Origin of the sequence: Myxococcus llanfairpwllgwyngyllgogerychwyrndrobwllllantysiliogogogochensis (genome assembly GCF_006636215.1) — a bacterium.
In the GTDB taxonomy this organism is placed as follows: Bacteria; Myxococcota; Myxococcia; order Myxococcales; family Myxococcaceae; genus Myxococcus; species Myxococcus llanfairpwllgwyngyllgogerychwyrndrobwllllantysiliogogogochensis.
Genome location: NZ_VIFM01000018.1, coordinates 1 through 56495 on the forward strand (window position 1 = coordinate 1; position 56495 = coordinate 56495).

A 56495-nucleotide genomic window follows, 5' to 3' on the forward strand; every position below is an offset into this window, starting at 1 on the left:
CGCCCAGCCCGCCCAGCAGCACCCCCTCGGTCAACAACGAGCCGAAGACGTCGCTCCGCTGCATTCCCACCGCGCGCATCGTCCCTACCTCACCCACGCGCTCCTGCGCGAGGAGCAGCAGCGTGCCGGCGGAGACCAGCACGACGAACAGACACAACATGACGGAGAAGCCGAGCAGCACCACTCGCGTCAGGCCCACCACCTCGCTGACGAAGCCGCCCGCCGCCTCCCAGTCCACCGTCGTCAGCGGCACCGACGCGCTCGTCGCCCGCTGGACGACGTCCATGGCCACCGCCTCCGGGTTCGCCTCTGGCGTCACCACCACGGCCGCCTGGAGCACGCTGCCTCCGCGCAGCTCCGTCGCGGAGAACGTCTCCGGCCACGCGCGGGCGCGAGGGAAGTCGGGCACCTCCGACGAGGGCTTCTCCGGCGTCTCGACCTCCACCACGGTGGCCGGCTTGAGCAGGTCCACCTCCGACTCCGGCAGGAAGTCCAGGCCAAGCGACTGGGCGTCGCGCTTCGCCTCCTCCATCAGCTCCGGCGACAGGCGGCCCGACAGGTAGCGCGCGCTCACCAGGTCCATGAGGCTGAGCGTGTTGACGCGGCTGGAGTCTCCGCCGAGCCCCCGGAAGCGGTACGTGCCCCAAATCTTGAGCGGCACACCATTGACGAGTGAGTCCAGGCCCTTGAGCACCACGGTGTCCCCGGGCTTCACGCGGTACAGCGGCAACAGCGGCGCCAGCTCCGCGTAGAAGAGCTGGTGACGCGTGGCGAAGTTGGCGTCATCGAGTTGCAGGAACTCGCGCCACAGGGCCTCCGCCTCGCCAGGGTGTCCCAGCACGCGGGTGAGCACCGCGCGCGCGGCATCCGAGCGCTCCGCGTCCACGCGGGCCAGCAGGTCCGGCAGCTCCGCCGACGCGCGGTCCACCAGTGTGCGCAGCCGTTCGTCCTCCGCGAGCAACGCGCCCCGGTCCAGCTCCCGCTTCAGCTCATCCAGCCGCGCGGCGACCGGCAGCTTGAAGCGCTGCTCGTACAGGCCGTGCCCCAGGAGCAGGCCCCGGTGTCCCGGGGGTGGCAGCGTGCCCGTCACCAGCTCGAAGCGGGGGAAGGCGCGGACGAACTGATTCAAATCGCTGCCCAGGTACTCGATGTCGATGGACTCGCCCTCGCCCACCTGCCGCGCGACGTGGTTCTCCAGGTACTCGAGCGCGGCGAGCGGCTGGGCGCCAAAGCGCTCCCAGAACGCGGGCGTCGTCGCCTCCTCCAACGCCGCGCGGTCCATGCGCGCCTCGTCGGCGGTGAGGAAGGCCTCCGCCTGCCGGTCCGCGTCACGCGCCACGTCCCGCAGCGTGCGTTGCAGATCCGCCGCCAGCCTCGCCAGCCGCGCGTCGCGCTCCGGCGAGGGGGGCTGACGCGCCACGGCACGCGCGGTGGAGAGCTTGTCGTCCAGGTAGTTGCCCCGGAACGTGGCGCCCATGCCCACTTCCAGCGGCACGACGTCACTCACCCCGGGCGTCTCGCGCACACGGGCCTCGGTGGCGGGATAGTCCGGCAGGGGCACCAGCACGGGTGCGCCCGTGGGCCCCGTCACCACCACGGCGGACTCGGTGGACTGGGAGTTGTAGACGAGGAAGTGGCCCGCGCCACTCTCGATGACGCTGCGCTGGGTCCCCTCGGAGATGCCCGCCACCATCGCCAGGCCCAGGGTGAGCAGCAGCGCGGAGCCGAGCGCCAGCAGGGCCACCACCCAGCTCCGAGGTCGGGCCACGACGCTCTGGAGCGCGAACGACAGCAACGTCACTGGAGACTCCTCGCGATGCGGACCCTGCACACTCGCCCCGGCGGGGCGGGCGGCGTCCTCGACCGGACGTGGAGGCCGGACGATAGAGAACCCCTTCGAGCGATACAAGCCACACGCCCTGGATGGTTGCGCGACGCGAGAAGGACAGACCAAGCTGCACGCCGCCTCCTCCCTCTCCCGAGACAGCGCATGACGGCCTCCCCCAGCCCCTCCCTCGCGCAGTCACTCCACTTCTGGGCGCGCAACGCCGCCAACGAGTCCGCGCTCCTGCGAACCTCCCTGCGCCTGGGCCTCTTCGACGCACTTCCGGTGCAGGGCAGCTCCACTCCGTGTTCCGTCGAAGCGCTCGCCACCGCGACGGGGACCTCCGCCCGAGGACTGAGGGCCCTGCTCGAGCTGCTGGTGTGTCTGGGTTACGTCTCCCAGGATGACTCGCGGCGCTTCGCCCTGACGCAAGGCGCGGCGGCGTTCCTGCGCGACAGCGCCTTCCTCCAGCGGCTCGAGGCCGAGCAGGAGTGGGGGGGCCCGGTGGCCCTGCTCGACGAGGCGGTGAAACACGGCGAGCCCGTGCAGCACGCGGGAAGGCGCTGGGACGTGCTCGGACACTTGCGCGCGCTGTTCCTGGAGGCCTCGGCGCCCGCTTCCAGCACGGAGGCGGAGGACTTCTTCGACCGCTTCGCCCGGAGCGGCGCGCGCACGCAGGTGCTCATCACCTCCGGGCGGCTGGGCCTGCTGGAGCTGCTCGCGTCGGCGCCGCGCACGTTGCCGGAGCTGGGCGCGGCCACCTACCTGAGTACGGGCGGGCTGCGCGTCGTGGTGGAGGTGCTGGAGAAGCTGGGCCTCGCGACGCGGGAGGGCGAGGCCTTCGGGTTGAGCGCGGAGGCGCGGAGGCTGCTGGACGGCAAGGCGCTGGCGTACATGGTGCGCTCGCTGAGCGTGTCCGCGCAGTACACGGAGGCGCTGGAGCGACTGGACGAGACGGTGCGCGAGGAGCGCTTCATCCTGGACCTGAAGGACCCGGAGGTGAGCCGGCGCTTCTACGCGGACAACTCCAACCAGATTACGGCGGTCTTCGCGTCGCACTTCCAGCTCAGTCGCAAGGCGGCCACCACGCTCTCGAAAGCGCACCCGCTGGAGGGCGCGGCGGTGCTGGACATCGGCACCGGCTCCGGCGTGTGGGGCGCGGCCTTCGCACGCGCGACGCCGACGACCCACGTCACCTACTTCGACCAGGCGGTGGTGCTCGAGCAGGTGCGCGCAAACCTGGAGCGGCTCCAGGTGGCGGACCGGGCGCGCTTCTGGCCCGGGGACTTGTTCACCCACGACTTCGGGGAGGCCGCCTTCGACGTCATCATCCTCCCCCAGGTGCTCAACGTCCTGCGGCCGGAGAGCCTGCCCGGCCTGTTCGCGCGCGTGGCCCGGGCCCTCAAGCCCGACGGCGTGCTGCTCATCGCCGAGTACGTGCTCAACGAGCGCCGTGACGGCCCCCTGGACCACCTGTACTTCGGCCTGCGTCGGTTCATGACCAACGAGGGCGACCTGCTGTCCGCCTCCGAGTACGCGCGGCTGCTGGAGGTGGTGGGCCTGTCCTCTTCCGTCTGCATCCCCCTGCCCACGCAGGAGATGATTTTCGCCGCGCGCCCCGGGGTGAACCTTCCCACGCGGCTGGCGGACTGAGCACGCACCGCGTCACGGGCCTTCCACCCAGGGCCTGTCCCCGTGGGAATCCGGGCCGCTCGCTTGCTCGTGGCGCGGCACCCCGACTAGCGTCGCTCCTCCCTCGCGTTCGAGTCAGACCCCTGAAAGGTCCCGATGCGCGCCGTGCCGAAGATGGACAGTCCAGGCTCCGTGGCCTTGCCCGAAATGGGCGAGCGCGGCGCGTCCATCGCCACGAAGCTGCGCGGTCGGTTCGCCCGGCGGGTCGCCTCGCTGGGCTACCACTCGCACTCGTTGCCGGCGGGCGTGGGACACCTCCTCTTGCACGTGGGCCTGGCGGCAGCCGCGGCCCTGGGCACGGCGCGGTTGATGGCGGACCACCCCTTGGCGGGCTGGGTGCTCTACCCGCTGGCGGCCTTCTTCATCGGCACGCGCTTCCGAGCGCTGGGCAACATGCTGCATGAGGCCTGTCACGGCATGTTCGTGCGCGGCAAGCGCCGCAACCGCGTCTTCGGCCACCTGCTGGCCGTCATCGACCTGACAGCGCTGGAGCCGTACACGCGCGAGCACTTCACGCACCACCTGCACCTGGGTGACGCACAGAAGGATTTGGACTTCGCTTCCCGGCGCCGCTTCGGCTTCGCGGAGGCGGACCGGCCGTTCGTGAAGGACCATCTGCTGCGGCCCCTGTCGCTGATGCACCTGCCCGCCTTCCTGCGGCCCGTGTTCTTCCACCGCACGGACCCGTGGGCGGTGACACTCACCCGGTGGGCCTTCCTCGCGGGGCTGGTGGCGCTGGCGCAGTGGGGCATCGGCTGGAAGGCGTTCGCCCTCTTCTACGCGCTGCCGTACCTGGTGCCGTATCAGGTCATCCGCTACTGGTCGGACGCGGTGGACCACGCGGGCGTCATCGGCTCGCCGGACGAGTTCCACCGCTCCCGCAACCACGTCTTCGCGTGGGGCTGGCTCAACCGGGTGCTGTTCCCCCGGCATGACCAGTACCACCTGACGCACCATCTGTTCCCCGCCGTGCCCACCGCGTTTCAGGGCCGCGTGCACCAGATGCTGCTGGAGGACGCGGACTACTCCGCCCGCGACCACTCCTTCACCGCGCTGCTGCGGTAGCGCTACCGGGCCGTCGCCCGCTCAATCACCTCGAGCGCCTCCGCGAAGTGCGCCGGCGCCGCGCCCAACCCCAGCCGGAAGCCGTGCCCCCGCTCCAGGGGATGCGCGCCGTGGGGCTCGCCAACCTCCATGGCGCTCAGCGGCAGCACGAACACGCCCGCGGCCGCCAGGGCCTCCAGCCGGGCAGAAAACGCCGCCGGCTCCATGGCGTCCCGCACGCCGATGCAGGTGACGAGGCCGCCCTGCGGCGCGGTGCCGTACACGCCCCGCGAGCGCTCCAGGAACGCGGCCAGCGTGCGCCGGTTCTGGAGCCAGTCCTCCCGCGCGCGATGCAGCGCGGGGCTGTGCAGGTCCTTGAGGACTTCGTACGAAATCCACTCCGTCACCGGGTTCACCGTGTGCGTCGTGTAGTTCTTCTCGTTCTGCATCAGCGCCAGCATCTTCGTGTCGCCCACGCACCAGCCGATGCGCAGCCCCGGACACCCCAGGCACTTGATGAACGAGCCCGTGACGAACGAGCGCGTGCCCGGCCGCCAGACGGTGGGACCCAGCACCGCGTCCTCCGAGGACAAGAAGCGGTAGTGCTCGTCGCCCACCACCGTGGCGCCATGGGCTTCGGCCCACGCCGTCACCGCGCCCAGCAGGTCCGCGTCCAGCACCAGGCCGCTCGGGTTGTGGGGGGTGTTGATGATGACGGCGTCCGGGCGCTCGCGCTCCAGGCACTCCAGCCACTCGGCCGCGTCGATGGACGGCTGCCCCTGGGCGTTCCAACGCACGGGCAGCTTCACCCACTGCGCGCCCTGCTGCATGGGCAGCTCATAGAGGAGCTGGAACGCGGGCCACGCCAGCGCCACCTTGCGCGGACGGAGCTGACGGAACAGCAACAGCAGCGCCTCGCTGGTGCCGGTGGTGATGAGCACGTTGTCCCGCGTGGCGCCCGGGTGCATGGCGGCCACCAAATCCCGCAGGTCCGCGCGCCCCCAGTTCGGACTGTCGCGCAGGAGCGTGGACAGGAAGACCTCCGACGCCTGGGCGGCACTCACCCCCGAGCCCGTCAAGAGCTCGCCCACCGTGACGGGACGGCCTCCGGACTCTCCCAGGTTGTAGCGCGCGGTGAACCGCGAGCCCTCCAGGTAGTCCTCCATGAAGAATGAACGCAGCGGTTCCATCTCGACTCCGGAAGTGAAGACTCAGGCGGCCGTCACGGCGGCGCTGGGGACCACGGGCCAGGCGACATCACCGCGATGGGCGACGACGACTTGCTGGATGGGCATGTCGAAGCCTCGCGCGGACGACAGTCCCACGGGCGTCAGGAGCGCGCGGAACTCCGGCAGGGACAACACGTCGCCCTCGTTGGACACGTAGCGCCGCAGCGAGAAGTAGAGCGCGTCGAGCGGCCCATCCCGCCGGTCCGTGAGCAGGTAGCCCGAGATGAGCAGCAGCCCTCCGGGCCGCAGCGCCCGCGCGAGCTTCGCGAAGAAGCCCGGCAGGGCCTCGGGCGGCAGCGCGGGGATGATTTGCGGCAGGAGGATGACGTCGTATTCCGCCTCGCCGTAGTCCACCGTGAGGCAGTCGCCCTCCCACAGCCGAGAGCGAGCCTCCAGCTTCAGCTTCGTCAGGTGCGGGCGCACCGCGTCCAGCACGTGAGGCGAGTCCAGGTACGTCACATGCGTCGTGGTCGCCGCCAGCCCGAAGGCCGCGCCCCACACGCCGGAGCCGGTGCCCACGTCCAGCACCCGCGCGCCCGCGAGCGAGCGCATGGAACCCACCAGCTCCGCCGCCTTGCGACTCAGCCGCAGATGCGAGGCGAAGATGCTGGAGATGCGCGACGCGTTCTCCTGGTAGATGCGGCGCGCCGTCTCGGGCTGCCTCAAGTCCAACCGGAAGCGATGCTCACGCACCGCCTCGTCCAGGTGCCCGAAGGCCTCCCAGTAGGCCATGGTCGCCGGCAGCGCGCGCTGGAAGTACGGCAGGCTCGTCGCATCCAGCATCCGCGCCGCGGACTCCGTGAAGCCCCAGCGGCCGTCCTCTTCGCGAGTGACGTCCAGCGTGGCCAGCACGCCCAGCAGCACGCCCAGCCCCTCCGGATGCGCGCCCAGCTCGGCCGCCAGCGTGGCCTTCGGCGCGGATGACTCCACCAGCCGCGCCAGCAGGCCCAGCTCCGCCGCCGTCACCAGTGCCTGGGTGCGCGCGAAGTTGCGCGCGAAGCGGTCATGAAAGTCCTCCGCCTCCGGACCGGGCGCGGGCGGCGAGGGCTCCAGGAACAGCGCGCGGTACCAGCCGAGCAGGTCGCGCCCATCCACCGGGCCACCCGTGCGCACCGCCTCCGGCAGCTTCGCCACCACATGCCACCAAGCGAGGACGTCCCGCAGCCGCGCGGTGAAGGCGTCCTGCGCGAGGAACGCCGCGGTGGCATCCGCGAGCGAGTAGCCCCGCACCTCCTCCAGCCGCACGAAGCCCAGGCCCACCAGGGGCTCGATGACGGCGCGCACTCCGCGCGCGTTCGCTCCCAGCTGTCGAGCCAGGGCCTCCAGCGACACGGGCACCGCGCCGGGTCCCCGGGGAAGCTTGTCGAGCAACCCGAGCGAGAATGCGGCCTGGAGCGCCGCGGACTCGTTGCTCGCGTCACGGGCGAGGAAGTTGAGCTGCTGGACGAAGGCGGGCGACACGGCGGGCTTCGACATGGACTCTCCTTCAGACCCAGCGGAACCAGCGCAGCGCGGCCACCATCGGAAGCACCGTCCAGGCGGCGAGCACCGCCATGGGCATGCCCAGCGTCATCAGCGACGTGCCTTCCAGCATGATGGAGCGCAGCGAGTCATTGAGCGCCGTCAACGGCAGCGCGCGGATGAGCGGCTGCATCCAGCCGGGGAAGTTCTCCGACGCGAAGAAGACGCCGGACAGGAACATCATCGGCATGGAGACGAGGTTGACGAGGCCGCCCACCGACTCCTCGTTGCGCGCGCGGATGGACACCAGCAGCGCCAGCGAGGCGAAGCACATGGCCCCCAGCAGCCCCACGCCCAGGAGCGCGAAATAGCTGCCGAACATGGGCACGCCGAAGAGCCAGCGGGCGAAGGCGCAGAAGAAGGCGACCTCCAGCACCGCGAAGACCGTGCGCCCCAAGAGAAAGGCGAGGAAGAAGTGCGAGCGGGACATGGGCGTGCCCGCCAGGCGCTTGAGCAGCTTGCCGCCGCGCATCGACACCAGCGGCACCGCCAGCGCCCACAGGCTGGAGGACATCAACGACATGCCAAGCAGCCCGGGGATGAGGAAGTCGATGTAGCGATTGCCCGGCTCCGACACCGGCGTCGTCTTCACCGCCTCCAGTCGAGGTGCGTCCGGAGCCCGCGCCAGGGCCTGGGACACCAGCAGCCGCGCGGTGCGTCCCTCGGGCTGGCTGGGGTCCACCAGCGCCTCGGGACTCAAGTCACCGGGCACGAGCACCAGCGACACCCGCCCTCGGGCGAGCATGCGCCGTGCCTCGGCGGCGTCCAGGACCTGGGCCTCCAGCTCCGGCGTCCCCTCCAACCGGGCGAGCAGCGCCGGGGCCCCCGGCCCGTCGGTGACAGCCACGCGCACGGGCGACAGCGACTCGTTGCGGAAGGCCAGCCCCAGCACCAGCGTGGTGACGATGGGGAAGATGAACGTCCAGAAGAACACCTCCGGCTGGCGCCACAGCACCCGCAGCCGCATCAGCACCAGTTGTCCCAGCGAGCCCATCACGCCGCCTTCTCCTCGGTGCCCTCGCGAAGCGAGCGCCCCGTCAATCCGATGAACACGTCATCCAGCGTGGACCTGCGCGTGGACAGGTGCCGCAGCCGGGCGCCCGACAGCTCCACCTCGCGCAGCACCGAGGGCAGCGCCACATGCAGCTCCTTCACCCGCAGGGAGAGCCGGTCCGCGTGGCGCTGCGCCGAGACGACCGCCGGCAGCGGGCGCAGCCGCTCCAGGTCCAACGCGGGGTCCGCCTCCAGCTCGATGACCTGATCGGCCCCCAGCGAGGCGATGATTTCCCCGGGCGTCCCGCGCGTCATGACCCGGCCCTTGTCGATGATGACCAGCCTGTCACAGAGGACCTCGGCCTCGTCCATGTAGTGCGTGGTCAGCACCACCGTGCGGCCTCGCGCCTTGAGCGCCACCACCACGTCCCACAGCGCCCGGCGCGACTGTGGGTCCAACCCCGTCGTCGGCTCGTCCAGGAAGAACAGGTCCGGGTCTCCCGCCAGGCCCAGCGCCAGGGCCAGCCGCTGCCGCTGACCGCCTGAGAGCTTGCCCACCCGCGCCCCGCGCTTCTCGCCGAGCTGCACCATGCCAATGAGCTCCTCGACGGGGAGCGGGCGTGGATAGAAGGAGGCGAACATCTTCACCGTCTCCTCCACCGTGAGGTGTTCCACCAGCCGCGTCTCCTGGAGCGTCAGGCCGATGCGCTGGCGCAACTGCGTGGCGGAGCGCTTCCAGTCCAGGCCGAGCAGGCGCACGTGACCGGAGGTGGGCTCCTGGAGTCCCTCGAGGATTTCGACGGTGGTCGTCTTGCCGGCGCCGTTGGGGCCGAGCAGACCCACGCACTCGCCCCGGCGGATGTCGAGGTCGATGCCATCCACGGCGACGACGTCACCGAAGCGCTTGACCAGTCCCTTCACCTCGATGGCGAGTTCGTCTGGGGATGTCATAGGGGGGTGGCGGCAGTATGGCCCAGGCGGGGGTCGGGGCCCAATGCACTCGGCGCGGAATGCAGCGGGACTCATCCGGGGGTGCTACGGTCCCGCGCCGTGGCCCTGAGCGACGGATTGGAAGCGCGGGTTGACCGGCTGGAGTTGCCGTTCAACGAGTACGGCGTGGACCCGTACGGAATCTCCAAGAAGCACGTGAGGGACGCGCTGCGCCTCTTCACGCTCATCTACCGGTATTACTTCCGGGTGCGCTGCCATGGCATCCACCACATCCCCGCCCGAGGCCGCGGGATGCTGGTGGGCAACCACTCCGGTGGCGTGGCGGTGGACGGCGCCATGGTGCTGACGTCCACCATGTTGGAGATGGACCCGCCCCGCCTGTCGCAGGGCATGGTGGAGCGCTTCCTCCACAAGTTCCCCGTCTCCTCCCTCTGGGCCAGCCGCACCGGCCAGTTCACCGGCCTGCCCGAGCATGCGAAGCGGCTCTTGGAGGATGACCGGCTGTTGATGATCTTCCCGGAGGGCGCGCGCGGGACGGCCAAGCTGTATCCGGACCGGTACTCGCTGGTGGACTTCGGCACGGGCTTCGTGCGGCTGGCGTTGCAGACGCGCTCGCCCATCATCCCCTTCGCGTTCCTGGGGGGCGGCTCGGCCATCCCCACGGTGTTCAACGCATACACGTTGGGCAAGCTGCTGGGGGTGCCGTACATCCCGCTGACGCCATACCTGCTCCCGTTGCCGTTGCCGGTGCAGTTGGAGATTCACTATGGCGAGCCGCTCGTCTTCCACGGCACCGGGGACGAGGACGACCACGTCATCGAGGGGTATGTGGCGAAGGTGAAGGAGCGCATCGCGGGTCTCATCGAGCTTGGCCGGGCGGGGCGACAGCACCGCGGGCTGGCGAGGAAGCTGCTGCCATGAGGGTGCTCATCCCGGGTATCGCCGGAGGTATCGCGCGCAAGCTGGCGCTGCGGCTGAAGCTCGCTGGCCACGACGTGGCGGGGGTGGACATCCGCCCGTGGGAGAACGCGCGGGAGGCGGGCATCGAGGTGTTCCGGGGTGACGTGCGCAAGCGCGTGGCCGAGGACGTCTTCCGCCGCTGGCGCCCGGAGGCGGTGGTGCACATGGCCACCGTCACGGCCTTCACGGTGCCGGGGGCGGAGCGGGGGCGCATCAACCTGGACGGCACCAAGGCGGTGTTCGACCACTGCGCGACGCACGGCGTGAAGCAGCTGCTCTTCGTGGGACGGCACACGTTCTACGGGGCGGCGCCGGACTCGCCGCTGTACCACTCCGAGGACGAGCCACCGCGCGCGCTGGAGGCCATCCCCGAGCTGGCGGACCTGGTGGCCGCCGACCTGTATGCGGCCACGGCGCTGTGGCGGCTGCCGGAGGTGACGACGGGGGTGCTGCGGCTGCCGTACACCCTGGGCGCGCCGGGCACGGGGACGCTGGCGTCGTTCCTCAAGGGCCGGCGGGTGCCGCTGGTGCTGGGGTATGACCCGCTGTTCCATGTGATGCAGGAAGAGGACGTGGTGACGGCGTTGCAGCTCGCGCTGGAGAAGAAGGTGCGGGGCATCTTCAACATCGCCGGGCCCGCGCCGATTCCGCTCTCCGTCATCGTGCGGGAGACGGGGCGCATGGGGATTCCGTTGCCGTCGCGGGTGTTGTCGTTCCTGTTGGGGCGAGCGGGCTTCCCTCGACTGTCGGTGGGGGCGCTGGACCACCTGCGTTATCCCATCGTCGTGGACAACCGACGCTTCCTGGAGGCGACGGGCTTCGAGTTCCAGCACAGCGTGGCGGACACGCTGCGCCTCTACCGTGAGGCGGCGCCGGTGCCCGTGTCGGGGGGGTGGCTCTAGGGGTGCTCCGGAGGGCTCCGGGAGACATGCTAGCGTGGAGGTCCCCTCGTGCCGCGAGTTGGAGCCCATGCCCTTGAAGCCCCTGCCCTTTTCCGCCCCATCGGTTCGCAGGTTGGAGCGCCCCTCGCTGGAGGAGCTCCGGGAGTGGCATTACCGGGAGCCCGTCATCGTGCGGGGGTTGCTGGAGGACTCGGGGCTGTTGGGGGAGCTGCGCTCGCGGTCGACGTTGGACGGCAAGCTGGCGGCGCTGGAGGCGCAGCTTGGGGAGCGCACGCACTACTTCTGCGTGCTGCCGCCGGAGGCGCGGGGGCAGTACCGGCCGAAGCTCGTCGAGGACCCTGCGGATGGGGCGGCGGTGATGCCGGAGCAGGGCACGTTCGCGGACTTCGCGGGGCGCCTGAAGGCGGCGGTGGAGACGGGCGAGTACGTCTACATGCAGAACGGGATGCTGGAGCAGTCGCATGTCCGGGAGAAGCTGCGCTTCGACTTCCTGCGGTTCACCGAGCCGCGCGGGGTGGAGAGCAAGTTCTGGATTGGCTCGGATGGGCAGGTGGTGAACCTGCACTACGACGACTGCATCAACTTCATCTGCATGTTCGAGGGCACCAAGCGGGTGACGATGTTCCCGCCGGAGCAGCTGGCGAACCTGTACCACGCGCCGTTCGACGTGCTGGCGGGAGGCGCGCCCACGACGAGCGTGGAGTTGTTGGACCTGGATTTGGAGCGGCATCCGCGGTTCCGCACGGCGATGGAGCATGCGTGTGTCGCGGTCGTCGAGCCCGGGGAGGCGCTGTTGATTCCGCCCTTCTGGTGGCACCACGTGGAGTCGTTCGGGGCGATGCATGTGATGGTGAACAGCTTCATCACGACGATTCCGTCCTCGGCGACGTTGGAGCTGTGGAAGGACCTGTCGGCGGGAATGAGGGCGCTGGCGAGGGCCACACCGGAGGAGCGGAGCCGGGAGCGGGACATCTTCCGGCGGCGCGTGTTCGGGAACGAGGAGGGTGGGGACACGTCACCGCTGGCGGAGCAGGCGCGCAAGACGTTCCAGGCACTGCCTCGCTCCTGGCGGGAGCACGTGGCCAGGTTGTGGGAGGCGTTCGCCTTCCAGGTGCATGGGACGCCGTTCGAGGCGACGCCGGGAGGGATTGAGGGACTCCTGGGGCGACAGGCGGGACAGCTCACGCTCTACCCGAACGCCAACATGCTGGCGGAGATGCCGGATGTGCTGGAGCTGCCTCAGGGAGACCCGGACCCGCGGTAGCAGGGGAGTCTCCGGCCCGATTCGATTCGCGCATGGACACGCTCAGTCCCAAGGAGCGAAGCGAACGAATGTCCCGCGTGCGCAACCGGGACACGAAACCGGAGCTGCGCGTCCGCCGACTGGTCTCGGGCATGGGCTACCGATATCGCCTCCAGTACAAGAAAGTCCCAGGGCGCCCCGATCTCGCATTCCCCGGGAAGAAGAAGGCCATCTTCGTTCACGGGTGCTTCTGGCACCGGCACCCGGAGACTGGCTGTCCTCTCGCCCGCCTACCAAAATCCCGGCTCGATTTTTGGATGCCCAAGCTGGATGGGAACCGCGCGCGCGATATTCGCAAACTCGAGGAGCTTCGGAATCTGGGGTGGTCGGCCCTCGTTGTCTGGGAGTGCCAGTTGCGCGACGAGGGCGTCCTGCGGGAAATCATCCGCGAGTTTCTGGACACGCCTCGGAAACCCGGTCCGATTCCGTCCCCCTGAGGCGCGGGGTGGCGAGAGCCACGGCGCTCACGGTCCGACCAAAACCCTCTTGCACTTCGAGGCCGGGATCGACATGGATACGCCCCCCATGAACTCCATCGAGCTGTTCACCGGCGCGGGTGGACTGGCCCTGGGCACGCACCAAGCCGGATTCCGCCACCGCGGCCTCGTCGAGTGGGACGAGGACGCCTGCGACACCCTGCGCAACAACGCGAGTGCGAACTCCGTTCCGGGCATCCAGCACTGGAGAATCCACCACACCGACATTCGGCTTCTCTCCTTCGACATGTTCGGGAATGGAGATGTGGACCTCGTGGCGGGCGGGGCGCCTTGCCAGCCCTTCAGCCTGGGGGGGAAGCATCGCGCCCAGGATGACGCGCGGAACATGTTCCCCGAGTTCGTGCGCGCCGTGCGGGAGCTCCAGCCGCGCGCGTTCATTCTGGAGAACGTGAAGGGGCTCCTCCGGGCGAGCTTTCAGAACTACTTCGAGTACATCAAGCTGCACCTGACGTACCCGACCATCACGAAGAAGCGGACCGAGGAGTGGCCCGAGCATCGGACTCGGCTTGAGGACGTCCACACGCGAGGACGGTTTCAAGGTGTCAAATACAACGTCGTCACCCAGCTCTTGAACTCCGCCAATTACGGAGTGCCGCAACAGCGGGAGCGCGTCTTCATCGTGGGCTTCCGCGCGGACACGGGGCTGGAGTGGCATTTCCCGGAGCCGACCCACAGCGAGGACGCACTCATCTGGGACAAGCAGGTCACGGGTGAGTACTGGAAGCGCCATGGTGTCCGGCAGCCGGCTTCGAGCAAGGCCTTCGCGCTCAGCGGCGTGCGGATGCGCGACTTGGAGAACGGGCAGCCCATCCCAACGAAGCCCTGGGTGACGATTCGCGACGCCATCGCGGACATGCCCGAGCCGCGCGTGGACCGAGACGCGAAGGGCTTCGCGAACCACAAGCTCATGCCGGGCGCCAAGGTCTACCCAGGTCACACGGGAAGCCCGCTCGACATGCCGTCCAAGACCCTCAAGGCGGGTGTCCACGGCGTGCCCGGCGGCGAGAACATGATCTCCTTCGATGATGGCTCCGTGCGCTACCTCACCGTCCGAGAAGCGGCACGGGTCCAGACGTTCCCGGACTCCTGGCGGTTTGAAGGCGCGTGGTCCGAGGTCATGCGGCAGCTCGGGAACGCGGTCCCGGTGGGCCTGGCGGCGGTGGTTGCACGCAGTGTCGCGTCCAAGCTCAAGTCCTCGGATGGCAAAGAGCCCTCTCCGACGGACGAACAACGCTCTGCGCCAGCACAATAACAAAGCGAGCTGAACTCGACGTTCGGTACAGGAACAAGCGAAGTTGTCGGTAAGGCGAGTCCGGATGCGATTGGAGACTCGGCGGTTCACTCTTACGGCACCAATATGATGCCTCGGCTCGCTCATGAATCCGGCCAAGGCACTCAATCCGCGGAATCAGAGAATTTCGAAACCGGGAGTGCTAGAATTTCCGCGTGTCCTCATCAAAGCCCACGTTCTTCGCCACGGACTTCAAGCTCAGCATCACCAAGGCACTCGCCGACCAGCTCGCCGAAAAGCTGGACATCAACGATGGCCCATTACGAAAAGCGCCGCTCACCCAAGAGAATATCAACAGCCTTGAGTCGCGCCCCGGCGTGTATCTATTGTTTCACAATGATCGACGAGTCTACGTCGGGAAGGCACAACAATCACTCCCGACCCGGCTTCTGAATCACCGAAGAAAACTAAGCGGTCGAAAGAATATTACCCTCGAAGAGATTAGCTTCGTCTGCCTCTATGTAGATGAGGATCTCGACGCCGCTGCCCCTGAACGACTTCTGATCAAGAAGTATCGACAGACAGGCGAAGCAACGGCCAATGGGGTTCCTTGGAATACGAACGGCTTTGGGAACAAGGACCCAGGCAAGAATCGCGATACGAGCGAAGTCGCCGCGAACCATTTTGACGCGCAATATCCAATCAATCTGGCATTTAGAGTGCAGGGGCTCGAACTAGGGGACACGACGCTTGGCAAGTACCTCTCCCAGCTAAAATCCAACCTTCCCTACAATCTTCGCTTCGAGAAAAAGGCCCCAGCCACACAGGCATACAACGCGCGAGTACACGTTACTCAGGCCATGCCAACCGCCCAAGAGGCTATTGATTTCGCGATTCGGGCGTTGCCTGAACAGTGGCAAGTGACGGCGCTTCCTGGCTACCTCATTCTCTACCCCAATCCCAAACAAATACCATATCCGAGCGCTATTTATCGCTGGGTTCGAACGAGAGAGGGAGTCGACGCCCAAAGCCAGGAGATGAAAACTGCCCCCGTCGCCGAGTTCGACGAGCGCGAGACCGACCTGCTCGACGAAGACATCGACTGACAAGCGCCTACCGCACGCGGCACGGCCCACGAATCAATGCCTGTTCCATGGGAGTAGGCCTCATCGCTGCCCGTAAGGGAGTCGTGTCCGACCCGTCCACGCAGGTTGTGCGCCATTGGATGGAGCCCGGCCCCTCGGCTTGCCAGCGGTGTCTGTGCGGGAGCAGGCTTCCATCCCAGCGTGACGGGTCCAGCTCAGGAGACCCGTGGGGGAATGGACTTGCTGTCACCGGCGGACACCGCGCTCCTGGACTCGCTGGACCGGCATGCCCGGCGGCGCGCGGAGGGTATCCCCACGTTGAGCGTCCTCGTCGGCCCTCAAGACCGCGCCATCCTCCTCTGGGATGAATGGCTTCACCGCAGCGGATTGAACGCCACCTCCTCGGGCAGCGAGGACCTTCGCACCGCCGTCTCCACCTGGGCCTCCGCCCTCGCCACCGAGCGCAATCTCTCTCGTGACGCGGAGAGCTACGTCGTCCTCTCCCAACGCGCCTTCTCCCCTCGCGAGCTGCACTTCGAGGGCAAGACGCCCCACGAGCGCCACGTCCTCTTCGAGCGACTGGAACCTCCCCACTCAGAGCCCGTCACCTGGGCCCTGTGCCGACAGCTTCTCGTAGCCCCTTCGCCTGCCACGCCCGGCGAACTCTCCGCCGAGGTTCGCGAAGCCATCTCCCGCGACCCGCTCCGCATCCTCCACGCCCTCCTCTGCCTCATCCCCGAGGGCCGCGCCCCCGCCCTCCAACTCCGCGTCTCCCCTTCCGACGCGCGCAGCCTGCGCACGGCGACCGCCCTCTGCTCCGCGGCTCCCATGCTCCATGTCGCCTGCGTGCTGCCCCCCGACGCCCTCGGCGAACCGCGTGGCCGCAAGGAGTCTCATGCCCTCGCCATGCTGCGTGAGGGCCTGCTCGAACTCCCAGACCCCGGCAGCGTGTCCGCGCCAGTCGCCGTGACTTCCAACACGGTGCCGCACCCTCCCGCGCCACCACCCCGCACCTCGCGCAAGACTCCGCGCGCGAAGGACGACGAAGCCGAGCCCGTCCTCCTCGAACGCTTCCGTGAAAGCGCGCAGGCCGTCCACGTCGCCCGACAGAAGGACGAAGCCCGCGCCCGCAGCAAGGCCGAGCGCTTCCTCTACAACAAGATCCTCCAGGTCCACCCCGCCACCCGGGGCCTCTTCGCCCTCAATGCCACCCTGGACCTCGGCGACGGCAGTCGCCCCCTCGAAGTGGACTTCCTCTGCCGTGAGCTCCGGCTCGCCGTGGAGATCGACGGCTACCACCACTTCCTCGACACCGAGCGCTTCCGCCGCGACAGACGCAAGGACCTCGCGCTCCAGCGCGCCGGATATTGGGTCGTCCGCTTCCTCGAGGAGGACGTGGTTCCTCGCTACGAAGAGATTCTCAAGACAATCGAAACACTGATGGCCGCCCGGCAGCAAGAAGCCGCCTCGCAGAGGACAACGCATGGACAGCGCTGACAACCGGTTGGCGGGACTCGCACTCACCTGGCTCGCTCCCCGCCCCCACCGCACCGGCACCCGAGCGGAACTCGACAAGGCCCTTCGCCCCTTCGTGGAACACCGACTCAGCCGCGCCGAGTGGAAGACTCTCCTCGACTCCGTGCTGGAGCACCTGCTCCAAGAACAGCTCGTCACCCGGAAGAACAAAGCCGGCCTGGAGCTGACCAGCGCCGGCCTCACCCGCGTCCTCCAGTTCCTGCGCCTCGAACAGCTCCCCAAGGGCCTCACCTGGAAGAAGCTCAAGGCCACGTACCTGCTCGCCAACAGCCTGGAGCTCACTCCGTCCAAGGCCGTGCTGACCCGACTCGCTGACGCCGATGGCGTGCGCGCCGCCGTACTCGGCCGGCAGTACCCCGCCGTGAGCGCGGGAGACCCTTCCCTCCCCCAGCTCCGCGACCGGCTCCTCTGGCGACAGCTCGGCGTCGACACCGAGCGCCCCTTCTCCCTCGCCGCCGTACAGGCACACCTCCTCGGCAAGCTGCTCGGCACGGAGGTGAAGGACCCTCGCAAGGCCGTGGAGCAGCTCACCGCCCGCGTCGCGGGAGCCACACGTGCCGACGCGGAAGCCGTGCGCCTGACGCTCCTGCGCAAGTGGTTCCTCCCCGAGCAGCCCGCTGTTCCCACCGTGGTGTCCACCGCGCCGACGACCTGGGACGCGAAGCCACCGGCCCCACGCACGGAGGACTTCGCCGACCACGTCCTCTCGGTGGCCCGAGCCCTGCCCACCGGCCGCTTCGGCCGCGACAAGGTGTTCATCTCCCACGTGTGGAAGGCCCTCCAGCCCGAGTGGCCCCACCGTGAGGCATTCGAGGCCGCGCTGCTGGAAGCCAACCGCACCCAGCGCCTGTCCCTGACTCGCGCCGACCTCGTCTCCGCCATGAACCCCACGGACGTCGCCGAGTCCGAGGTGCGCTCCTACGGCGCCAGCTTCCACTTCGTCGTCGTCTGATTCGCCCTTCCAGGAGCGCGCATGTCCAGCGACCCTCGACTCAAGGTGTTCCTCTCCGAGGGCGGAGAGGTCTTCAGCGGCGTCCAACAAGGCCAGTATCTCTGGCAGCCCGACCCGTTCGACGTGGAGACACTCAACGCGCCCGCGCGCCGCGCCTTCAAGCGCCTGCTGGACCGCGCGACCACCACGCCCGCTCCCGACACGGGCAAGCTCCTGCTCCTGCTCGGCGAGTCGGGCAGCGGAAAGACGCACCTCGTGCGCGCCTTCCGCAATCACGCGCACGGACAGAAGCGCGGCTTCACCGGCTACATGCCGATGACCGTGGATGCCGCGCACTACGACCGCTACATCCTCTCCAGCCTCATCGACTCACTCGACCATCCCTACGACGTGGCTCAGGGCGACGACAGCGGCCTGATGCACCTGTCCAACACCCTGATGGGACAGTGCACCAGCCTCTTCGCCCCGCTCATCGAACACGAGCAGAAGATCCTCGAAGACGATGAACTGCACGGCACCGTCCGAGCCGTCGCGGACGAACTGCTCGCGGACCCGCGCTTCCGGAACGTGGAGGTGGACCTGCTGCGCGCGCTCATCTACTTCCAGCGCAGGGACCCTCGCATCAACCGCCGCATCTTCAACTGGCTGCGGTGCGAGGAGATCTCGCCCGACGACCGGAAGGTGATTGGCGAGCTCATCCCCCGCACGTCGGACGATGGTCCCGCGCGCATGGTGGAGCACCTGGGCCGACTCATGGGCGCGCTGGGCCATGCCCTGGTGCTCTGCGTGGACCAGGTCGAGGACATCAGCGAGTTCGATCAACGCCCACAGTTCGATCAACGTCCCCAGATGGAGAACTCGTTTCGCCGGGCGATGAGCGCCCTGGCCGCCATCGCGGGCAAGGTGCCTCGGGCCGTGGTCGTCGTCTGCTGCCTCTCTGATTACTGGGAGAAGATGCGGCCCCTGCTCACGCGCTCCATGGTCGACCGCATCGAAAACGACCCGGAGCCAGTGACACTGGAGCGCACCGTCTCCGTGAGCACCGCGCGCGACATCGCGGCGCGAAGGCTCCGCTCCCTCTACGAGCAACGCGCCGTGGCGTTCGACGCCAACACGCCCACCCATCCCATTCCTCCCGAGGGCTTCGAGGAACTTGGCGGAAAGCGGGCCCGTGACGTCCTGAACGAGTGCCGCCGGTACCGCGAGCGCGCCATCGACCTGCAGCGACTCCCGGAAGCATTCCCTCTCCCCTCCACCAATAGAGTCGCGGGAGGAGACGCTGTGCAGCCGCCTCCTCGCCCCGTGAGTCTCGACATGGACCAGGCGTGGACGGACTTCCGCGCCGCCTACAAGGAGAAGCTGCCCGAGGACCCCTCCGATGTGACCGCGCTGCTCGCCTGGGCCATCGAGATGGGAAGCGAGGAGCTGAACGGCTCGCCCCGCTTCCTGGTGAAGACTCGCAATGGCGACGACCTGCTGGACGTCGGTGTCCACCCATCGGGAAACAAGCTCATCCTCGCGCTGTGTGAGCGCAGCTCGCGGGGTGGTGGCCTGGGTCGACAGATGGCGGAGGCGCTCAAGGCCGCGGCCGGCAAGACACCGGTCCTGGTGCGGACCTCCGAGTTCCCCTCCACGACAGGGACCGTGGTGGAAGAGCAACTGGGACGGCTCTTCCGCCAGGGCGGGCGCCGCGTGGTCCTCGGCGACAGCGACCTGAGAGACCTGTCGGCCCTGCGAGACTTCCGCGCCCAGCACGTGGGGCAGACAACCCTCGCGGAGTGGAGTCGCACCGCGCGTCCCGTCACGCGACTGAAGTCGATGGGTGACATTCTCGGACTGGAGCGACTCGGGCTTCCGCCTCCGCCTACGGGGCCCGCGCGGGCCACGCCAGAGGGAGAGCCCGCGAGCCGCGCCACGAAGCACACCGAAGTCCCCCAGTCGCCTGCTCCACCACGCGCCAGGACGGAGAACGGCTTCATTCCCAGGCAGACCGTGTTCTTCGATGACTCGGTGACTTCTCCTTTCGGGAGGCCGCTGCTCGACGCCGCGAGCGAAAACACCGCGCCGCCCCCTCGTTCGGAAGCCACACGTGGCGCCATGGAGGCACGCACCACGAACAAGGCCTCAGCGAGCTCGGCCAGTGCGTCCATCGCACCGCATCCCCCGAGCCAGCCTCCCGTCTCGATGGAGGATGCCACCGAAATCGCCACACGAAACATGAAGGCGGTGGGTGAGCTGTTGACCGGACACGAGTCCCGTCCGCCCACCCCCGCCGCGAAGCCTTCTGTTCCAGGAGGGCTCAAGCCGAAGCCTCGCGCCACTCCCTCTTCTGGCACTCCGGTAGCTCGGGTCACCCCCGCCTCCAGCACGACAGGTCCTCGCGTCTCGCCCACGGCAGTCCCTCCAGTGCCTCGCGAGGTGCTCACAGGCCCCCTGGGAATAGGCGCGTCCGAAGGGCTCCTCACCCAGCCCATCTCCATCGACCCCTCCGAGCTGACGCGGCACAGCGCCTTCCTCGGTGGCTCGGGCAGCGGCAAGACGACGCTCGCGCTCAACATCCTGGAGCAGCTCCTGCTGCGCGGCATCCCCGTCATCCTCGTGGACAGGAAGGGCGACCTCGCCACCTATGCCCGCCCCGAGTCCTGGAACGAGCCACTGGAAGATGTCGTGCTCCAGGAGCGGCGCCGGCTGCTGCGCGAGCGCGTGGACGTGGCGCTGTACACGCCGGGGCGCTCGGATGGCAGGCCCCTGGCCATTCCCATCGTCCCTCACGGCATGGAGACACTGCCCGCCGAGGAACGTGAGCAGGGCGTCCAGCAAGCGGCGGATGCCATCGCTGGGATGCTCGACTATCGAACCAGCCCCAATGACAAAGCCGCGAAGGCCCTGCTCGCCCAGGCCCTCCGCCTGCTGCTGGGTCAGTCGTTCGGCAAGGAAGTCACCCTCGAACTCATCCAGCAGTTCGTCACCTCTCAGGACCCCGCGCTCCTGGAGGCTACGGATGGGATTCCCCAGAAGACCTTCGCGAAGCTCGCCCAGGACCTCAGCGTGCTGCGCATCAACCTGCGCTCGCTGCTGACGTCCGGAGGCGAGCGGCTCGACCTGGATGAACTGCTCGGACGCGGCGTGCACGGCATTCCCGGGCGCACGCGACTGAGCATCATCAGCACGAAGTTCCTGGGGGACAATCCGCGCGTCCTCTTCTGGGTCTCCCAACTCCTGCTGGAGACCCACCGCTGGGCCAGTCAGCACCCCTCGCCCCAGCTTCAGGCCGTGCTCCTCTTCGACGAGGCGGACCTGTACCTGCCCGCGACGAGCAAGCCCGCGACCAAGGAGCCCATGGAGAGCCTGCTCAAGCGAGCGCGCTCGGCGGGCGTGGGCATCATGCTCGCCACGCAGAGCCCCGGAGACCTCGACTACAAGTGCCGGGAGAACGTGCGCACCTGGTGCGTGGGGCGGGTGAAGGAAGACAACGCCATCCGGAAGGTCAAACCCATGTTCACCGAGGCCCGCGTGGATGCCGAAGCCAGGCTCCCCGGGCAGAAGCCGGGGCAGTTCCATGTGCTGCGCGAAGGCAAGGTGCAGCAGCTCAAGGCCGACCGCTCCGTCATGCGCACCGACCAGCTCTCCGAGGACGAGATTCTCCGGTTCGCGCGCCAGACACGCGAGCAGCAGGCCACGCCAGGTCCATCCAGGCCCACGGGGACGGACTGAAGTCCCGCGAAGGACTCTCGACTTCCTGCTAGGAAGCGCCCCGGAATGAGCACCCGGCCGCTTCCACCTCCGCTGGACCGAGCACGCTTCGACGCGCTCGTGGCCCAGGGCTTCAATCAGGTCCCCGTGGTCCGACGGTTGGAGTCCGGCGCCCTGCGCCCCGTGGACCTGCTGCGCGCCCTTCCCTCCGGACATCGGTTCCTGCTGGAGAGCACCCGGGTCAGCGAGGAGGGGCGCTATTCCTTCCTGGGCTCGCGGCCGTTCCTCCGCTTCTCCGCCAAGGGCGACCAGTGCTTCATCAACGACGAGCCCCAGGCGGGCGCGCCACTGGACACCCTCCGCGCGCTGTTCAAGCAGTGGCGGGGTGTGAGCCTTCCCGGCCTGCCCCTCTTCCTCGGCGGCGCGGTGGGCTTCTTCGCCTACGAGGCCAGTCACTACTTCGAGAAGCTCCCGCGACATCCCCACGATGACCTGAAGGTGCCGGACATCGCCTTGTCCTTCGTGGACACCTTCCTCGCGGTGGACCACCTCGAAGGACACCTGCTCGCCATCGCCACGGGCTCCGACTGGGTGGACTGCGCGCGACGACTGGACGCACTCGAAGCCCACGTGCATCGAGCCGTCCCCACCGCGCCCCCTTCACCACCGAGCACCTCCACCGTGGAGCCTCGCTCCAACTTCACGCAGCAGGGCTACCTGGACGCGGTGGAGCGCGTGCGCGAGTACATCCGCGCCGGGGACACGTATCAGGTCAACCTCTCGCAGCGCCTGGAGGTCGACTTCCCCGGCGACCCGCTCGCGCTCTACGAGACGCTGTCCGCCACGAACCCGGTCCACTTCGCCAGCTACCTCGAAGGCGACGGCTTCCACGTCGTGAGCGCGTCACCCGAGCGACTGGTCCGCGTGGAGCAGGGCCGCGCCATCACCCGCCCCATCGCCGGCACCCGGCGCAGAGGCACACCCGAGGAGGACGCTCGCTTCGTCCAGGAGCTGCGCACCAGCGAGAAGGAGCTCGCCGAGCACGCGATGCTCGTGGACCTGGAGCGCAATGACCTGGGCCGCGTCTGCGCCTACGGCTCCGTCGAAGTGACGAAGCTGATGGAGATCGTCGAGTACGCCCACGTCCTCCACATCGAGTCCGAGGTGACGGGCCAGCTCGCCCCGGGCATCGAGCCGCTCGACGTGGTGGGCGCGCTGTTCCCCGGTGGGACGATTACCGGCGTGCCGAAGATTCGCACCATGCAGCTCATCACCGAGCTGGAGCCTCACGCGCGGGGCCTCTACACAGGCTCGCTCGGCTACGTGTCCTTCACCGGCGACCTGGACCTGAACATCGTCATCCGCACGCTGCTCGTGAAGGACGGCCGAGCCTATGCACAGGTGGGGGGTGGCATCGTCCACGACTCGCAGCCGCGCCAGGAATACAAGGAGACGCTCAACAAGGCGCGCTCACAGCTCCTCGCCCTCTCCGCGACTCGAGGCGCGCGATGATTCTCCTCATCGACAACTTCGACTCGTTCACCTTCAACCTCGTCCAGGCGCTCGGAGCCCAGGGCGCGCGATTGAAGGTGGTGCGCAACGACGCCATCACCGTGGCCGACATCGAGTCGCTCCAGCCCGAGCGCATCGTCATCTCTCCGGGCCCGGGCACTCCCGAGGACGCGGGCATCTCCCTGGACGTCATCCGCGCGTTCGGTGGGCGCGTGCCGTTGCTCGGCGTCTGTCTGGGACACCAGTGTCTCGGGCAGGTGTTCGGCGCGAAAGTCGTGCGCGCTCCCGTGCCCGTCCACGGCAAGACGGCGGAGGTCGAGCACGCGGAGCAGGGCGTCTTTCACGGGCTCCCCCGCCCCTTCACCGCCGCGCGCTACCACTCGCTCGTGGTGGAGCGAGAGGGTCTCCCGGACTGCCTGGAGGTGACGGCCTGGCATGAAGGGCTCATCATGGGCATGCGTCACCGCACCCTGCCCGGGCTGGAGGGCGTGCAGTTCCATCCCGAGTCCTTCCTCACGACGCACGGCCCGCGGCTGCTCGCCAACTTCCTGGCGGCTCGACGCTAAGGCACGACGGAGCCCGCACGCATGTCCTCCACGGTGGCGGTGAATGGCGAGGTGAGGCGCTGGGAAGACCTGCCCCTGCACGACTTCGCGCAGGGCTTCTTCTTCGGCGCGGGCTTCTTCACCACCTTCCGCATCGACGACGGTGTCCCGCTCTTTCTCGCCCGGCATCTGAAGCGCCTCGCCGCGAGCGTCGCGTCCTTCCCCGAAACCGTCCGCGCGCCACCGTCCGAGCTGCTCCACCCCGACGCCGTGCGGGAAGTCCTCCGTCGATGCCTGGAGTCAGACTCCGCGCTCGGTCCGCGCTACACCGGCATCGGCAAGCTGACCGCGAGCGATGGCCGGCTCCTGCTCACCTTCCGGGCTCCCTCGCCGGACGCCGAGCGACTCCAGCGCGAAGGTCGCGCCGTGGACACCGTGGAGGCCGGTGCCTACCGCCACGGTGAGCCCATGCCGAACCACAAGGGCCTCTCATACTTCCGCCAGTACTCGCTCATGCAGCGGCTCCCAGTGCTGGCCAATGACCTGGGGCACGCGTGCGAGCTGCCCACCGCGAACCTCTTCGTGCTCCTGGACGGCGCGCTCGTCACGCCTCCACTGGATGCACCATGCCTGCCCGGCATCATCCGCGAGGTGCTCCTGGACGCGGGGCACCTCGACGACCTGCCCGTCGTGGAGCGCGCGCTCCCGCTCGCGCGCCTCTCCGAGGCTCGGGCCTGCGTCTTCACCAACTCCGCGGTGCTGGCCACCGGTGTGTCGAGCCTGCTGGGCCGCGCCCTCCCCGACAGCCTGTCACTGGCGGCGCGAATCCGGGAGCACGTCCTGGCCATGGCGTCGCGCGAGGGTTGAGGCAGACTGAGCGGCCATGAGCCGTTCCCTCGTCGTCGTTCACCGCTGGGCAGGACGTCCGAACACCGACTTCTATCCCTGGCTCGAGGAACGACTGCGTCAGCCCCCGGCGCCCTTCGACTCCATCGTCACGCTCGACATGCCCGAGCCGGCCGCGCCCACCATCGAAGGCTGGGGGTCCGCGCTCACGCAATCCCTGGGGCCGGTGCCTCCACCGTCCACGGTGTTCCTGGGCCACAGCGTGGGCTGTCAGACCATCCTCCGCTACCTCGCCGCGATGCCCGAGGGACACCGCGTGGAAGGCGCCGTCCTCGTCGCGGGCTGGTTCGAGGTGGACAAGACGTGGGGCTCGCTGCGGCCCTGGCTCGACACGCCCATCGACTTCGCTCGCGTCCGCGCGGCGATGGGCCACTGCGTCGTGGTCCTCTCGGACGGAGACCCGTTCACCTCCGACTGGCGCCGCAACCGTCAGCTCTGGGAGGAGCGACTCGGCGCGGAGGTCCTCGTCGTCCCGGGTGGCCGTCACTTCAACAACCCGCGCGAGCCCGCGGTGCTGGAGGCGCTGCTGTCACGCTTCGGCACGCGCCCCACGCCGTAGGCACTCAGGCCACCTCGGGCGACTCCGGACGAAAGCCCAACCCCTCGGAGACTTCCTCGTCCCGCAGCGCTCGCCACGTGCTCTCGGCCACGCCCAGCACCACGGTGCCCACGGCCTCGCGGTGCAGCGCGAGCACCGGATGTCCCACGGCCGCCAGCATCCGCTTCACCTGGTGGTGCCTCCCTTCCGTCAGCGTCAGCTCCACCACGTCGGGCTCGAGCAGCCGAGCCTCCGCCGGACGCGTGAGCCCATCCTCCAGCTCCACGCCCTCTCGCAACCGCTGGAGCGCCGCCGCCCCGGGCCGCCCCGACACGCGCGCGACATAACGCTTGGGCAGGTGCGTCTCGGGCGCCGTACCATGCCGCACGAACCGCTCGTCGTTCGTGAAGAACAACAGGCCCGTGGTGTCCCGGTCCAACCGCCCCACCGCGTACCACTCGAAGCCTCGCAGGGACTCGGGCAGCACCGCGCGCAGCCGCTCGAACACCGTGCCCACGCCCTCCGGGTCCGAGCCATGCACCACCGGCCCCGCGGGCTTGTGAAACATCAACACCCGCGTCGACGCCGCGAGCGAGCACTCCCGCCCATCCACGCGCACCACCCCACCGGGCCGCACCGGCGCGAAGGGCTCCAGCTCCACGCGTCCGTCCACCTCCACCCGTCCAGCGCGAATGGCCGCCTCCGCCTCGACCCGGGGCAGCACCCCGGCGCGCCCCAGCGCCCGCGTCAGCCAGTCCGAGCGCCCGTCCTCCGACGCCTCCGCCCCCCTGCGCCGCGCCGCCTCCAGCCACCGGGGCGTCTTGCTCCTTCGCGCCATCCTCTCGCCTCCTCCCTTCGTCACCCCGACATCCCATGTCCACCTTGGAGAACCAACGAGCACCTTCTCCCGAGGGAGAGGCAGCGGACAGGCGCACGTCACGGCACCGCCATTTGACTCCACCCGGGCGCCTCTGCCATTGCGCCGCCGTGGCCGTCCCTCCCGAAATCGCCGCTTCGCTTCAACATTTCCCGCCGCCCCCGGGGCCTTCCGTCGCCTTCACGCTGCGACTGGCCGAAGCGCTGCACCGCTACGGCACCCCCGCGCACCGGCTGGAGGGGCTGATGCAGCGCGTGTCGGAGCGGCTGGGCCTGGAGGGCCGCTTCTTCTCCACCCCCACGTCCCTCTTCGCGTCCTTCGGGCCTCCTGAAGCACTGCGCACCAGCCTCATCCGCGTGGAGCCTGGGGACATGGACCTGGAGCGGCTCACGCTGCTGGACGTGCTCGCCGACGACGTCATCCAGGCACGCCTCACGCCCGCCGAGGGCGCCCTGCGCGTGGAGGCCATCCTCGCGCGTCCGCAGCGCTTCGGGCCGGTGCTCCAGGTCCTCTGCTGGGCACTGGCCGGCGGGGCTGGCGCTCGACTCTTCGGCGGTGGGCTGAAGGAGATGGCGGTGGCGACGGTGAGCAGCCTGCTCATCGGCCTGTTGAGCGTGGTGACGCAGCGACAGCCCTCCACCGCGCGAGTGCTGGAGCCAGTCGCCGCCATCCTCTCCTCGGCGCTCGCCGTGCTCGCCGCGAGCGTCATCGGCCCGCTATCGATTCAGATCGCCACGCTGGCGGGGCTCATCGTCCTCTTGCCCGGCCTGACGCTGACGGTGGCCCTCAACGAGCTGGCCACGCGCCACCTCATCTCCGGCACCTCGCGACTCACGGGCGCGGCGGTGGTGTTCCTCCAGCTCGGCTTCGGCGTCGCGCTGGGCAGCCGACTGTCCGAGCTGCTTCCACCACCTGTCGCGCCGACGGTCGCCGCGCTGCCCGCATGGACGCAGGCCGCAGCCCTGGCCGTGGCGGGCGTGGCCATTGGTGTGCTGTTCCGCGCGCGCCCTCGCGACTGGGGCTGGATTGCCGCCGCGGGCACCTTCGCCTTCACCGGCGCGCGACTGGGCTCGGAGTTCCTGGGGCCGCAGCTCGGCGCCTTCGTGGGCGCGCTGCTCCTGGGCATCGGCGGCAACGCGCTGGCGCGACTGAGGAACAAGCCCTCCGTCACCATCGTCGTGCCGGGACTGATGTTGCTCGTGCCCGGCAGCGTGGGCTTCCGCAGCCTGTCCTCGCTGCTGGAGCGGGACGTGGTGGCGGGAGTCGACACGGCCTTCAACATGCTGATGGTGGCCGTGGCGCTGGTGGCGGGCCTCTTGTCCGCCAACGCGCTCGTCCCGCCGCGCAAGGTGCTGTGAAGCCTCAGCCCAGGCGCGTGAAGTAGATGGCCGCGAGCGACAGCAGGAAGTACGGCACCAGGCCGCCCGCGCCCGCGTAGTCCTTGGCCATGCGCTGACCGAAGAACAGGCCCACCAGCGACACCGCCGACACCAGCGCGCCCCAGAAGGCCAGGGTCGCGCTGCCCGTGGCGACGAGCGCCACCAGTCCGGCGGCACTGAGCGCGCCCGCGGCCAGCTCCATCAGGGTGATGACACCGAGCATCAACGGGACGACACCCCGCAGGGGGCTCTTGGCGAAGTGACCGGTGAGCCAACCCAGGTTGCCCTTCCAGTCGATGACCTTGTCGAGCCCGGACTGGAGGAACAGGATGGCGAGGAAGGCGGAGCACAGCGCCTGGAGCAGCCACGCGGTGAACTGAGTCGATTCGAAAGCCGGCATGGCGCGGCACTCTAGCCGCCTGGGGCCCGGGCCCAAGTCTTCTCCGCTGGAGACCGGGCGGGCAGCCATGGGGGCCGCTCCCCCCTTCCCTCCTGGGGAACCCGCCCTAACTTCACGGGTATGGCATCCGAGCAGACCGCCCGGCGCGTCTTCACCGGTCTCATCCTGCTGTCCATCGTGCTGCTGGCGCTGGTCATCCAGCCCTTCGCCAAGGGCATCTTCCTGGCCGCGGTGCTGGCCGGAGCCCTCTACGGCATCCACAGCCGGCTGACGCGCAAGCTGCGCGGGCGCAAGAACATCTCCGCCGGACTCATCTGTACGATGGTCGTCCTCGCGCTGCTGCTGCCCCTGGGAGGGCTCACGGCCTTCGTGGTCGCCGAGGTGTCGTCAGGTGCGCAGTTCGTCACCAAGACGGTGCAGCAGGAGGGCGTGGAAGGCCTGGTGCAGAAGCTGCCGGGGCCGGTCCGCAAGGGCGTGGAGCGCCTGATGGAGCGGCTCCCCCTGGAGGAAGCGCAACTGGACGAGAAGCTCCAGGAGCAGGTGAGCAGCCAGGGCGGAACGGCCGCGCGCGCGGTGACGGGAGCGGTGGCGGCCACGGGCTCCATCGCCTTCCAGACGGTGATGATGCTCATCGCCCTCTTCTTCCTCCTCACGGACGGGCGAGAGCTGGTGCAGTGGATAGAGAGCGTGTCCCCGCTCAGACGCGGCGAGACGCTGGAAATCATGCGCGAGTTCCGCAGCGTGTCGGGCGCGGTGCTGCTGTCGTCGCTCGCCACCGCGGGCGTGCAGGCCTTCGCGGCGCTCATCGGCTTCCTGCTCGCGGGAGTGCCCGCGCCCCTGTTCTTCGCGGGCGTCGCCTTCTTCCTCGCACTCATCCCCGCCGTGGGCGCCGCCCTCGTCGTGCTGGTGGCCGCGGCGTTGATGTTCTTCAGCGGACACCCCTGGGCCGCGCTGTTCCTGGCCATCTGGGGCACGGTGGTGGTGGGCCTGGTGGACAACATCGTCAAACCACTGCTCGCCAAGCGCGGCATGCACCAGCACGGGGCCATCGTCTTCTTCTCGCTGCTCGGCGGCCTGGCGGCGTTCGGCACGGTGGGCCTGCTGTTGGGCCCGCTCATCGTCGCCTTCTTCCTGGCCCTGGTCCGCATCCACGAGCGCGACTACGGCCGCAACCACCCAGGCCCCGACAGCCCGACGACGCCCGGCCCCAGCGATGGGCGCGGTCCAGACGCTGCACTGTCGACGAAGACCTCGAGCCCGGAAGGCGCGCTCACGTCGACGGTCCGCGAAAGTCACTGAGGCACCCGCGCCCCTGCCTCCCGCCTGAAGCAGGAGCCAGGAGCGCGGTGCCAGGGTTACATCAGAACGACGCGCCGCTCGCGCGCCGACCCGGCGAGGTCGACAGGCTGGACAGGCTGGTGTGCAGCACGAACGTCGCGCTCGAGCCCACGTCCGGGCTGCGGTTCGCGGAGACGCCGTCGGTGCCCGCCATGGAGGAAGACAACGTCGCCGTGTCCACCACCGTGCCGGACGCGTTCTTCACCGTCACGGTGTCACCGCTGTTCGACAGGCCCAGCGTGCCCGTGGTCGCGGCCACCGCACCCGGCGTGCCCGAGGGGATTCCCGCCGCGCCGCCGAACACCACCAGCACGCCGCCCGCGGGCACCGAGGTGCCGCTGGGGAACGTGTGCCGCACGCTGGCGGAGTCGGACACCGTCCACCCCGCCACGCTCAGCGCCGCCGTGCCCGTGTTCACCAGCTCCACGAACTCGCCATTCACATCGGAGCCGGCCTCGTTCACCAGCACCTCGTTGATGATGAGGGTGCCCGTGCCGCCACCGCCGCCCGTGGTAATCGAGAACGTCGCATTGCTGGTATCCGTGATGCTGGCGTCGGACGTGTCCGTCACGCGCACCCGCGCGGTGGTGCTCGCGGTGGCCGGCAGCGTCCACGACAGGCTCCCCGCCGAGGCGGGCGTGCTCGACGACAGCGTCGTCCAGGTGCTGCCGTTCAGCGTGTACTCCACCCGCACGTTCGTCACGTTCGACGACGTCCACGCAATCGTCCGCGCGCTGCTCGTCGTCCAGCTCTCACCACCGTTGGGCGACGTCACCGTCACGCTGGACGCCACCGCGTCCCCGGGAACGAGGAAGTCCTTGATGATGCCCATGTGCTGCATGCCGGTCGCGCCGCTGTCGCCCGCGAGCGCGGGGGACAGGTCGCCGATGGGCGAGTATACCCGCGTGTCCACGACGAGGCCGTTGGCGAACGAGCTGCTCCCGATGACGACCGACGTCTGGTACTGCCGCAAATCACTGTCCACCAGCACGTGGTCATAGGGGCTGTTGCGGCCCGCGTTCGTGTTGGTGTTGCCATTGCGGTCCGCCGGGTAGGGGCTGGCCGTGGAGACCACCTGCGAGAAGGTGCTGAAGCTCGCCTCGGAGCGGCTGCTGGTGTTGAAGTCGCCGCCGATGACCAGGTAGTCCCCCGTGGGGATGTTGGCCTGGATGCGGCTGACCAGGCTGGCCGCCTCCGTGTTGCGCGTGCTGGCGTTCGACGTCAGCAGGTGCACGCTCACCGCCCACAAGTCCCTGGGCCCCGGGATGTCGATGCGCGCCCAGGCGAAGTCGCGGTTGGTGACCTGCGGGTCATCCCACTCGCCCGAGGCGATGATGGGGTAGCGGCTGATGATGCCGTTGGGAATCTGCGCGCCGGCCTCGCGGTAGTACGAGAAGCCCGCGCCGAACGCCGTGTTCACGAAGCTCCGGATGTCCGCGGCGGAGTCCGTCAGGTAGTTGAACTCCTGAATCATCACGATGTCGGCGTCCGTGCCCTGGAAGATGCGGATGCCGTGGCCCGGGTCATAGTCCTGCCCGTTGCCACTGGAGATGTTCGCCGCCATGAGCCGGATGCGCACGTTGGCCAGCGAGTCCTGGCGCTCACCGAGCGAGGACTCCCCGGTGGTGGGCTCCACGCCCTCGCCACCGCAAGCTGCGAGTCCCAGGAAGAGCGCCACGAGCCATTGGCGCCACGACGACAGCACACGCGTTGGTACGGCGAGGTTGTTTCGCACGAAGTCCGGTCCTGCTCCCAGACGGGAGCTGTTGAGGTCGGCAACGACTGCTGAACGGGTGGTCCAGGCAATCCGCACCCAAATCCACAGCCTCAACTTATCCGGATGTCGCGCAAGGAAGGCGCGTGAAACACGATTGAAACATGACGCGGCATCGCCCTACAGGGATGCGGCAGTGGACAGGGCGACGAACACGTAGCGCAGGCCCTTGCCCAGCGTGACGAACACGACGAAAGGCAGGGGCTTCACGCCCACCACGCCTCCGGCGATGACGAACGCGTCACCGATGATGGGGACCCACGACATCACCAACGCGGGCGCGCCCCAGGTGCGAAGCCGCGCTTCGACCTTCTGCATGCGCGGGCCCTCGCTGGCGCGCCGCCGTGCATACCAGCGACCCAGCGGACCGCCTCCGCCGCGCGCCACCCACAGACCCAGCACGTAGAGCGACAGCGCGCCCAGCACGTTGCCCACGGTCGCCACGGCCGTGGCCAGCATCGGCGGCGTGCCGCCATAGATGAGCGCGGCGAGCAGCGCCTCGGACGGCACCGGCACCACGGAACCCGCCAGCATCGCGACGAGGAAGAGACCTGGGAGCCCCCAGGTGGAGAGAATGGCTGCGTCGGGCATGGTGGTGGGTGCGAGCGGCCCCAGCAGTGTGCCACGCGCCTGGAAGCGGACGCGCGAAAACCTCGAAGCCGCCTGCTCCCACCTCGCGTGCGAGCGCTCGATGCACCACGAGGCTCGCGGCCCCCCCGCATGAACTGCGCGGGCATGCCGCGGTGCGCAGACCTTGCGCGCGACGAGCGCCCACGCCACGCATGCCGAGGGGACACGGGCCGCGGCGCACCCCTTGCTATGGGCCGGGGGACCTCACTCCACCGCGAAGGACCTCCGCGTCATGAGCAGCAGCGACCTCCCCGCCCCGGGCCTGAGCAACGACCTCCGCATCGTTCCCGTGGAGATTGCCCCCGAGACGTTCTGGGTGGGCAAGCGAGAGCCCGGGAACATCTTCTACGCCAACCCCTACCTCCGACGGTTCCGAGGCACGGACACGAAGACGCAGCGGGCGTCGGAGTTCAACCTCCTCATCGACCCGGGCTCCAGCAGCGACTTCTCCACCATCCACACCAAGGTGACGTCGCTCATCGGTGGCATGGAGCGGCTGTCGGCCCTGTTCATCAACCACCAGGACCCGGACGTGGGCTCGTCCGCGAGCATCATCTCCGCGCGGTATGCGCCTCGTGCGGGCCTCTTGTGCTCGGAGGACACCTGGCGGCTCATCGTCCACCAGAACCTGCCGCGCAACCGCTTCATCCCCACGGAGAAGTTCGCGCAGGGACTGAGCGTGCCCACCGGGCACAAGCTGTTGCCGGTGCCCTCGCCCTTCTGCCACTTCCGGGGCGCGGTGATGCTCTATGACCCGCAGACGCGGGTGCTCTTCACGGGTGACTTGTTCGGCGGCCTCACCGACGCCAACGCGAAGGGCCTGTGGGCGGACGAGTCCGACTGGTCGGGCATCCGCGCGTTCCATCAAATCTACATGCCGGTGAACGCCGCCCTGGCCCGCGTGGTGGCCACCATCCGCAAGCTCACGCCGGCGGTGGAGATCATCGCGCCGCAGCACGGCCGCGTCATCCGAGGCCCGCTGGTGCAGCAGTTCCTGGAGCGCATGGAGAAGCTCCAGGTGGGGCTGGACATCATGGACGAGGCGCAGGACCGCACGCATCTCCAGGCGTGGAACTCGGTGGTGGACCGGGTGCTGGCGCTGGCGCGGGGCTACCTGGGCGACTCGGTGGACGTGAAGCTCGGGGCCAGCGAGGACCTGTCGGACACGTCGACGTTCGACGGGAATCGACTGGTCGTGAACCGGCTGGGCAAGTGGACCGTGGAGCACGTGGTGGACGTGTTGTGCAAAGGCGAGCCGCCAGAAATCGCGGGGCCCATCATGGTGGAGGCCACCAGCGCCGCCGCCGAGTACAACCTGCCCACGCCACACCTGGACATCGAAGGCGCGGGAGCGCCGTCGCACATCTCGCTGTTGGACCCCTGAGCCAAGAGCACGGGGCCAACGGACACCGAGGGAGGCGCGGTGGGCTCGACGGAAGAAGACTCCGGAGGCGTGGTGTACCTCGGAGGGATGTCCCTGGAACCCGCGGCGGTGGTGGCGCGGACACCGACTCCCGCGCCCGTGACGCCCCCGCCTCCCGTGTCGCTGGCGGAGACGCTGCGCGCGGTGACGCCCATGTCACCGCACGGGACGTGGCTGCAAGGCATCCCCACGCCCGCGCCTGCTCCGGCCGCGACGGTGCGCGGACTGGTGCCAGGACAGCTCGTGGGCGAGCGCTACCGGGTGGAGCGCTGGCTCGGCGCCGGAGGCAGCTCCACGGTGTACGAGGCGGAGGACCTGCGCCAGGGCCAGCGGGTGGCGCTCAAGGTGCTTGCGACACCGCATGCGGAGCCGTCGACGGTGGCGCGCTTCCGTCAGGAGGTGGAGCACGCGCGGGCGCTGGAGCACGTGAACATCCTGCGCGTCTTCGACGTGGGCCTGGATGGAGACCGGCACTTCCTCACCGTGGAGCTCCTCGACGGCATGGACCTGCGCCAGCGGATGCTGGAGCGACGGCCCACGCTCGCGGAGACGTTGCGCTGGCTCACGCACGCGGCCGTCGCGCTGGAGCACGCGCATGGCCGGGGGGTGCTGCACCGGGACGTGAAGCCCGCCAACCTCTTCATCACCCGTGCGGGCGTGCTGAAGCTGATGGACTTCGGCCTCGCCAAGAGCACCCATGTGGTGGGGACGACGGCGCAGGGCACGGTGCTCGGAACACCGGAGTACATGGCGCCCGAGCAGGTGATGGGCAGTCCTCCGCTGTCGCCCACCACGGACCTGTACGCGCTGGGCGTGGTGGCCTACGAGCTGTGCACGGGACAGCTCCCCTTCCGTCACACCGAGCCCGTGCCGTTGATGTTCCTGCACGTGCAACAGGCCCCGGTGCCGCCGACCACGTTGCGCCCGAGCCTGCCCGGCCCGTTCGAGCGCGTGGTGCTGAAGCTCCTGGAGAAGCGGCCCGAGGACCGCTACGCCAGCGCGGGTGAGCTGCGCTCCGCGCTGGCGAAGCTGTGGCCCTGGGCGCTCAAGGAGTCGGCTTGAGCGCGACGGTGACGAGTCGCAGTCCCAACTGGGGCCAGCGGGACGTGCGCGGGGTGAGGTCCGGTTGCTGGCACAGCGTGAGGACGCGGCCTCCGCCAGGGTGGAAGAAGTAGAGCGAGCGCGCGGCCTTGAACTCGCCGGGGAGCGCGGCATCCCGCTCGGGCCAGACGCGGCGGGTCGCCCACCAGGACTGAACCACGGGCCGATCGCGCAGGTGGTAGTGGACCTCCACCACCACCGCGCTCACCTCCTCCGAGCCCCACTCCAGCATGAGGCTTGAACCCGGGATGCGTCGCTCGTCGAGCAGGTGCAGGGGGCGAGGCCCCGCGTAGGCGGTGGCGTCCACCTTGGCGCCACGCAACGAGCCGAGGAAGTCCAGCTCCAGGCGCGTCGTGCCGGGCTGCACCTGGAAGCGGAAGGCCATGCGGCCCGTGCCCACGTGCTGGCCGCCGAAGTACGTCCCCACGTTGGCCACCCGGACGAGGACGGGCTCGCCCGAGCGGAACTGGTCCACGTCCGCCGGCGCGGCCAGTTGGGGCGCGGACGCAGGAAGCTCCACGCGCTTCCAGCCCGGAGTCGGGTCCTCATGCGACCAGCACGCCACGGGCGCCGCCTGCGTCAGCCACAGCGCGCCCATCCAGGAGAGCAGGGGCCCCATGTCACGAACTCCGGGGAGTGGCCGGGGTCGACCGCGCCGAGAGCCACGCGGTGCCGAGCATCAGCGCACCGGCCGCGGCGAGCCCCGCCACGCGCAGGGAGCCGTCGAGGTGGGCGGTGTCATAGAGGAGCGTCTTGCCCACGGAGATGGCGACGAAGCAGAAGCCCGCGTCGCGAATCACGGGAGCGCCCCGCTTGCGGCCCAGGAACACGAGCACCACGCCGATGACGAGCCAGCCCAGCGTGAGCACGAGCCGACGCGCGATGTGGTCCTCCGCGACGCCCAGGGTGAGGAAGTGGAAGTAGAAGGTCCACGACGTGGCGATGGTCGCGGCGGTGAGGCCGAACCAGACGAGCACGTCACGGATTCGCTCCAGTTGCGTGTCACCGCGACGCAGCGAGCGCGGCAACATGATGACGGACGCGATGAACGTCAGCGCGAGTCCCACGAGCAACAAGGGTTGCTTCGTCGCCGCGTACCACAGGCCTCCTGTCACGGAGGTGGCGAGCACTGCGATGGGGAAGATCAGCAGTCCTCCGCGAGGAACCGCCAGGAAGCCCAGGGCCAGCGTCGCGACCGCCGCCAGAATGAGGAGCGCCTCCACGGGCATGTGGAGGTCCCGCCAGAGGAACACCGCGGCCAGGGCCAGCAATGCGCCGCCGAGCCCACCCAATACCTTCACGTCCCACTTCGCCATCATCTCCGTCATCGCCAATCCTCCACCGCCAACCCGTGGCGTGTGGGGAGGCTCCGATTGCATCGGACCTGCCAACCGCTGACGCACGGCATCACGCACGTTTGCGCGGTGGGGCGGGCTCACGGTGTGCAGCGCGCGGCACACCGTGGGGAGGCCGCTGCACAGCGCGCACGAGCGCTACCGGCTCACGGCTCTTTCCCTGAACTGAGTCTGCCCCAGTTCGGTGGCCCTCTTGCGCTTCGGTTTCATGGTTGTTGGACCCACCACGTCGTTCAAGTCCAGACGGGCTGGCAGTACCTTGAGTCTGCCTTTGCGCGAACCCCTCTCGCGCGGCGCTCGGAGATTCCTGCCCATGCCCCATCCCTCTGGGAGCGTTGTCCTATTCACGAATGGCGAGACCTCCTGCGAATTCTTCCAAGACTTGGGGAGGGACACGCTGCTGTTGCCCGCGCTGAAGGTCCCGTTGCGACCGGGGGCCTTCGCCTCGATGGGCCTGCGGGTGGACGATGCGCGTTGACGCTCTGCTCTGGGTCGTGGCGTTGCTGACCGCGGGATGCTCCTCGGTGACGCAGGTTCCCGGGCGTGGCGAAACGCTGAGCTACACACCCCGACAGTGGCGACACGCGACTCCACGAGCTGACGCGACGCGCGCGGGACCTGGCACAACCACGGGCGCCGTCGGGGGCGAAAGGCAAAGCGCTGAACGAACGCATCAAGCCCTCCTCGACTCCATCAACGAGGCGAAGGGCTCGCTGAAAGGAGTCGAGTCCGCGTTGTCCAAGATGGTGACGCGTCGGCCTGGCTTCGATGGCCGGAGCATCAACGGCGAGGTGTTCACGCGCTTTCTCCATCATGGCGACAAGCAGGCGACGTGGATTCGCGGCGCGCTCGAGAGTACGACCGGACTGACGGAAGTGGCCTCGGAGGTGGGGGATCCGGCCATGGAGCTGGGGATTCTTCGCATGACGGGGCCCAAGCTCCAGGCCGCGATGTTCGGGACGCTGCTGCTGGCAACCTGGGGCGACTTCCTTCAGCTCTCCGACGCCTTGCTCCGAGAGTGTTTCATGTGCGGCATCGAGAAGCAGTTCGTGGACCTCAACCGCGTTCGGGGCTTGATGGAGACCGCGCTGGCGGACCTCGCCTCCCAGGACCCTGACCGTGTCGAGGCGGCGGCCCTCGGGATGCCCGAACTGATGGGGACATTGACCCGGGAGTTCAACACGCTTCGTTCGGATGGACTGTCGGCCATAGAGGATGGAGGCAAGGTCCTGGTGGCCATGCAGGTGTTGGAGATGGTCACCCTGATCTCCTCGCTGAAGATGTCGCTGCCACGGCTGCCCCCGGCCACACCTGCGACGCTCGGCGTGGGCCTCACGATGAGTTCGGGGGGAGTCATGGCGGGCTCGCGAATCGTCGTCTCCGCTGAGTGGGTGGAGATGATGCGAAGGCTCGTGCAGGCGGGCGTCATCTCCGTTCCGGCAGTGAGCGCGGCCGTCCGCATCCACGGCGGTCAGGTCATGATGGCGCAGGCCCACCAAGGCCTACCCAAGGGTGTGCGCGACGCGCTGGGGGACAGTCCCGAGGTGCGCGGCATGCAGGTGACGGGCAGAGCGGGAGCGGGCATGTCCGAGGCTCCGAAGCACCACGTCATGCCCAAGGAGCATCGCGAGTGGTTCGAGCAGCGCGGCTTCAAGGGTGACCTGGACATCGACCAGTTCTGTGTTCGACTGGAACGGGCCCACCACGAGGCGATTCACGGCGGGGGGAACTGGAAGCTGGGGCGCATATGGCCCGACGAATGGAACAGGAGGATCATGCGCACCCTGAATGATGCGGAGTTGTCGGCAGGGCAGAAGTTGACGCGCAATGAGGTGCTGAGCATCGTCGCGGAGAACATGAGGCTCTACGACATTCCGATGAAGTTCACCAAGGGGCGCAGCCGATGACCGACGGACGTTCATGGCAGGGGGATTGGAAGGCCCGCCTCTATGAACGGGTCCGCGAGCGTGGCTTCGACTCGCTGACCGCCTTCGCGGATGCACGTCCTGCTGTCCCGCTGTACGCCCTGGCCGAAGAGCTTGGCAAGGATGACGTCGCAGGGGTGCAGGTGTTGACCGGGTTGCGCACTGAAGCGGAACGACGGAAGCAAGTCACACGACTTGTTCGAGACTTGCTCGCGCGGGAGTTGGCAGCAGGCCTTCCCAACGGGTGGCCAGCCGAACTTGATGATGTGACCCGCTTCCAGGTCGCCAAGGCGCTTGGCCTCTGGTCGGGCTCCACTCCAGAAGCCTATTCGGAGCGCACTCGACAGGTGATTGTCGCGCTCCGCGCGAATCCGCCCCCCGCGAGCTGGCGCCCGCTCGGCCCTGACGACGAGCTTCTCCGGGCGCTGCTGCCGGACGACGAAGCCTGAGCGGAACCAGCGCGTCCTGCTCCGGATTTTCGACCGCCCTATCAGGTGAACTCAGGGCTCGCTGGCCATCTTGCCGGGGGCGACCACGGCCAGCAGCAGCGCCACCGTTCCCGCGAGCGCACCCGCGATGGCGAACTGGAGCGCGAAGTGGCCTCGGGCGAGCGCCAGCGCGGCCACCGTCAGTGAGCCTCCCAGCAACCGCGTCGCATAGAGACTGCTGGTCACGATGCCCCGGTGGTGCCACGGCGCGCGTGACTGCGGGCCGATGAGCGACGTGCTCGCCGCCGGCCCCAATCCCATGCCGAGCACCGCGAGCGAGACGAGCGCCGGGAGCGTGCCCCAGTCATACGCGGCGGTGAGCGCCAGGAGCCCCGCCCCCGTCGCGGCCACCGCGAAGCCCACGCCCGCGCTCAAGCGCATGCCTCCGCGCACCAGCAGCTTCACGCCAAACGTGGAGCCCACCGACCAGCCCAGCAACATCGGCAGGAGCGTCAGCCCCGCGACGATGGGCGTCTGGCCGCCCTGCTCCGTCATCCACAGCGGCACCCACGCGGCCATGCTGTAGAGCAACGCCCCGCCCGCGATGCCTCCCGCCACGCCACTGAGCACGGTGCGGTCCTTCACCAGCTCCATCGGCAAGAGCGGCGCCTCCGACCGACGCTGCTGGAACACCAGCGCCGCGGCCCCCACCACCGCGCCCAGCAGGCACAGCCAGCGCAGCTCCGCGTGACCCGGCTCCAGCGAGAACAGGAGCATCGCCGCCGACGAACCCGCGAGCACCGGCCCCCAGCGGTCCAGCTTCACGTCCGTGCGACGCGGCGGGTCTCGATAGGAGAGGTACAGCAGCAGCGCGGCGAACAGGCCCACTGGCACGTTGACCAGGAACACCCAGCGCCACGAGGCGTGCATCACCAGCCATCCACCGATGAGCGGCCCCACCGCGTTTCCCGCACCCCAAGCACCGGTGAAGAGCCCCTGAACGGCGGCGCGCTCGCGCAGCGTGTAGAGGTCCGCGCTGATGGTGAGCGTGGTGGGCTGAAGCGCGCCCGCGCCCAACCCCTGCAACACGCGGAAGGCGATGAGCCCCTCCACCGAATGGGCGAGCCCGCACAGCGCGGAGCCGACAAGAAACAACCCCATGCCGGCGAAGAAGACGGGCTTGCGTCCCAGCCGGTCCGCCAGCTTCCCGGAGATGAGCACGCCCACGGTGGACGCGAAGAGGAACGCGGAGAAGACCCACGAGTAGAGGTGCTGTCCGCCCAGCTCCCGGGTGATGGTGGGCATGGCGCTGGTCACCACCGTGCCCTCGAAGGCACTGACCACCAGGGCCAGCAGCACCGCGCCAGTGGCCATCCGCCGCGCCGCTCCAGGCCGTGCGGAAGACACCGGCTCCACCGTCAAGCCGCTTCCATCCATGGCACACGTGTAACCGGGGGCTCCCCATGCGGAAATCGCAACTTCCGCATAGACTTCATGCGGAATCCGCATGACCCACGAACAGCTCCAGGCATTCCTCCGCGTGGCCCAGGAAGGCCGCCTCTCCAGGGCCGCCAAACGGTTGGGGCTGTCCCAGTCCGGGCTGTCCCGCCAGCTCCAGTCGCTGGAGGCGGCGCTGGGCACTCGCCTGCTCGTCCGCACGCCCGGGGGCGCCGTGCTGACGGACGCGGGAGAGCGGTTCCTGCCCCACGCACGGCGCGCGCTCGATGCCCTGGCGGCGGGTACCTCCGAGCTGGAGCGGCTGTCGAACACCCCTCGCGGGCCGGTGTCGCTCGGCACGCTGCACACCGTGGGAGCGTACCTGCTGCCGGACATCATCCCGGCCTTCGCGCAGCGGTTTCCGGACGTGCGTCCCCGGCTCAGCGAGGCCATGGCGTCGACGCTGGAGGAAGGCGTGGCCCGTGGCGCGCTGGACCTGGCCATCCTGTCGCTGCCCGTGCGACGGGCGGACCTGGTGTCGCAGAAGCTGTGGGAGGAAGTGCTGATGCTGGCGGTGCCGCGCGGACACCGACTCACGAAGAGCAGCCGGCCGGTGACGCTCGGAGACGTGGTGGAAGAGACGTGGGTGGTCATCCCCAGCATGAGCGGCACGCGCGCGCTGGAGGCGGAGTGCGAGGCGCGCGGGGTGACACCGAAGGTCGCGATGGAGACGGACAACGCGGAGGCGATGCGGCGCATGGTGGAGCGCGGACTGGGCATCGCGCTGGTGCCAGAGCTGATGGCCAGGGACCACGCGGCGCGCGGCTTCGACGTGGTGCCGCTGGCGAAGAGCGGCCTGAAGCGACAGGTGGCGCTGGTCCACCGGGGCGAGGGCTACCTCACGGCGGCGGCGCGCGAGCTCAAGTCCTTCATCGTGGAGAGCGTGCGCGCGATGCCGGAGCCCTGGGGAGCGGGCAGGCGTGGAGGAGCGCCCTCGGGGCAGCGGGTGCGGTAGCCTGTCGCGCGTGGGCGGATGACGGGAGCCCACGGGTGAGAGGGCTGTCGCATGTCGCTGAAGGTGATGACGTTCAACGTGTTGCAGGGAGGCGAGGAGCGGTTCGACGACATCGCCACCTTCCTCTCCCGGGCCTCACCGGACGTGCTGGTGCTCCAGGAGTGCCTGGGCTGGGAAGACGGCGGGCGCCTGCGTCGGGTGGCCGAGGCACTGGACGTGCCGCAGGACGACGCGCACGTGGTGCTGGGTCAGTCCCGCTCGCGCCCCAGTGGGCGCAGCTACCACGTCGCGGTGGTGAGCCGCCCTCCCCTGCGCTCGCTGCGCATCCACAATGACCGCCACTTCCTGGGCCACTGCATCGTCGAGTGCGAGCTGGAGGCCAACGGACCGGTGACGCTGTTCGGCACGCACTTCGACGCGCACCACGAGAGGCTCCGCTACGTGGAGGCGCGCTACCTGCGCTCGCTCATCGACCCGGCGAAGTTCCGGGACGGGCAGTACCTGCTCGCCGGAGACCTCAACTCGCTGTCGCGCAGGGACCCGTACCCGGTGGACCTGGAGGACAGGCTGCGTCGCGCGGGGACGGACAAGTACGGACACCCGCCGCGCTTCGACGTCATCGACGACGTGGAGGACTTCGGCTGGGTGGACACGCTGCCGACGCGGGCCGGGTCCACGAAGTGGGTGACGGCGCGGCGCAACCGGGGTGGCGTCACCATCGACTACCGCACCGACTACGTCTTCGCGTCACCGCGCATGGTGGAGCGACTGGTGTCCGCGGAGGTCATCGACGTGGGCGACACGTCCGACCACAACCCGTTGGTGGCCACGTTCCGCTGACACGCGGTCGTCCGCGCAAGATCCTGATAGCGCCAGCCCCGGGAGGACTCCGATGGTATGTCCATGCGAACCACCCTCCTCAGCCTGCTGCTCGCCCTGACCGCATGCGCCCATGCGCCGCCTTCCGTCCCCGTGGAGACGATTCCCGCCCGCCCCGAGGACGTGGCCTCCATCGATGGGGTGATGAAGGCCTTCTACGAAGTGGTGAACCTCGCCCCCGACGCACCCCGGCAGTGGGCACGCGACAGGACGCTCTACAGCCCATGGATTCACTTCGTGTCGATTGGCCAGAAGGTCTCCATCTGGGACCACCAGGGCTTCGTGGAGGCCACGGAGCCACTCGTCCGCGCCGGGTTTCGCGAATGGGAAATCAATCGCGTCACGCGCCGGTACGGCAACATCGCGCATGTGGCTTCGACCTACGAGACGCGGACGGGCCCCGGAGAAGGCTCGCTCTCGCGGGGCGTCAATTACCTCCAGCTCTACTTCGACGGCGCGCGCTGGTGGGTGACGAGCGTGGTGTGGCAGTCGGAAGACGCGGCGCATCCCATTCCACCGGAATTGCTTCCCGCCTCGAGTCCTTGAGCATGACCGCGCGGGCGAGAGAATGAGCTGGGACCTCCCCAGTCCGATGCGCCCGCTCGTCGAGGGAAACGAACTCTTCGTGGGCGAGTGGACGTGTCCCGGAGCGCGCCAGGCTCGGACGCTGGAGCAGGCGCACTACGTCGAGCTGGACCTGCTGCGCGCGGGGATGCATGTGCGGACCCTCGGTCGGCAACGGAGCGTGGTGGACCCGACGACCGCCGCGCTGCAGGTTCCGGGTGACGAGTACTGGATGGCCTCGACCGGGGAGCAGCCACAGCGCAGCACACTGCTGCTCCTGCGTGGCGCGCTGGCGGAGGAGCTGGGCCCGCACGTTCGAGCCCAGGTCCTCCAGGTCTCCGCGGAGGTGGCACGCCTGCACTTCAAGCTCTTGCGGGACACGGACCCGCTGGCGCGAGAGGAAGTCGCGCTGGCCCTGGTCCATCGCTTCGTTCGGGACGCCGTGCCCGAGCGGACGCGAGCAGCCTCCGTCACGCCCGCGTGGCGTCAACTCACGGAGGAGTTGCAACACCAGGTGGCCACGCGCTTCGCGGAGCGGCTGACGCTGGAGGCGCTCGCTTCAAAGGTCCACGCATCCCCCTTCCACGCCAGTCGCGTCTTTCACGCGGTGACAGGGGAGACGCTGCATCGACACCTCACCCGCGTGAGGCTGCGCGCCGCGCTGTTCGAGTTGGAGGAGGCATCAGGCCGCCTCACGGACGTCGCGCTCGGAGTGGGCTTCTCCTCGCACAGTCACTTCACCAGCGCGTTCCGGCAGGAGTTCGGGTGCACGCCCTCGGCGCTTGCACGCGGGCGCGGCTGAGCGCGCGTCACCTCCGCTACGCTCCCCCTTTCGATGCCCTACGACAAGACGCGCGGGGATGTTATCCCTCCAGCGTTTCATCGGGACGTGGTGCGAAGGAGGAGCAGCGTGGCTCGGACGGACAGCTTCGTGGAGTACGTGGTGGAGTTGCTGGAGAAGCTCGGACCGGTCCAGGCTCGGCGGATGTTCGGCGGGTGGGGCCTGTACTTCGGAGGGCGGATGTTCGGCCTCATTGGAGACGGACAGCTCTTCCTGAAGGTCGACGATGTCACCAGGCCCGACTTCCAGGCCGCCGGCTGCCGCCCCTTCATCTTCGAGGGCGGCGGGAAGACGGTGGCGCTGGGCTACTGGACGCCGCCCGCCGACGCGAGCGATGACGCCTATGAGCTGCTGCCCTGGGCTCGCCGTGCCGTCGACGCGGCGGCGAGGGCCGCGCTGAAGAAGGCTCCGAAGAAGAAGCCCGCCGCGGCAGCGAAGAAGGCCCCTGCCGAGAAGAAAGCGCCAAAGAAACAGGCCCCCGCGAAGAAGACCCCGGCCCCAAGCAAGCCGAAGCCGAAGTCCCTCTCGACGAGGTCGACGCCCCCGAAAAAGCCCGCCGTCGCCAAGAAGACCGCGCGCAAGAGCCCCCGCCTCAAGCGGTCTTGATGGACGAGGCCGACTCCAGGCCCAGCTCGGCCACGGAGACCTCCCGCATCCGGAACTTCTGCACCTTGCCCGTCACCGTCATCGGGAACGCGTCCACCAGCTTCCAGAAGCGCGGCACCTTGAACGTGGCGATGCGGCCCGTGCAGTGCTTCCTCAGCTCCTCGGGCGTGAGCGTCACGCCCGGCTTCGGCTTCACCCAGGCCATCACCTCCTCGCCGTACTTCGCGCTCGGCACACCGATGACCTGCGCCTCGCTCACGCCCGGGTGCGTGTGCAGGAACTCCTCCACCTCGCGCGGAGAAATGTTCTCCCCGCCCCGGATGATGAGGTCCTTGATGCGCCCGACAATCCGCACGTAGCCATCCACGTCCATCGTCGCCAGGTCGCCGGTGTGCATCCACCCCGCCGCGTCCACCGCCTTCGCCGTGGCCTCCTCGTTCGCCCAGTACCCCAGCATGACGCTGTAGCCCCGCGTGCACAGCTCTCCCGCCGCCCCGCGAGGCACCACCGCCCCCGTCTCCGCGTTGATGACCTTCACCTCCAGGTGCGGATGCACGCGCCCCACCGTGGACACCCGCTTGTCGAACGGGTCATCCAGCGAGCTCTGCGTGGACACCGGAGACGTCTCCGTCATCCCGTAGCAGATGGTCACCTCGCGCATGTTCATCCGCGATTGCACCTGCTTCATCACCTCCACCGGACACGGTGAGCCCGCCATGACGCCGGTGCGCAGCGTCGTCAAATCGAACTCACCGAAGCGCGGGTGGTCCAGCTCCGCGATGAACATCGTCGGCACGCCGTACAGCGACGTGCAGCGTTCCAGTTGCACCGCCTGGAGCACCGCCAGCGGGTCGAACGCCTCGCCCGGAATCACCATCGTCGAGCCATGCGACGTGCAGGCCAGGTTCCCAATCACCATTCCGAAGCAGTGATAGAAGGGCACGGGGATGCACACCCTGTCCTCCGGCCCGTAGCGCAGCGCCTCGCCGATGAAGTACCCGTTGTTCAGCACGTTGTGGTGCGACAGCGTGGCGCCCTTGGGGAAGCCCGTCGTCCCGGACGTGTACTGGATGTTGATGGGGTCGTCGAACTGGAGCGACGCCTCGCGGTCCTCCAGCGTGTGCTCGCTCACGTGCTTCGCGTTGGAGAGCAACAGTTGCCAGTCGTCGTCCAGCACCAGCGCCACGCGGAGCTGAGGACAGCGGGGGCGGACCTCCTCCAGCATCGCCCGGTAGTCCGTCTGGCGGAAACCCCGCGCCAACAGCAGCACGCTGGTGCCCGACTGGTTGAGCGAGTACTCCAGCTCCGCCGTGCGATAGGCCGGGTTGAGGTTCACCAGGATGGCGCCAATGCGCGCCGCCGCGTACTGCGTCACCACCCACTCGAAACGATTGGGAGACCAGAGGCCCACGCGGTCCCCCTTCTCCACGCCCATCGCCAGCAGGCCCTTCGCCACCTGCGTGGTGGTTTCCCACAACTCGCGGTACGTGGCCCGATACCCCTGCGAGACGACGACCAGCGCCTCGCGGTCCCCATGGCGCTCCACCGTTCTTCGCAGGTTCTGCCCGAGGGTCTCACCGAGGAGCGGCGTGGCACTGGTGCCATGGACATACGAGGGAGCCTGGCTCATGCACCCATCGTCACGCCGTCAAGAAGGTCGAGCAAGCGCCCCTGGGGCGAGTCCGCTGTGGAGCGCCCGCCCGACAAGCGGTCCTAAACCCGGGCGACCCGGTGGATGCTGTTCCCTTCAGGCCCCCCGTTGGGTCACCGGAGGCCACTCCCCGCGCCCTCGGGCCCCCCCCGGCCGGCGCCAGCCAGGGCAGCCCCTGGGCATCCCCCGCTGTCCACTTGTCCCACACTCACCCGAACTTCCGAGCCATCCAGGGATTCAGGTGGTGCGGCCCCACCACGCACCGCATTAAATGGAGGGGTTCATGGATGATTCCAACGCCAGGCTGGTCGCGGCACTGCTGGAAGCCCGACAGCGCCACTGCTTCCCCCCGGACGTGCGCCGGGCGGCCCCCGAGTTCGTCGCACAGGTCCTCGGGCTGCTGTTCCCTCACTTCGCGGAGCGCCTGGAGTGTACCGCCGCCGCTGTCCGCCGGGACGTCACCACCGTGGAGGCCAGCCTCCACCGGCTGCGCGAGACGCTCGCGCCCCTCTACCCGGACATCAACGCCAGCATCCCCGCGCGCTTCATGGAACGGCTGCCGGAGCTCTACGACTGGCTCCGTCAGGACTCGCAGGCCATCTTCGACGCGGACCCCGCCGCCCGCTCCGTGGACGAGGTCATCCTCACGTACCCGGGCTTCCAGGCCATCGCCATCTTCCGCGTGGCCAATGCGCTGCACATGCTCGGCTTACCGCTCCTGCCACGGCTGCTCACCGAGTTCGCCCACCAGCGCACCGGCGTGGACATCCACCCCGGCGCCACCATTGGCCGGCGGTTCGTCATCGACCACGGCACCGGCGTCGTCATCGGTGAGACGACGCTCATCGGCGACAACGTGAAGCTCTACCAGGGCGTCACGCTGGGCGCCCTCATGGTGGAGAAGGCCCTGGCGGACAAGAAGCGCCACCCCACGATTGAGGACGACGTGGTGGTGTACGCCAACGCCACCATCCTCGGAGGGGAGACGGTGGTGGGCCACGGCAGCATCATCGCCGGCAACGCGTGGCTCACGCAGAGCATCCCTCCGGGTTCCGTCGTCACCCGACGCAGCGAGATTCGTCCCCGTGGAGCCGACGGCGTGCTGGACGCCATCGAGTTCCACATTTGATGACGCCTTTGCGAAGCACCTACCCCGCGCAGCCCCCGACGAGGCCCGACATGAAGGTCAACAACATCCTCGAGACCATCGGCAACACGCCGCACGTACGCATCAACCGGCTGTTCCCGTCGCGCGTCACGGTCCATATGAAGCTGGAGCGCGCCAATCCGGGCGGCAGCATCAAGGACCGCATCGCCCTCTCCATGATTGAGGACGCGGAGAAGCGCGGCATCCTCAAGAAGAACAGCGTCATCATCGAGCCCACCAGCGGCAACACCGGCATCGGTCTGGCCATGGTCGCCGCGGTGAAGGGCTACAAGCTGGTGCTCGTCATGCCGGAGTCGATGAGCGTCGAGCGCCGCCGCCTGATGGCCGCCTATGGCGCGACGTTCGAGCTCACCCCGCGCGCCCAGGGAATGAAGGGCGCCATCGCCCGCGCCAACGAACTGCTCTCCCAGGTGCCCGACTCGTGGATGCCCCAGCAGTTCGAGAACGAGGCCAACATCGAGGTGCACAAGCGCACCACCGCCCAGGAAATCCTCAAGGACTTCCCGGACGGGTTGGACTACCTGATTACCGGCGTGGGCACCGGCGGCCACATCACCGGCTGCGCCGAGGTGCTCAAGCAGCACTGGCCCAAGCTGAAGGTCCTCGCGGTGGAGCCCACCAAGTCGCCCGTCATCAGCGGCGGCCAGCCCGGCCCCCACCCCATCCAGGGCATCGGAGCGGGCTTCATCCCGAAGAACCTCCACACCGAGGTGCTGGACGGCACGGTGCAGGTCACCGAGGAAGACGCCTTCGAGTTCACCCGCCGCTCCGCGCGCGAGGAGGGCATCTTCGTGGGCGTCTCCTCCGGCGCCGCGCTGTCCGCGGTGAACCAGAAGCTGGGTGAGATGTCGGACGGCAGCCGCGTGCTGTGCTTCTGCTACGACACCGGCGAGCGCTACCTGTCCATCGACACGCTCTTCTCGCCCCAGGGCTGAGCGCCGTCAGCCGCCGTATCCCCGCACCAATTCCACCAGCCGGTCCATCTCCTCCGGCAGGTTGTAGAAGTGCGGGGACAGGCGGATGCGCCCCCGGCGCACGGAGTGGGCGACGTGGTGCTCGGACAGATATGCCCCGAGCGCCCGCGCCTGCGCCCCGGGCGGCAGGAAGGTGAGGATGCCCGCGCGATGCTCCGGCGCGGGCCCCACCTCGCAGCCCAGCGCGAGCAGGCCCTTCTCCAGGGATGCGAGCAGCTCCCGGATGCGAACCTCGATGTTCTCCACGCCCACCTCCTGCAACAGCTCCAGCGCGGCGCCCAGCGCATAGAGGCCCGGGTATGCGGCGCTGCCCTCCTCGAACTTGCCCGCGTCGGCGCGCAGCTCGAAGTGGGTGCGGTTGAAGTTCCACGCGTCGGTGGTGCTGCGCCAGCCCACCAGCACCGGACGCAGCCGGGGCAGCACCTCCTTCGCCACGTACAACAGGCCAATGCCGGAGATGCCGAGCATCCACTTGTGACTGTCCGCGCTCAGGAAGTGGATGCGACACTTCTTCACGTCCACCGGCACACAGCCGACGCTCTGGATGCCGTCCACGCAGAAGAGGACGCCCGCGCGCTCGCACACCCGGCCCACCGCCTCCAGGTCCGTTCGGTGCCCCGTGGCGAACTGCACGGAGGACACCGCCACCAGCCGCGTGCGCGGCGTCAGGGCCTGCTCCACCGCTTCGGGGGTGACACCTCCGGAGGGCACCTGGATTTCGCGCACCGCGACGCCTCGGTCCTTCAGGTGCAGCCACGGGTAGACGTTGGAGGGGTACTCCAGCGACGTGGCCACGGCCACCTCGTCCCCCGGCTTCCAGTCCAGGCCCTCCGCCACCAGACCCAGGCCGTGGCTGGTGTTGCGCACGAAGGCCACCTCGCCGGGCTCGGCATGGAGCAGGCGCGCCGCCAACGCGCGGATGCGCTCGCAGTGGGCCTCCCAGCCTCGCTCGTGGCGGATGCCATGGTAGACGAGGTCGTCCATCCACTCGCGCACGGCCTCGGCGGCGCGCAGGCTGGTGGGCGCGACTCCGGCATGGTTGAAGTAGAGCTGCTCTTGCAGCACCGGGAAGAGGGCGCGGTAGGACTCGAGGGAGCGCGTCATGCGTCCGAGTCTAGCCACCCGCCTCCCAGTCAGGCGGACGACGTGCGCGGGGAGGCGTGCCCGCGTTCACCCGCCATCAGGGGCCCCCTCCCCTGACGGTGAGCGGATGGGCTATACCTCCGGCCCTCATCAGCGGGGAGCGCAGTGCATGCGTCGCGAGGTTCGCGGTTCCGTGAGGAGCACGTTGCTGCTGGGCCTCCTGTTGGCGGGCTGTGCCGGCACCGTCAAGGCCCCCTATCCGCCCATTCGCGCGGACACCTCTCCAGCGGCGCTCGCGCGCGGGGCGGTCATCTTCCATGCGAGCTGCGAGGCGTGTCACCGGAGCGGTGACGCGGAGACGGCCTCCGGCGCGCCGCTGCACGAGCTGCCGTCGTACATGGGCGACTTCCACTCGTCCAACCTCACCGCGCACCCCACGGCGGGCATCGGCGCGGCGACGGACGAGGAGCTGGCGCGCGTCATCCGCTACGCGGTGAGTCGAGACGGACGGCTGATGGTGATGCCCAGCTATGGCATGGGGGACAAGGACCTGGCGGCGGTGCTGGGCTTCATGCGTTCGGGGCATCCGCTCTTCACGCCGGACGCGACTCCCGCGCCGCGCTCCGACTTCAGCTTCATTGGCGGACTGGGCTTCCGCGTCATCACCGGCAACGAGCCGGTGCAGCGGCCCGTCGTCGGCATCCCCGTGCCGCCCAAGGGCCCCACGCTGGAGTACGGCCGGTACATGGCCCAGGACGTCTACGACTGCGCCTCCTGTCACACGCCGGGCTTCAGTCCGGACAAGACGCAGGGCGATGACGTCTTCTCGGGAGGAATGTCCTTCAAGGACCCAGAGGGCCAGGAGGTCCACTCCAGCAACATCACCTTCCATGAGACGGGGCTCGCCCACTGGACGCGGGCGGACTTCATGCGCGCGGTGCGGGATGGGATTGCGCCGGATGGCTCCGCGCTGCGCTCGCCCATGCCCCGCTTTCGCGGCATGGATGAGGAGGAGGCCCAGGCCCTCTATGACTATCTGCGCTCGATGCCGCCTCGGAAGAACGCCGTGGACGGAGCACGGCCCCGACTCACCGCCACGACGCCCCGCCCGGAATGGGTAGCGCCAGTCTCGTTGACCGAAGACGTCCGTGAAGTGGAAGCGCCCGAGGAGGCCGCACCGACGGGCGAGGTCGCCCACGCGCCCGCTCCAACGAGCGGTCAAAGCGTCGCGACTCCGGCCGAGGCCACCTCGGCGCCAGCGAGCGTCGCGACCGCTGGAGCCACGGCGGCGCCGAGCAGCAGTGCCTCCGCATCGGCGCCACCGAAGGTCGCCACGCCCGCGCCGCGCAAGCCCCGAGTCGTGCCGGCCCGGGTGGATGCGCCCAAGCTCTTCACGCAACTGGGTTGCGCGGGCTGTCATGCGCCGGGGGCCCGCTACCATGACCGGATCGCGCGCGCCTCCCGACGAGGCGACGCGGAACTGGTGCGCTGGGTGCGCAACCCGGAGCAGTTCCAGCCGGGGACGACGATGCCCACCTACGCGGAGTTGCTCGACGTACCCACCGCGCTGGCGCTCGTCCGCTGGGTGAAATCCGGAGGCCCCGCGACCCTGCCTCCCGTCTCCCACTGACCCGCTGAAATTCGCGGGAAATGACCGGAGAAAGGGAGCCCCCACGTATCTGGGGTGGAAGTTCCTCGGGGTGTCCTTCGACACGCCGGGGCACGTGCCACCCCGGTGCCAACCGGCCCCTGCCCCGGGGTGGTGCGTGTAATCTTCCAAGCCTTCCGCCCCGTGGGGAGAAGGCTGCGTCCGGGACGCGGCTCGCATAGCGTGGACGCATGACGGAGTGCCTCCTCAACATCGACCTGGGTGAGCTGCCCGACGAGGACGCGCGGCTCTATGCGCTCGCCCAGGTGGCCAACATCGCCTGTGGTGGACACGCCGGAGACGACGCCTCCATGCGCCGAGCGCTGGAGCTGTGCGCGCGCCATGGCACCCGGGTGTGCGCGCATCCGTCCTACGAGGACCGCGAAGGCTTCGGACGGAGAGCGCTCGACGTGACACCGGACGTCCTGCGCGGACAGGTGGCGAGCCAGTGCGCGCGCCTCTCCAGGCTGGCGCAGGAGCAGCGGGTGCCTGTCGTCTACGCCAAGCTTCACGGCGCGCTGTACCACGCGGCCAACACCTCGCCCGTGCTGGCGCGCGCGGTGGTGGAGGGAATCGTCGAGGCGCTCGGCACGGGCGTCACCCTCATCGCTCCCGCCGAGGGCTCGCTGCGAGACGCGGCGAGGAACGCGGGGCTGGCCCATGCACGCGAGGGCTTCGCGGACCGGGGCACGCTTCCGGATGGCTCGCTGATTCCCCGGGGGCAACCGGGCGCGGTGCTCACCGAGGCTGCGAAGGTGCGGGAGAACACCGTGCGGCTGGCGACCCAGGACACCGTCGACACGGTGTGCGTGCATGGCGACACGCCCGGGGCGGTGGAGCTGGCCCGCGAGGTGCGCGCCACGCTGGACGCGCTGTCGCTCCACGTGGAGCCGCTGGGAGACGGCGCGCTGCGGCTGACGCTGCCCGACAGCCTGGAGCGGCGGGCGGCGCGCGAGGTGCTGCGGGCCCTGCCCGGTGTGGTGGACGCCGTCGTCACCGAGGAACACGCCTGCGTGTACTTCGACCCCTCCGCGCCTCCCGATGAACCCCGCCTGGCGCTGGCGCGACTGCTGCGCGAGACGGTGGCCCCACCGGAGCAGACGCTCATCACGTTGCGCGTGCGTTACGACGGGCCCGATTTGGAGAAGGTCGCCACGCGCGCGGGCCTGTCCGTGGACGAGGTGGCCCGGCTCCATGCGGCGCGCGAGTACTCGGTGCGTTGCGTGGGCTTCCTCCCGGGCTTCGCGTACCTGGGCGAGTTGGACCCCCGCATCGTCGTGCCGCGCCTTCCCACTCCGCGCATGCGCGTGCCGGCGCTCGCGGTGGGCATCGCGGGAGGACGCACGGGCGTGTATCCCTTCGCGTCACCGGGGGGCTGGAACCTGATTGGCACGGCGCTGGACTTCACGGCCTTCCACCCGGACCGGGGCGCGGTGTTGCAACTCGGTGACCGGGTGCGCTTCGAGCGGGTGGGATGATGGCGGGCTGGCTGGAAATCGTGGGGATGGGAGGGCCCGCCACGGTGCAGGACGGCGGGCGGCCGGGGCAGATGCACCATGGCGTCCCACCCGGTGGCGCGCTGGTGCCGGAGCTGCTGGCGCTGGCCAACCGCGCAGTGGGCAACGCCTGGGACGCGGCGGCGCTGGAGTGCCTGGGGTCCCTGGAGCTGCGCGCGCGAGGCAGGCCCTTGCGCGTCTCGGTGGATGGGAGAAGCGAACAGGTGGTGTCCGACGGGGAGAGCCTCCGCGTGCCCGCCCCGGAGCACGCCAGCATCCGCTACGTCGCGGTGGACGGTGGACTGGACGTGCAGGAGGTGCTGGGTGGGCGCGGCACGCTGCTGGTGGCGCGACTGGGTGGACACGAAGGGCGCGTGCTGCGCCCCGGGGATTCGCTTCCCGTGGGAGCGCCGCGAGGGCCCTCGGAGCAGGTGGACGCGGAAGGCATCTGGGATGACACGGCGCCCATCCGGCTGATGCTCGGACCGGACACGGAGAGCTTCGACGCGCTGATGGCGGCCTCGCTGCTGGGCAGCACCTTCACCGTGTCGAGCGCGAGCGACCGCGTGGGGATGCGCCTGCAGGGTCCCGCGCTGGCGCATGGCGATGAGGGCGCGAGCACGTCGCGGCCCATGGTGCGCGGCGCCATCCAGGTGACGCTGTCGGGTGAGCCCATCATCCTCGGGCCGGACCACCCCACCACGGGCGGCTATCCGCTCATCGCCACCGTCATCCGCGCGGACTGGGGTCGGCTCGGAGCACGGCGCCCCGGAGCCACCGTCGAGTTCCACGCCGTCAATCCAGACGAAGCACGCGAGGCCTGGCGACAGCACCTGCGGCGCTTTCGTGGCGGAGCCCGAGCAGGGTGAACCGCATGGAGCTGCGCACCGAACGGCTCGTCCTCCGGGACTTCCAGCGCGAAGACACCCCGAGCGTCTTCGCCTACCACTCCAAGCCCGCGTACCTGGAGCACTACCGCCAGCCGCCACCGACCCAGGAGGACGTACGCGCCTTCGTCGCCATGCTGTGTGGCTGGGCGCAAGAAGTCCCCCGGGCGAAGTACCAGCTCGCCATCACCCTGGACAGCCGCGTCATCGGCACCTGCGGCGTGCGCAAGCAAGCGCCCGAGGACACCTCCGCGGAATACGGCTGCGAGCTCGACCCGGCCTTCTGGGGTCACGGCTACGCACGCGAGGCGTCGAGGGCCCTGCTCGAGTTCGGCTTCCAATCGCTCGACCTGAAGAGGCTGTTCGCCCTCACCCAGCCCGGCAACCTCGGCGCCATCCGGCTCGCGGAGTCACTCGGCTTCCACCGCGTCACCGAAGGCCGCTACGAGCGCCTCTACCCCTGACGCTCAGCCCTCCATCGGCAGCGTGAAGGTGAAGGTCGTCCCCTGCCCGAGCTCGCTGCGCACGCGCACCGCGCCACCGTGCGCCTCGACGATGCCTCGGGTGATGGAGAGCCCCAGCCCCACGCCACTCCCCGGCACTCGCGTCGGCCGCTGGAGCCTGTCGAACAAGACGGGCAAGACCTCCGGCGCAATCCCCGCCCCCGTGTCCTCCACGCTCAGCTCGACCCAATCCGCATGGACCTCCGCCATGACGGTGATGCGCCCACCCGCGGGCGTGAAGCGGACGGCATTGCCCACCAGGTTGGAGAACACCTGATGGATGCGGTCCGGGTCACATCGCACGTCGACATCCCGCTCGGGCACGCGCAGCTCCAGCCCGATGCCCCGCTCCTGTGCCAGCGGCCCCAGCTCCGACGCCTGCTCCAACAGCCGCGAGAGCGCCAACGGCACGCGGCTCACCCGGAAGCCCCCGCCCTCGATGGCCGCGAAGTCGAGCAGGTCATGGATGAGCCGCTCCATCCGGAGCGCCGAGCGGTTGAGCGTGTCCAGATGATGCCGCGCGCGCCCGTTGAGCGGAGACAGCAGCGGCGCCAGCAGCGATGACGTCATGGCGATGACGCCCAGCGGATTGCGCAAGTCATGGGACACCATCGCCAGCAGCTCCCGGCGCAGGCGCGTCTCCGACTCGGCGGCCCGCCGCGCCGCGCGCTCCGCTTCGTACAGCCGCCCGTTCTCCACCGCGACGGCCGCGGAGTCCGCGAGCGACTGGAGGAGGGACACTTCCCGAATCCCCGGCACCCGGCGCTCCGCCCAGTACGCGCCAATGGCCCCCACGGGGTCCGCGCGACGCACCGGCACCATGACGAGGCTCTTCACGAACGTCGCGCGGTAGACGTCGTGAGGGATGCGGTCATCCGCGTAGATGTCCTCGATGACCACGGGCTCCCGGTTCAAGATGGCCCACCCGGAGATGCACGACTCGATGGGGAACCGATGCCCCTTCCATAAGGGGGCAATGGCCTCCTCATCCGCGTAGTGCACGAGGTTGCCTTCGCGCAGGACGAACGTGACCCCATCCGCGCCACTGAGCTGTCGTGCCGCCCGGCGCACCAGCGCCATGACGTCTTCCAGCGTCCTCAGGTGCGCCAGCTCCTGCACCACGTCCAGCAAGACCAGCGCGTCGTCGAATGTCAGCGCCTCCAGTGGCAGGCGCTCCTGAAACCTTCGCAAGGGACGGCCTCCTTGTGAGAAGGACTCAGCCAACACACCTGGGAAACAGGACGTTCATTCGCTCGTCGTGTCCGCCCGGAGAGCATCCTGGCGACCTGCCTCCTGTCGACCTCATCTAGATATAGGAACCCGCGACCCGCCCGGCCACGCCGCGCGCCCAGGGAGCACCCGACGTCACGGGCTTTGCCCACGCGTCGACATCCGCCCACCACCCGGGGTTTCCACCTGAATGGAAAATAGCACCCGCTCGCCCCTTCAGGTGGGAGGCGCCGGTGTGGGTGCGTGCCCCTCCCGAAGAATCAGCGCACGGGGGTGAGGGGAAAAAAGCGCGGGGGCCGTCCCGGAAGACAGGCGCGCACCAGGAACCGTCATGTCGACGGACTCGCGCCACCTCCGAGAGACGCCTTGCGAAAGACCGAGGACAACACGGGGCTGAGTTCGTGGCGAGGCCGCCCGGTCAACCCGCACGGGAAGAAGTCGCTCCCCGTGGCGCACGACAGCTCACGAGGCGTGTCCTTGCCGGAGTCGTCCGCCATCCCAGGAAGGCAGCGAGCCTTCGTTGCCAGCGAGATACCCATCGAACAGAGCGTCACACTTGCCGGGGGAGGGACCTTTCGATGACCATGAGCGCTTCCTGGAGGACCTTCCGCGTGGAGTCGCAACCAAGGCCAACCCTGGCCGCGAGTCCTCTGTCAGGTCACGAGTTGGAGAAGCTCCGCAGGGAGCTGACCCAGGCCGTCGCCCGCGTGTGTCCCCCGCGCCTGGCCAACCGCCGTGATGACCTGGTGCAGACGGCGATGATGCGCGTCATGGAGCTCCAGCGCCGCGAGCCCGACCGCTCCCGGCTCTCCCCCTCCTATCTGTACCGCGTCGCGTACACGGCGCTGGTGGACGAGCTGCGCAACGTGGATCGCCGCCGCGAGGTCCCCATCGAGGAGGTGGAGTCGCTGCCTCAGCAGCCGGTGGCGTCGGGAGACCCGGAGAAGTCCGCGAGCGCGTCGCAGATTGCCCGGGCGGTGCGCGACTGCCTGCGCCAGCTCGCACAGGACCGCAGGCTCGCGGTGACGCTGTACCTCCAGGGACACACCGTGCCGGAAGCAGGAGAGCTGATGGGCTGGGACGGCAAGCGGACCGAGAACCTCGTCTACCGCGGGCTGAGCGCGCTGCGCGTCTGCCTCTCCACGAAGGGATTCGAGCCGTGAGCGAGCATCGACGCGACGACGAAACGAAGCCCGACGAGGCCACCGTCGAGCGCCTGCGCGCCGCGGTGCGCGACGAGGAGCTGGCCGCGAGCGATGAACCGGTGGACGCCGACCTCGTGTGGCGCGCGGTGAGCGGGGAGCTGCCCGTGGAGGAGCGGAAGGCCGTCGTCGCTCGCGTGGCGGACGACCCCGCCTGGGCCGCCGCGTGGCGACTGGCCCTGGAGTTGACGCGCGCGGCCAGGGAGGCCGAGGCACCGGAGCGTCCCGAGGCGGCGGGCCCTCACGCGCGGAGGCCGGCCGACGAGGCTCGGGAACGGCGGCGGTTCCGCTTCGCCTGGAGCCGTCCCATGCTGGGCGCGGCGGCGACAGCGGCGCTGGCGCTGGTCGTGGTGGGGGTCGCGATGAGGGAGGACACCTTGTCTCCCAGGCTGCGCGGAGCAGACCCGTCGGGGCTGGTGTCCCAGGTGCCAGAGGACGCACCGCTGAAGCGGGAGGATTGTGTCTTGCGCTGGAGCGGAGGCCCCGCCGGCACGCGCTGGTCCGTGCGGTTGTCCACGGAGGACTTGAGCTGGGTGCACCGCGCGGACTCGCTGGAGCAGAGCGAGTACCGGGTTCCCGCCTCCGTCCTCGCGCCGTTGGAGTCGGGAACGAAGCTGCTGTGGCAGGTGGAAGCGCGGTTGCCGGACGGACAGGTGCTTCGCGGCATCACCTTCGTCAATCGGTTGGAGTGATGCATGGGGAGCGAAGTCAGGGGAGGAACGTCATGAAGGCAGGCATTCAAATGAAGACGCAACGATGGATGCAGGGGGGGCTGCTGGCGCTCGCGGTACTGGTGGGTGGACTGTCTGGACAAGCCGGGGCGCAGGTTCCTCCGGTGACCACATCGGTGGTGCGGTCCACGCCCATCGCGGGCGAGGCGCGCGACCAGGTGGTGGCCTCGGTGGTGGAGAACGGCGTGCGCACCAGCGTCAATCAACTGGTGACCCTCCAGCTCGTCAACAGCGTCACCGGCGTCGTGGTGGCGCAGACCCATGGCGTGCTGACCGAGACCACGCCCCTGAGACTGAGCTACCGCGCGCTGGTCGCCGACACATTGTACGCGCGGGCCATCGCCTATCAGAGCAGCACGCCGCGCCTGGTGGCCATCCTCACCGTGGAGCGCTGGTCTCCGGTGGCGCCATCCCCGTGGTCCGAGCCGTCCGTCTGCTACTGGGAGCTGGAGCAGATGGAGAAGGATGAGATGCCCGAGCCGGAGCGGCCGACGGTTCCGACAACGATGCAGGTGCTCAAATGCATCCCCGTAGTCCACTCAGCACACTGACATCCCCTGTTGTGACGTTCCGGAAGCGACGACCCGAGGGCTGTCACTGGAGCATCCTCGCCCTCGCGGCGGGGATGCTCCTCGTCGTGTGTCCGGGTGCTGCTTTCGCGAAGGGCGCGGACCGTCCCCCGCCCCCCACGCTCGTGGAGTGCCGGGAGCGATTCGAGGCCCATCCGGAGGAGCAGTCCTCCGCGATGTGCTTCTACCAGTGCGCGCAGGCCGCGCCCGCACGCGACACCGTCAGGCGCGAGCTGAAGGCCCTGATGGAGCGTCATCCCGACAACGGCTGGCTGGCCCTGGTGTCCGGACACGTGGAGTACCTGGCCGACAGGAAGGCCGCGGAGGCGCCCTACCACCGTGCCGCCTTGACCTTCCGTCGACTCAAGAACGCGGAGGGAGAGGTGCTGGCCGGCATCAACCTGCGCTCCATCCTCCTGACGATGGGGCGCGGCAGTGAGGCCCGGGAGTGGACACAACGCGTGGT

Annotated in this window: 51 protein-coding genes (1 of these 51 running past the window's edge); 36 read left to right on the forward strand and 15 right to left on the reverse strand. The window is 69.2% G+C overall.

What is annotated here, in order from left to right; translation table 11 throughout:
* Positions 1 to 1801: FtsX-like permease family protein (locus FJV41_RS06660; RefSeq protein WP_141641568.1), on the reverse strand; the 1801-nt coding region annotated here is incomplete at its 3' end.
* A gap of 189 nt (positions 1802 to 1990) precedes the next feature.
* Here FJV41_RS06660 and FJV41_RS06665 point away from each other — a divergent pair.
* Complete coding sequence (locus tag FJV41_RS06665) at positions 1991 to 3478, forward strand: class I SAM-dependent methyltransferase (protein ID WP_141641569.1); 1488 nt, start codon at positions 1991 to 1993, stop codon at positions 3476 to 3478.
* Between the two features lie 171 nt (positions 3479 to 3649).
* Positions 3650 to 4582 (forward strand): fatty acid desaturase, encoded by a 933-nt coding sequence (locus FJV41_RS06670; protein ID WP_246137048.1) that lies wholly within the window; start codon positions 3650 to 3652, stop codon positions 4580 to 4582.
* A 2-nt stretch (positions 4583 to 4584) separates the two neighbouring features.
* Here the strand turns inward: FJV41_RS06670 and FJV41_RS06675 are convergent, their stop codons facing one another.
* The 4 genes from FJV41_RS06675 to FJV41_RS06690 are packed head-to-tail and all read right to left on the reverse strand — an operon-like array spanning position 4585 to position 9255.
* Positions 4585 to 5751: a pyridoxal phosphate-dependent aminotransferase gene (locus FJV41_RS06675; RefSeq protein ID WP_141641571.1), complete on the reverse strand. Its 1167-nt coding sequence runs from the start codon at positions 5749 to 5751 to the stop codon at positions 4585 to 4587.
* A 21-nt stretch (positions 5752 to 5772) separates the two neighbouring features.
* Positions 5773 to 7266 (reverse strand): class I SAM-dependent methyltransferase, encoded by a 1494-nt coding sequence (locus FJV41_RS06680; protein WP_141641572.1) that lies wholly within the window; start codon positions 7264 to 7266, stop codon positions 5773 to 5775.
* A gap of 10 nt (positions 7267 to 7276) precedes the next feature.
* Positions 7277 to 8305 (reverse strand): ABC transporter permease, encoded by a 1029-nt coding sequence (locus FJV41_RS06685; protein ID WP_141641634.1) that lies wholly within the window; start codon positions 8303 to 8305, stop codon positions 7277 to 7279.
* Positions 8305 to 9255, reverse strand: a complete 951-nt coding sequence (locus FJV41_RS06690) for an ABC transporter ATP-binding protein (protein WP_141641573.1) — start codon at positions 9253 to 9255, stop codon at positions 8305 to 8307. Before FJV41_RS06690 ends, FJV41_RS06685 begins: the two co-directional genes overlap by 1 nt.
* Before the next feature lie 117 nt (positions 9256 to 9372).
* Here FJV41_RS06690 and FJV41_RS06695 point away from each other — a divergent pair, with 117 nt between their 5' ends.
* From FJV41_RS06695 to FJV41_RS06755, 13 genes are all read left to right on the forward strand, one after another.
* The gene (locus tag FJV41_RS06695) at positions 9373 to 10176 is read left to right on the forward strand and encodes a lysophospholipid acyltransferase family protein (RefSeq protein WP_217440436.1); all 804 of its coding nucleotides are present in this window, start codon (positions 9373 to 9375) and stop codon (positions 10174 to 10176) included.
* The gene (locus FJV41_RS06700; protein WP_141641575.1) at positions 10173 to 11117 is read left to right on the forward strand and encodes an NAD-dependent epimerase/dehydratase family protein; all 945 of its coding nucleotides are present in this window, start codon (positions 10173 to 10175) and stop codon (positions 11115 to 11117) included. The genes FJV41_RS06695 and FJV41_RS06700 overlap by 4 nt, the downstream gene beginning before the upstream one ends.
* Before the next feature lie 67 nt (positions 11118 to 11184).
* The gene (locus FJV41_RS06705; RefSeq protein WP_141641576.1) at positions 11185 to 12381 is read left to right on the forward strand and encodes a cupin-like domain-containing protein; all 1197 of its coding nucleotides are present in this window, start codon (positions 11185 to 11187) and stop codon (positions 12379 to 12381) included.
* Between the two features lie 32 nt (positions 12382 to 12413).
* A complete protein-coding gene (locus FJV41_RS06710; protein ID WP_141641577.1) occupies positions 12414 to 12857 on the forward strand; it encodes a very short patch repair endonuclease in 444 nt (147 codons plus the stop codon).
* A 73-nt stretch (positions 12858 to 12930) separates the two neighbouring features.
* Positions 12931 to 14169, forward strand: coding sequence for a DNA cytosine methyltransferase (locus tag FJV41_RS06715; RefSeq protein ID WP_246137049.1), 1239 nt, complete (start codon positions 12931 to 12933; stop codon positions 14167 to 14169).
* A gap of 194 nt (positions 14170 to 14363) precedes the next feature.
* The gene (locus FJV41_RS06720; protein ID WP_181790452.1) at positions 14364 to 15254 is read left to right on the forward strand and encodes a GIY-YIG nuclease family protein; all 891 of its coding nucleotides are present in this window, start codon (positions 14364 to 14366) and stop codon (positions 15252 to 15254) included.
* 213 nt (positions 15255 to 15467) lie between these two features.
* Entirely contained in the window at positions 15468 to 16730 is a 1263-nt protein-coding gene (locus FJV41_RS06725; protein WP_181790454.1) for an endonuclease domain-containing protein, read from the forward strand.
* A complete protein-coding gene (locus tag FJV41_RS06730; protein ID WP_141641579.1) occupies positions 16717 to 17721 on the forward strand; it encodes a hypothetical protein in 1005 nt (334 codons plus the stop codon). The genes FJV41_RS06725 and FJV41_RS06730 overlap by 14 nt, the downstream gene beginning before the upstream one ends.
* Positions 17722 to 17742: 21 nt before the next feature.
* Positions 17743 to 21435, forward strand: coding sequence for a helicase HerA-like domain-containing protein (locus tag FJV41_RS06735; RefSeq protein WP_141641580.1), 3693 nt, complete (start codon positions 17743 to 17745; stop codon positions 21433 to 21435).
* 45 nt (positions 21436 to 21480) lie between these two features.
* Positions 21481 to 22926, forward strand: coding sequence for an anthranilate synthase component I family protein (locus FJV41_RS06740; RefSeq protein WP_141641581.1), 1446 nt, complete (start codon positions 21481 to 21483; stop codon positions 22924 to 22926).
* Positions 22923 to 23492, forward strand: a complete 570-nt coding sequence (locus tag FJV41_RS06745; RefSeq protein ID WP_141641582.1) for an anthranilate synthase component II — start codon at positions 22923 to 22925, stop codon at positions 23490 to 23492. The genes FJV41_RS06740 and FJV41_RS06745 overlap by 4 nt, the downstream gene beginning before the upstream one ends.
* A 21-nt stretch (positions 23493 to 23513) precedes the next feature.
* Positions 23514 to 24338: an aminotransferase class IV gene (locus FJV41_RS06750; protein ID WP_141641583.1), complete on the forward strand. Its 825-nt coding sequence runs from the start codon at positions 23514 to 23516 to the stop codon at positions 24336 to 24338.
* Between the two features lie 16 nt (positions 24339 to 24354).
* On the forward strand, positions 24355 to 24936 hold the full coding sequence (locus tag FJV41_RS06755; protein WP_141641584.1) for an RBBP9/YdeN family alpha/beta hydrolase: 582 nt from the start codon (positions 24355 to 24357) through the stop codon (positions 24934 to 24936).
* 4 nt (positions 24937 to 24940) lie between these two features.
* On the opposite strand, the gene FJV41_RS06760 is transcribed toward FJV41_RS06755, so the two are convergent.
* A complete protein-coding gene (locus FJV41_RS06760; RefSeq protein ID WP_141641585.1) occupies positions 24941 to 25753 on the reverse strand; it encodes a pseudouridine synthase in 813 nt (270 codons plus the stop codon).
* Between the two features lie 149 nt (positions 25754 to 25902).
* Between FJV41_RS06760 and FJV41_RS06765 the strand changes: the two genes are divergently transcribed.
* Positions 25903 to 27150, forward strand: a complete 1248-nt coding sequence (locus FJV41_RS06765) for a threonine/serine exporter family protein (protein WP_141641586.1) — start codon at positions 25903 to 25905, stop codon at positions 27148 to 27150.
* A gap of 4 nt (positions 27151 to 27154) precedes the next feature.
* Here FJV41_RS06765 and FJV41_RS06770 read toward each other — a convergent pair whose 3' ends face one another.
* Complete coding sequence (locus tag FJV41_RS06770) at positions 27155 to 27571, reverse strand: DoxX family protein (protein WP_141641587.1); 417 nt, start codon at positions 27569 to 27571, stop codon at positions 27155 to 27157.
* 120 nt (positions 27572 to 27691) lie between these two features.
* On the opposite strand from FJV41_RS06770, the gene FJV41_RS06775 reads away from it, so the two are divergent.
* Positions 27692 to 28870: an AI-2E family transporter gene (locus FJV41_RS06775; RefSeq protein WP_141641588.1), complete on the forward strand. Its 1179-nt coding sequence runs from the start codon at positions 27692 to 27694 to the stop codon at positions 28868 to 28870.
* Between the two features lie 61 nt (positions 28871 to 28931).
* Here the strand turns inward: FJV41_RS06775 and FJV41_RS06780 are convergent, their stop codons facing one another.
* Both FJV41_RS06780 and FJV41_RS06785 read right to left on the reverse strand, forming a co-directional pair.
* Positions 28932 to 30644 (reverse strand): lamin tail domain-containing protein, encoded by a 1713-nt coding sequence (locus FJV41_RS06780; RefSeq protein WP_246137050.1) that lies wholly within the window; start codon positions 30642 to 30644, stop codon positions 28932 to 28934.
* Positions 30645 to 30803: 159 nt separating this feature from the next.
* Positions 30804 to 31274: a YqaA family protein gene (locus tag FJV41_RS06785; protein ID WP_141641589.1), complete on the reverse strand. Its 471-nt coding sequence runs from the start codon at positions 31272 to 31274 to the stop codon at positions 30804 to 30806.
* Positions 31275 to 31545: 271 nt separating this feature from the next.
* Between FJV41_RS06785 and FJV41_RS06790 the strand changes: the two genes are divergently transcribed.
* Both FJV41_RS06790 and FJV41_RS06795 read left to right on the forward strand, forming a co-directional pair.
* Positions 31546 to 32697 (forward strand): oxygen-binding di-iron domain-containing protein, encoded by a 1152-nt coding sequence (locus tag FJV41_RS06790; protein WP_141641590.1) that lies wholly within the window; start codon positions 31546 to 31548, stop codon positions 32695 to 32697.
* Between the two features lie 87 nt (positions 32698 to 32784).
* Entirely contained in the window at positions 32785 to 33798 is a 1014-nt protein-coding gene (locus tag FJV41_RS06795) for a serine/threonine-protein kinase (RefSeq protein WP_217446243.1), read from the forward strand.
* Here the strand turns inward: FJV41_RS06795 and FJV41_RS06800 are convergent.
* Both FJV41_RS06800 and FJV41_RS06805 read right to left on the reverse strand, forming a co-directional pair.
* Positions 33782 to 34456, reverse strand: a complete 675-nt coding sequence (locus tag FJV41_RS06800; RefSeq protein WP_141641592.1) for a hypothetical protein — start codon at positions 34454 to 34456, stop codon at positions 33782 to 33784. The genes FJV41_RS06795 and FJV41_RS06800 overlap by 17 nt on opposite strands.
* A 1-nt stretch (position 34457) precedes the next feature.
* The gene (locus FJV41_RS06805) at positions 34458 to 35165 is read right to left on the reverse strand and encodes a DUF2339 domain-containing protein (RefSeq protein WP_174462810.1); all 708 of its coding nucleotides are present in this window, start codon (positions 35163 to 35165) and stop codon (positions 34458 to 34460) included.
* Positions 35166 to 35935: 770 nt separating this feature from the next.
* Here FJV41_RS06805 and FJV41_RS06810 point away from each other — a divergent pair.
* Both FJV41_RS06810 and FJV41_RS06815 read left to right on the forward strand, forming a co-directional pair.
* Positions 35936 to 37099 carry a DUF2380 domain-containing protein gene (locus FJV41_RS06810; RefSeq protein WP_306440862.1) on the forward strand — a complete coding sequence of 388 codons (1164 nt, stop codon included), beginning with the start codon at positions 35936 to 35938 and terminating at the stop codon, positions 37097 to 37099.
* The gene (locus FJV41_RS06815) at positions 37096 to 37566 is read left to right on the forward strand and encodes an NUDIX hydrolase (protein WP_141641595.1); all 471 of its coding nucleotides are present in this window, start codon (positions 37096 to 37098) and stop codon (positions 37564 to 37566) included. Before FJV41_RS06810 ends, FJV41_RS06815 begins: the two co-directional genes overlap by 4 nt.
* A 51-nt stretch (positions 37567 to 37617) precedes the next feature.
* Here FJV41_RS06815 and FJV41_RS06820 read toward each other — a convergent pair whose 3' ends face one another.
* On the reverse strand, positions 37618 to 38982 hold the full coding sequence (locus FJV41_RS06820) for an MFS transporter (RefSeq protein ID WP_141641596.1): 1365 nt from the start codon (positions 38980 to 38982) through the stop codon (positions 37618 to 37620).
* Between the two features lie 70 nt (positions 38983 to 39052).
* On the opposite strand from FJV41_RS06820, the gene FJV41_RS06825 reads away from it, so the two are divergent.
* The 5 genes from FJV41_RS06825 (at position 39053) to FJV41_RS06845 (ending at position 42887) form a co-directional block, all read left to right on the forward strand.
* On the forward strand, positions 39053 to 39997 hold the full coding sequence (locus FJV41_RS06825) for a LysR family transcriptional regulator (protein ID WP_141641597.1): 945 nt from the start codon (positions 39053 to 39055) through the stop codon (positions 39995 to 39997).
* 51 nt (positions 39998 to 40048) lie between these two features.
* On the forward strand, positions 40049 to 40837 hold the full coding sequence (locus tag FJV41_RS06830; protein ID WP_141641598.1) for an endonuclease/exonuclease/phosphatase family protein: 789 nt from the start codon (positions 40049 to 40051) through the stop codon (positions 40835 to 40837).
* A gap of 63 nt (positions 40838 to 40900) precedes the next feature.
* Positions 40901 to 41422, forward strand: a complete 522-nt coding sequence (locus FJV41_RS06835; protein WP_141641599.1) for a hypothetical protein — start codon at positions 40901 to 40903, stop codon at positions 41420 to 41422.
* A 22-nt stretch (positions 41423 to 41444) separates the two neighbouring features.
* Positions 41445 to 42242 carry a helix-turn-helix transcriptional regulator gene (locus tag FJV41_RS06840; protein WP_141641600.1) on the forward strand — a complete coding sequence of 266 codons (798 nt, stop codon included), beginning with the start codon at positions 41445 to 41447 and terminating at the stop codon, positions 42240 to 42242.
* Positions 42243 to 42350: 108 nt separating this feature from the next.
* Positions 42351 to 42887 carry a TfoX/Sxy family protein gene (locus FJV41_RS06845; RefSeq protein WP_141641601.1) on the forward strand — a complete coding sequence of 179 codons (537 nt, stop codon included), beginning with the start codon at positions 42351 to 42353 and terminating at the stop codon, positions 42885 to 42887.
* Here the strand turns inward: FJV41_RS06845 and FJV41_RS06850 are convergent.
* The gene (locus FJV41_RS06850) at positions 42874 to 44517 is read right to left on the reverse strand and encodes an AMP-binding protein (RefSeq protein WP_141641602.1); all 1644 of its coding nucleotides are present in this window, start codon (positions 44515 to 44517) and stop codon (positions 42874 to 42876) included. The genes FJV41_RS06845 and FJV41_RS06850 overlap by 14 nt on opposite strands.
* Before the next feature lie 304 nt (positions 44518 to 44821).
* Between FJV41_RS06850 and epsC the strand changes: the two genes are divergently transcribed.
* Both epsC and cysK read left to right on the forward strand, forming a co-directional pair.
* On the forward strand, positions 44822 to 45667 hold the full coding sequence (epsC, locus tag FJV41_RS06855) for a serine O-acetyltransferase EpsC (RefSeq protein ID WP_141641603.1): 846 nt from the start codon (positions 44822 to 44824) through the stop codon (positions 45665 to 45667).
* A gap of 50 nt (positions 45668 to 45717) precedes the next feature.
* Positions 45718 to 46641: a cysteine synthase A gene (gene cysK / locus FJV41_RS06860; protein WP_141641604.1), complete on the forward strand. Its 924-nt coding sequence runs from the start codon at positions 45718 to 45720 to the stop codon at positions 46639 to 46641.
* A 6-nt stretch (positions 46642 to 46647) separates the two neighbouring features.
* On the opposite strand, the gene FJV41_RS06865 is transcribed toward cysK, so the two are convergent.
* Positions 46648 to 47784, reverse strand: a complete 1137-nt coding sequence (locus FJV41_RS06865) for an aminotransferase class V-fold PLP-dependent enzyme (protein WP_141641605.1) — start codon at positions 47782 to 47784, stop codon at positions 46648 to 46650.
* 148 nt (positions 47785 to 47932) lie between these two features.
* Here FJV41_RS06865 and FJV41_RS06870 point away from each other — a divergent pair, with 148 nt between their 5' ends.
* The 4 genes from FJV41_RS06870 to FJV41_RS06885 all read left to right on the forward strand — a co-directional run bounded on the left by FJV41_RS06870 (position 47933) and on the right by FJV41_RS06885 (position 52258).
* Positions 47933 to 49393: a c-type cytochrome gene (locus FJV41_RS06870; protein WP_141641606.1), complete on the forward strand. Its 1461-nt coding sequence runs from the start codon at positions 47933 to 47935 to the stop codon at positions 49391 to 49393.
* Positions 49394 to 49602: 209 nt separating this feature from the next.
* Complete coding sequence (locus FJV41_RS06875; protein WP_141641607.1) at positions 49603 to 50889, forward strand: LamB/YcsF family protein; 1287 nt, start codon at positions 49603 to 49605, stop codon at positions 50887 to 50889.
* Positions 50886 to 51776, forward strand: a complete 891-nt coding sequence (locus FJV41_RS06880) for a 5-oxoprolinase subunit C family protein (protein WP_246137052.1) — start codon at positions 50886 to 50888, stop codon at positions 51774 to 51776. Before FJV41_RS06875 ends, FJV41_RS06880 begins: the two co-directional genes overlap by 4 nt.
* 5 nt (positions 51777 to 51781) lie before the next feature.
* Positions 51782 to 52258, forward strand: coding sequence for a GNAT family N-acetyltransferase (locus FJV41_RS06885; protein WP_141641608.1), 477 nt, complete (start codon positions 51782 to 51784; stop codon positions 52256 to 52258).
* A 3-nt stretch (positions 52259 to 52261) separates the two neighbouring features.
* On the opposite strand, the gene FJV41_RS06890 is transcribed toward FJV41_RS06885, so the two are convergent.
* The gene (locus tag FJV41_RS06890; protein ID WP_141641609.1) at positions 52262 to 53488 is read right to left on the reverse strand and encodes a sensor histidine kinase; all 1227 of its coding nucleotides are present in this window, start codon (positions 53486 to 53488) and stop codon (positions 52262 to 52264) included.
* Between the two features lie 623 nt (positions 53489 to 54111).
* Here FJV41_RS06890 and FJV41_RS06895 point away from each other — a divergent pair.
* The 4 genes in view from FJV41_RS06895 to FJV41_RS06910 are tightly spaced (at most 50 nt apart) and all read left to right on the forward strand, a layout consistent with a single transcriptional unit that may run on beyond the window.
* Positions 54112 to 54690, forward strand: coding sequence for an RNA polymerase sigma factor (locus FJV41_RS06895; protein WP_141641610.1), 579 nt, complete (start codon positions 54112 to 54114; stop codon positions 54688 to 54690).
* Positions 54687 to 55421 carry a hypothetical protein gene (locus tag FJV41_RS06900; protein WP_246137053.1) on the forward strand — a complete coding sequence of 245 codons (735 nt, stop codon included), beginning with the start codon at positions 54687 to 54689 and terminating at the stop codon, positions 55419 to 55421. The genes FJV41_RS06895 and FJV41_RS06900 overlap by 4 nt, the downstream gene beginning before the upstream one ends.
* 50 nt (positions 55422 to 55471) lie before the next feature.
* Positions 55472 to 56011, forward strand: a complete 540-nt coding sequence (locus tag FJV41_RS06905) for a hypothetical protein (RefSeq protein ID WP_174462819.1) — start codon at positions 55472 to 55474, stop codon at positions 56009 to 56011.
* Positions 56012 to 56022: 11 nt separating this feature from the next.
* Positions 56023 to 56495, forward strand: the beginning of a protein-coding gene (locus FJV41_RS06910) for a CHAT domain-containing protein (RefSeq protein WP_246137054.1). Its footprint extends 2431 nt past the window's final position; only the first 473 of its 2904 coding nucleotides appear in the window; its start codon is at positions 56023 to 56025; its stop codon lies off the right edge, out of view.

What these genes read in the sequence shown, in the direction of transcription:
- FJV41_RS06730 (WP_141641579.1), top strand. Translation starts at nt 16,717, where the DNA reads ATGGACAGCGCTGACAACCGGTTGGCGGGACTCGCACTCACCTGGCTC.
- FJV41_RS06740 (WP_141641581.1), top strand. Translation starts at nt 21,481, where the DNA reads ATGAGCACCCGGCCGCTTCCACCTCCGCTGGACCGAGCACGCTTCGAC.
- FJV41_RS06825 (WP_141641597.1), top strand. Translation starts at nt 39,053, where the DNA reads ATGACCCACGAACAGCTCCAGGCATTCCTCCGCGTGGCCCAGGAAGGC.
- FJV41_RS06750 (WP_141641583.1), top strand. Translation starts at nt 23,514, where the DNA reads ATGTCCTCCACGGTGGCGGTGAATGGCGAGGTGAGGCGCTGGGAAGAC.
- FJV41_RS06880 (WP_246137052.1), top strand. Translation starts at nt 50,886, where the DNA reads ATGATGGCGGGCTGGCTGGAAATCGTGGGGATGGGAGGGCCCGCCACG.
- FJV41_RS06885 (WP_141641608.1), top strand. Translation starts at nt 51,782, where the DNA reads ATGGAGCTGCGCACCGAACGGCTCGTCCTCCGGGACTTCCAGCGCGAA.
- FJV41_RS06895 (WP_141641610.1), top strand. Translation starts at nt 54,112, where the DNA reads ATGAGCGCTTCCTGGAGGACCTTCCGCGTGGAGTCGCAACCAAGGCCA.
- FJV41_RS06805 (WP_174462810.1), bottom strand. Translation starts at nt 35,165, where the DNA reads ATGACGGAGATGATGGCGAAGTGGGACGTGAAGGTATTGGGTGGGCTC.
- cysK (WP_141641604.1), top strand. Translation starts at nt 45,718, where the DNA reads ATGAAGGTCAACAACATCCTCGAGACCATCGGCAACACGCCGCACGTA.
- FJV41_RS06795 (WP_217446243.1), top strand. Translation starts at nt 32,785, where the DNA reads ATGTCCCTGGAACCCGCGGCGGTGGTGGCGCGGACACCGACTCCCGCG.
- FJV41_RS06850 (WP_141641602.1), bottom strand. Translation starts at nt 44,517, where the DNA reads ATGAGCCAGGCTCCCTCGTATGTCCATGGCACCAGTGCCACGCCGCTC.
- FJV41_RS06715 (WP_246137049.1), top strand. Translation starts at nt 12,931, where the DNA reads ATGGATACGCCCCCCATGAACTCCATCGAGCTGTTCACCGGCGCGGGT.
- FJV41_RS06755 (WP_141641584.1), top strand. Translation starts at nt 24,355, where the DNA reads ATGAGCCGTTCCCTCGTCGTCGTTCACCGCTGGGCAGGACGTCCGAAC.
- FJV41_RS06815 (WP_141641595.1), top strand. Translation starts at nt 37,096, where the DNA reads ATGACCGACGGACGTTCATGGCAGGGGGATTGGAAGGCCCGCCTCTAT.
- FJV41_RS06685 (WP_141641634.1), bottom strand. Translation starts at nt 8,305, where the DNA reads ATGGGCTCGCTGGGACAACTGGTGCTGATGCGGCTGCGGGTGCTGTGG.
- FJV41_RS06680 (WP_141641572.1), bottom strand. Translation starts at nt 7,266, where the DNA reads ATGTCGAAGCCCGCCGTGTCGCCCGCCTTCGTCCAGCAGCTCAACTTC.
- FJV41_RS06905 (WP_174462819.1), top strand. Translation starts at nt 55,472, where the DNA reads ATGAAGACGCAACGATGGATGCAGGGGGGGCTGCTGGCGCTCGCGGTA.
- FJV41_RS06675 (WP_141641571.1), bottom strand. Translation starts at nt 5,751, where the DNA reads ATGGAACCGCTGCGTTCATTCTTCATGGAGGACTACCTGGAGGGCTCG.
- FJV41_RS06705 (WP_141641576.1), top strand. Translation starts at nt 11,185, where the DNA reads ATGCCCTTGAAGCCCCTGCCCTTTTCCGCCCCATCGGTTCGCAGGTTG.
- FJV41_RS06745 (WP_141641582.1), top strand. Translation starts at nt 22,923, where the DNA reads ATGATTCTCCTCATCGACAACTTCGACTCGTTCACCTTCAACCTCGTC.
- FJV41_RS06775 (WP_141641588.1), top strand. Translation starts at nt 27,692, where the DNA reads ATGGCATCCGAGCAGACCGCCCGGCGCGTCTTCACCGGTCTCATCCTG.
- FJV41_RS06700 (WP_141641575.1), top strand. Translation starts at nt 10,173, where the DNA reads ATGAGGGTGCTCATCCCGGGTATCGCCGGAGGTATCGCGCGCAAGCTG.
- FJV41_RS06800 (WP_141641592.1), bottom strand. Translation starts at nt 34,456, where the DNA reads ATGGGGCCCCTGCTCTCCTGGATGGGCGCGCTGTGGCTGACGCAGGCG.
- FJV41_RS06820 (WP_141641596.1), bottom strand. Translation starts at nt 38,982, where the DNA reads ATGGATGGAAGCGGCTTGACGGTGGAGCCGGTGTCTTCCGCACGGCCT.
- FJV41_RS06710 (WP_141641577.1), top strand. Translation starts at nt 12,414, where the DNA reads ATGGACACGCTCAGTCCCAAGGAGCGAAGCGAACGAATGTCCCGCGTG.
- FJV41_RS06665 (WP_141641569.1), top strand. Translation starts at nt 1,991, where the DNA reads ATGACGGCCTCCCCCAGCCCCTCCCTCGCGCAGTCACTCCACTTCTGG.
- FJV41_RS06725 (WP_181790454.1), top strand. Translation starts at nt 15,468, where the DNA reads ATGGACTTGCTGTCACCGGCGGACACCGCGCTCCTGGACTCGCTGGAC.
- FJV41_RS06760 (WP_141641585.1), bottom strand. Translation starts at nt 25,753, where the DNA reads ATGGCGCGAAGGAGCAAGACGCCCCGGTGGCTGGAGGCGGCGCGGCGC.
- FJV41_RS06830 (WP_141641598.1), top strand. Translation starts at nt 40,049, where the DNA reads ATGTCGCTGAAGGTGATGACGTTCAACGTGTTGCAGGGAGGCGAGGAG.
- FJV41_RS06690 (WP_141641573.1), bottom strand. Translation starts at nt 9,255, where the DNA reads ATGACATCCCCAGACGAACTCGCCATCGAGGTGAAGGGACTGGTCAAG.
- FJV41_RS06770 (WP_141641587.1), bottom strand. Translation starts at nt 27,571, where the DNA reads ATGCCGGCTTTCGAATCGACTCAGTTCACCGCGTGGCTGCTCCAGGCG.
- FJV41_RS06735 (WP_141641580.1), top strand. Translation starts at nt 17,743, where the DNA reads ATGTCCAGCGACCCTCGACTCAAGGTGTTCCTCTCCGAGGGCGGAGAG.
- FJV41_RS06835 (WP_141641599.1), top strand. Translation starts at nt 40,901, where the DNA reads ATGCGAACCACCCTCCTCAGCCTGCTGCTCGCCCTGACCGCATGCGCC.
- FJV41_RS06865 (WP_141641605.1), bottom strand. Translation starts at nt 47,784, where the DNA reads ATGACGCGCTCCCTCGAGTCCTACCGCGCCCTCTTCCCGGTGCTGCAA.
- FJV41_RS06875 (WP_141641607.1), top strand. Translation starts at nt 49,603, where the DNA reads ATGACGGAGTGCCTCCTCAACATCGACCTGGGTGAGCTGCCCGACGAG.
- FJV41_RS06840 (WP_141641600.1), top strand. Translation starts at nt 41,445, where the DNA reads ATGAGCTGGGACCTCCCCAGTCCGATGCGCCCGCTCGTCGAGGGAAAC.
- FJV41_RS06790 (WP_141641590.1), top strand. Translation starts at nt 31,546, where the DNA reads ATGAGCAGCAGCGACCTCCCCGCCCCGGGCCTGAGCAACGACCTCCGC.
- epsC (WP_141641603.1), top strand. Translation starts at nt 44,822, where the DNA reads ATGGATGATTCCAACGCCAGGCTGGTCGCGGCACTGCTGGAAGCCCGA.
- FJV41_RS06785 (WP_141641589.1), bottom strand. Translation starts at nt 31,274, where the DNA reads ATGCCCGACGCAGCCATTCTCTCCACCTGGGGGCTCCCAGGTCTCTTC.
- FJV41_RS06810 (WP_306440862.1), top strand. Translation starts at nt 35,936, where the DNA reads ATGGTGACGCGTCGGCCTGGCTTCGATGGCCGGAGCATCAACGGCGAG.
- FJV41_RS06870 (WP_141641606.1), top strand. Translation starts at nt 47,933, where the DNA reads ATGCGTCGCGAGGTTCGCGGTTCCGTGAGGAGCACGTTGCTGCTGGGC.